The organism is Streptomyces sp. NPDC055966 (assembly GCF_042269865.1).
Classification (GTDB): Bacteria; Actinomycetota; Actinomycetes; order Streptomycetales; family Streptomycetaceae; genus Streptomyces.
Genome location: NZ_JBHJYK010000037.1, coordinates 1 through 57,671 on the forward strand (window position 1 = coordinate 1; position 57,671 = coordinate 57,671).

17 protein-coding genes and 1 pseudogene (1 of these 18 running past the window's edge) are annotated in these 57,671 nt (G+C 72.9%); 9 read left to right on the forward strand and 9 right to left on the reverse strand.

Annotation, left to right across the window (positions count from 1 at the left end):
• The 9 genes and pseudogenes from ACFC8N_RS45275 to ACFC8N_RS45315 all read right to left on the reverse strand — a co-directional run.
• Positions 1 to 173: pseudogene (locus ACFC8N_RS45275) on the reverse strand (dehypoxanthine futalosine cyclase); the annotation flags it as partial.
• A gap of 33 nt (positions 174 to 206) precedes the next feature.
• Positions 207 to 1,106 carry a menaquinone biosynthetic enzyme MqnA/MqnD family protein gene (locus ACFC8N_RS45280; RefSeq protein ID WP_376295499.1) on the reverse strand — a complete coding sequence of 300 codons (900 nt, stop codon included), beginning with the start codon at positions 1,104 to 1,106 and terminating at the stop codon, positions 207 to 209.
• Between the two features lie 52 nt (positions 1,107 to 1,158).
• Positions 1,159 to 1,920: an alpha/beta fold hydrolase gene (locus tag ACFC8N_RS45285; RefSeq protein ID WP_356040624.1), complete on the reverse strand. Its 762-nt coding sequence runs from the start codon at positions 1,918 to 1,920 to the stop codon at positions 1,159 to 1,161.
• Positions 1,921 to 2,014: 94 nt separating this feature from the next.
• A complete protein-coding gene (locus tag ACFC8N_RS45290; protein ID WP_356040627.1) occupies positions 2,015 to 2,314 on the reverse strand; it encodes a ferredoxin in 300 nt (99 codons plus the stop codon).
• 147 nt (positions 2,315 to 2,461) lie between these two features.
• The gene (gene mqnE, locus ACFC8N_RS45295; protein ID WP_376295501.1) at positions 2,462 to 3,625 is read right to left on the reverse strand and encodes an aminofutalosine synthase MqnE; all 1,164 of its coding nucleotides are present in this window, start codon (positions 3,623 to 3,625) and stop codon (positions 2,462 to 2,464) included.
• Positions 3,626 to 4,112: 487 nt separating this feature from the next.
• Positions 4,113 to 4,763, reverse strand: a complete 651-nt coding sequence (locus ACFC8N_RS45300; protein ID WP_376295502.1) for a VC0807 family protein — start codon at positions 4,761 to 4,763, stop codon at positions 4,113 to 4,115.
• A gap of 155 nt (positions 4,764 to 4,918) precedes the next feature.
• Positions 4,919 to 5,539 carry a TetR/AcrR family transcriptional regulator gene (locus ACFC8N_RS45305; protein ID WP_356039443.1) on the reverse strand — a complete coding sequence of 207 codons (621 nt, stop codon included), beginning with the start codon at positions 5,537 to 5,539 and terminating at the stop codon, positions 4,919 to 4,921.
• A gap of 52 nt (positions 5,540 to 5,591) precedes the next feature.
• A complete protein-coding gene (locus tag ACFC8N_RS45310) occupies positions 5,592 to 6,587 on the reverse strand; it encodes a Gfo/Idh/MocA family protein (RefSeq protein WP_376295504.1) in 996 nt (331 codons plus the stop codon).
• On the reverse strand, positions 6,584 to 7,963 hold the full coding sequence (locus tag ACFC8N_RS45315) for an NDP-hexose 2,3-dehydratase family protein (protein ID WP_376295505.1): 1,380 nt from the start codon (positions 7,961 to 7,963) through the stop codon (positions 6,584 to 6,586). The genes ACFC8N_RS45310 and ACFC8N_RS45315 overlap by 4 nt, the downstream gene beginning before the upstream one ends.
• Before the next feature lie 374 nt (positions 7,964 to 8,337).
• Between ACFC8N_RS45315 and ACFC8N_RS45320 the strand changes: the two genes are divergently transcribed.
• From ACFC8N_RS45320 to ACFC8N_RS45360, 9 genes are all read left to right on the forward strand, one after another.
• Positions 8,338 to 10,089, forward strand: coding sequence for a thiamine pyrophosphate-binding protein (locus ACFC8N_RS45320; protein ID WP_376295506.1), 1,752 nt, complete (start codon positions 8,338 to 8,340; stop codon positions 10,087 to 10,089).
• On the forward strand, positions 10,061 to 10,714 hold the full coding sequence (locus ACFC8N_RS45325; RefSeq protein ID WP_356039432.1) for an SRPBCC family protein: 654 nt from the start codon (positions 10,061 to 10,063) through the stop codon (positions 10,712 to 10,714). Before ACFC8N_RS45320 ends, ACFC8N_RS45325 begins: the two co-directional genes overlap by 29 nt.
• Entirely contained in the window at positions 10,711 to 11,709 is a 999-nt protein-coding gene (locus ACFC8N_RS45330) for a 3-oxoacyl-[acyl-carrier-protein] synthase III C-terminal domain-containing protein (RefSeq protein WP_356039429.1), read from the forward strand. The genes ACFC8N_RS45325 and ACFC8N_RS45330 overlap by 4 nt, the downstream gene beginning before the upstream one ends.
• Before the next feature lie 55 nt (positions 11,710 to 11,764).
• On the forward strand, positions 11,765 to 13,066 hold the full coding sequence (locus tag ACFC8N_RS45335; protein ID WP_376295508.1) for an aspartate aminotransferase family protein: 1,302 nt from the start codon (positions 11,765 to 11,767) through the stop codon (positions 13,064 to 13,066).
• A gap of 263 nt (positions 13,067 to 13,329) precedes the next feature.
• The gene (locus ACFC8N_RS45340) at positions 13,330 to 25,794 is read left to right on the forward strand and encodes a type I polyketide synthase (RefSeq protein ID WP_376295509.1); all 12,465 of its coding nucleotides are present in this window, start codon (positions 13,330 to 13,332) and stop codon (positions 25,792 to 25,794) included.
• 45 nt (positions 25,795 to 25,839) lie between these two features.
• Positions 25,840 to 40,740 carry a type I polyketide synthase gene (locus ACFC8N_RS45345; RefSeq protein WP_376295510.1) on the forward strand — a complete coding sequence of 4,967 codons (14,901 nt, stop codon included), beginning with the start codon at positions 25,840 to 25,842 and terminating at the stop codon, positions 40,738 to 40,740.
• Between the two features lie 93 nt (positions 40,741 to 40,833).
• Complete coding sequence (locus tag ACFC8N_RS45350; protein WP_362823840.1) at positions 40,834 to 41,901, forward strand: glucose-1-phosphate thymidylyltransferase; 1,068 nt, start codon at positions 40,834 to 40,836, stop codon at positions 41,899 to 41,901.
• Positions 41,898 to 42,728, forward strand: a complete 831-nt coding sequence (locus tag ACFC8N_RS45355) for a futalosine hydrolase (RefSeq protein ID WP_376295511.1) — start codon at positions 41,898 to 41,900, stop codon at positions 42,726 to 42,728. Before ACFC8N_RS45350 ends, ACFC8N_RS45355 begins: the two co-directional genes overlap by 4 nt.
• Before the next feature lie 301 nt (positions 42,729 to 43,029).
• On the forward strand, positions 43,030 to 57,671 hold part of the coding region annotated (locus ACFC8N_RS45360; RefSeq protein WP_376295512.1) for a type I polyketide synthase (this coding region is incomplete at its 3' end). The annotated region continues 3,834 nt past the right edge of the window; 14,642 of 18,476 annotated nt are visible.

Consider the following 57,671-nt stretch of genomic DNA (forward strand, 5'->3'; position numbering starts at 1 on the left):
GCGATGTGCTCGGTCCCGGCGTACTTGCGGCGGCGCACGGCGTCGGCGGCCGCGCCCAGCGCGTGCAGCGGGGCGTCGCGGTAGAGGACGAGGGCTTCCTCCGGGGTGATGCGTCCGCCGTCGGCGGCTCGGTCGAGGACGGGCTGGAGAGGGGACTGCGAGGGTCGGGACATGATGGCCGGGCCTTTCCGGTGGCGTAGGGCGGATCAGGGTGCGGAGGGTTCCAACAGCCGGACGGCGACGTCGGGCGGGAAGCCCTCGGGGCCGCCGCCGACCAGGCGCGCGAACTCGGTGATGCCGGCGAGCTGCGCCGTGCCGAGGCTGAAGTCGAGGGCCGTGGTGTAGTAGCGCTGGAGCGTCGCGGCGTCGAACTCCTCCCACTGCGAAGCCTGTTCGCAGACCTTCGTCACCTCCGCCAGGGACAGGTCGCGCGAGGCCAGCAGATCGGCGTGGACCTGGCGCACCAACTCCGGTTCGCGGGCCAGGAAGTCACGGCGCGCGGCGAACACGGCGAACACGAAGGGCAGCCCCGTCCAGTCCTTCCACATGCGGCCCAGGTCGTGTACGTGCAGACCCATCCGGGGGGCCTCGTACAGGGCCGCGCGCAGTGCGGCGTCGCCGATGATCACGGCGGCCCTGGCCTCGGACATCATGGTGCGCAGGTCGGGCGGGCACCCGAAGTAGCGGGGGTTCACCCCGACGCGCTCGGCGAGCAGCAGCTGCGCCAGACGCACCGAGGTACGGCTGGTCGAACCCAGCGCCACCGGCTGCCCGTCCAGCTCCTCCAGCGGTACCTGGCTGACGATCAGGCAGGACATGACGTCTCCGTCGCTGCCGACCGCGATGTCCGGCAGGGCGACCAGGTCGTCCGCGTGCCGCAGGAACTCCAGCAGGCTGATCGGCCCCATGTCCAGCTCGCCGGCGGCGAGTGCGTCGTTCAGGCCGTCCGGCGTGTCGGTGCGCAGGTCCATGTCGAGGAGGGAGCCGGTGCGGGCCAGCCCCCAGAACAGCGGAAGGCAGTTCAGGAACTGGATGTGACCCACGCGGGGTCGGCGCCGGCGCACGGGCGTCGGCTGTGCTGTGTCGGGGGCGAGTTGCTCGGTCACGGTGCACGACTCCCGAAGCGGGTCGAGGGGAGGAAGGACGAGGGGTGCGCGGTCAGACGGTGCGGACCGGCGCGGCGAAGTGCTCGCGGAGTACGGCCAGCACCTCGGCCGGCCGCTCCGAGAGGAAGAAGTGCCCGCCGGAGAAGACCCGCAGGTCGTACTCCGTCTCGGTGTGCTCGCTCCAGGCGCGGGCTTCCTCCAGCGACGTTCGCGGGTCGGCGTCGCCGGTGAGGACGGTCACGGGGCAGCGCACCGTCGCGCCGGGCGCGCTGCGGTACGTCTCGACGGCCCGGTAGTCGCTGCGGATCGCGGGCAGCACCATGCGCAGCAGCTCCTCGTCCTGGAGGACCTGGGCGTCGGTGCCGGCCAGGGCGCGCAGTTCGGCGATCACCCCGTCGTCGTCGAGCGTGTGCACATGCTCGTCCCGGACCCGGGACGGAGCGCGGCGCCCGGACGCGAACAGCCGGACGGGGCCGGACCCGGTGCGCTCCATACGGCGCGTCACCTCGAAGGCCACGACCGCGCCCATGCTGTGCCCGAAGAAGGTCACCGGCCGGTCGTCGTCCCATTCCGCGAGGGCCGCGCTGACCTGGTCGGCGAGCTCGGCCACCGAGGCGGGCCCGGGTTCGTGCCTGCGGTCCTGGCGGCCGGGGTACTGGATCGCGGCGACCTCGACGTCCGGGCTGAGCGCGGCGGCGACCGGCAGGTAGAAGCTGGCCGAGCCGCCCGCGTGCGGGAAGCAGACCAGCCGCTCGGCGGCCTCGGGCGAGGGCCGGAACCTGCGGATCCACAGGTTGTCGGTGGTGGAACTCATCGGGCGTGTGGGTCCTTCCCAAGTGTCGAGGTGAGCGGGCCCGGCGGCCGGACCACCGGGGCGGTGGGATCCGGCCGCCGGAGAGGCGGCGGACTCAGTCGTCCGCCTCGGGGCCGTACACCTCGACCTGATCGGAGACGCGGCGTACGTGAATGCAGTCGCCGGGGCACTTCTTGGCCGAGTCGACCACGTCGGTGAGCAGTTCCAGGGGGACCCGGGTCGTCGAACCCGGCTCCTGGAGCAGTTCGTCCTGCTCGTTCTTGACGTAGGCGAGCCCGTCGATGTCCAGCTCGAACACCTCGGGCGCGTACTCGGCGCAGATTCCGTCGCCGGTGCACAGGCCCTGGTCGATCCAGACTTCCAGGTCCTCGTCGTGGGTCGTCTGCGGGGACATAAACACCTGCCTGGCAGTGTCGTCATGGTGTGCGCGCGGTGCGCGCACAGCCGCCCGGGGCCGAGCGGAGCGCGCACCGCGCACACAGGGGTAGTCGTGCACGCCGTACACGAGGGGGGAGTCCGGCCGCGGTGGCCGGTCCGGGGGTCAGACGCGCATCGGCTGCGGCGACTCGCGCCGGGCCGGGTCGGGGCCGTCGTACTCGCGGATGATCTCGTAGCGCGTGTTGCGCTCGACCGGGCGGAAGCCTGCGTCGCGGATGAGGTCGAGCAGGTCCTCGCGGGTGAGCTTGTTCGGGGTGCCGTAGTTGTCGGCGTCGTGGGTGATCTTGTACTCGACGACCGAGCCGTCCATGTCGTCGGCGCCGTGCTGAAGGGCGAGCTGGGCGGTCTGCACGCCGTGCATGACCCAGAAGACCTTGACGTGGGGGACGTTGTCGAAGAGCAGCCGGGAGACCGCGAAGGTCTTGAGGGCCTCCGCGCCGGTCGCCATCGTGGTGCGCGCCTGGAGGCGGTTGCGGACCTTGCCGTCCTTCATGTCCACGAAGTCGTGCTGGTAGCGCAGCGGGATGAAGACCTGGAAGCCGCCGGTCTCGTCCTGGAGCTCGCGCAGCCGCAGCACGTGGTCGACCCGGTGGCGGGGCTCTTCGATGTGGCCGTAGAGCATGGTGCACGGGGTCTTCAGTCCCTTCTCGTGCGCCAGCCGGTGGATGCGGGACCAGTCCTCCCAGTGGGTGCGGTGGTCCACGATGTGCTGGCGGATCTCCCAGTCGAAGATCTCGGCGCCGCCGCCGGTGAGGGATTCGAGGCCGGCGTCGATCAGCTCGTCGAGGATCTCGGACGCGGTCAGACCGGAGATCGTCTCGAAGTGGTGGATCTCCGTCGCCGTGAACGCCTTCAGACCGACGTTCGGCAGCGCCTTCTTCAACTCCCGCAGCGAGCGCGGGTAGTAGCGCCACGGCAGGTTCGGGTGGAGGCCGTTGACGATGTGGAGTTCCGACAGGTGCTCGTTCTCCATCGCCTTGGCCAGCCGGACGGCCTCCTCGATGCGCATCGTGTACGCGTCCTGCTCGCCCGGCTTGCGCTGGAACGAGCAGTAGGCGCACGACGCGGTGCAGACGTTCGTCATGTTGAGGTGCCGGTTGACGTTGAAGTGGACGACGTCACCGTTCTTGCGGGTCCGCACCTCGTGTGCCAGACCGCCCAGCCAGGCCAGGTCGTCCGACTCGTACAGGGCGATGCCGTCCTCACGGGACAGCCGCTCACCGGAGAGGACCTTCTCCTCCAGCTCGCGCTTGAGCCCAGCGTCCATGGCCGGGAACCTCCTCGTTCAGTGCCTGGCGGCACGCGTAGTGACTGTGCGCATGTGGCGTGATCCGACGCGTCGACGGGCCCCTGGACGCCGCTGTCGCGGCATCCCGCGGAACCGGCCGTCCCGCCCGGAGACGGTCGGGCGGAACGGAACGGATCCGCACCACACGGACACCGCGGCGAACCGGCCGGCCGCGACGGCCCGCGGCACCGGCCAACGATCCGGAACACCACGGGCCCCGGCCGGGCGGCGGGTACCGACGCCGCGTCCGGTGGGGCCCTCCCATCCTCGCGGAGGGCAGTGTGGGGAAAACCCCACATCCGCAACGGCTTTGCCGAGGGCATCCGGTGCCACACCGCGGACGGACGCCGAAGCGGCCTGCCGTCGCGGCGAGGCACGTCACGGCACGTCACGTCACGGCATACGCGAGTGACCGGGCCGTCGTCGGCCCGGTCACGGTCGTCTCGGCAGTGTGTGGGGCGGTTCGTCAGCCGTTCGTGTCGTCCTGTGGGGAGGCCGGCACGGAGGCGGGGCCGCGCGGCCTGCGGTCACCCATGACCTTGGCGAGCGTGCGGGTGCGGTGGAGCACGACCTGCGTGATCACCTGGAGGAGGATCCACGACACCGCGTACAGGGCGCCGTCCAGCGCGGGCACCGTGTCGACGGGCAGGGTGTAGGCCATGATGAGCCGGAGCAGCGCGTCGCACAGCAGGCCGATGCCCCACAGCGCGGTCAGGCCGCGCCATACGCGGCGGAACGAGGCGTCGGACTCCCATGTCCGTTCCAGTTGCTCGCTTCTCCCGGGCAGCAGTGAGCGCAGCGCCTGGTAGGTGAAGGGGCGCGCGGTGAACAGGGTGACCAGCAGCCAGATTCCGGCCAGCCCGGTGAACAGGCCGTTGCGGGCGAGGGCGAGGCGTGGGTCCGCGGCCAGCAGGGAAGCCACCGCGCTCACCACCAGCAGCGCGAGCGTGAATACCCCGATCGCGTCCAGCCTTCGATGGCGAATCGCGGAGTAGAGGGTGTGCAGGGCGGGCGCGGATCCGCTGAGCAGCAGAGCGGTGATCTCACCAGCTCCGGCGCCGCGCATTATGTAATAGAGCCCGACGGGGAGTACCACGTCGCAGCCGACGGTGATCACGAAAGCCCAGGGTGAGGACGGGTTTTCGGATGGGGTGGGGGGTGAGGCCGCGGAAGGTGGCGCCGCGGGCGCCGAGGACTCAGAGCGGGGTGTGGGGGAGGTCATGAGATGTGCTCCAGAGTGGTGGCCGTGCAGCTTTTCGGCCAATCTTGGTACTACACGGGCGTGGTGCAGCGGTCGAACACGACCGTCAATTCACGGGCGCACCGCTCCAGGTCCATCGCGGAGTGGGACAGATGACGGCACAGGACGGTGTCGATGGCACCGCGGATCGCCAAGGCCATGGTGAGACAGTCGAAGCTGCCGAACTCCCCGGCGTCACGACCCTGTTCGAGGAGAACGATGAGCCGGTCCACGGACATGATGCTGCGTTCGATACCCTCCAGACCGGTGATCTGGCGGTCCCGTACCATCCTGACGACCTCGGTCAGCGCCTGGGTGTGGATCGGGTAGCGCTCGACGAAGTCGAAACTGGACGTGATGTACGCGCTCAGCTTGCCGCGATACGTCCGCTCGTCGCCCATGCGTGAGTCCGCTATGTTTTCGGCCTTTTCGATGATGGCGCGGGCGACTTCCGCGAAAAGCTCGGGCTTTCCGGAGAAATGGTACGAGATCATCCCCGTGCTGCTGAGCTCGGCCTGCTGCGAGATCTTACTGAAGGATGCCTTTGTGTAGCCGGATGCGGCGAGTGTTTCGATTGCCGCCTGAACTATCTGCGCCCGCCGTGCATTCTGCGTGAATGTTCTGGTCTGCTCGTTGACTGTCCTGGCCATCATGGTTTCAGGTTAGCCGGATCGTGATCGTGATTTTTCCTAAAGTACAAAAGTCTCAGCGCACCGGAATCCGCCGGGCCGTCGTACGGACGGCGTCCACCAGCTCCATCATGGCGATCGAGTCAGTGTGCTGTCCGGCATCTCCGCCGCCCGCGCGGACGGCGTGCGCGAACTCCTGCAACAGCAGCGCCAGTTGGTCGGCGGCGGGCAGCGTCCTCCGTTCCTCGCGATCCTGCTCCTCGATGACGAGCAGCGGCTGGTGGGTGGCCGGCGGAGTGAACGCCCGGGTCACGGTCAACCGTGCCCGGTCGCCCCACATCGTGTACGTCGACGCGTAGGTGTGCTCGAAGCCGAACGCCAGCTCGGCGAGGATCCCGGAAGGCGAGGCGAGCAGCACCTGTCCCGACAGGTCGAGGCCGTCCGAGGCCCGGGTGCGCAGTGTCGCGCCGGCCACGTCGAGTCCCGGGCCCAGCTGCAGCACGGCGGCCCGCAGCGGGTACACCCCGACGTCGAGCAGCGCGCCGCCACCGAGCTCGGCGGCGTAGCGGATGTCGTCCTCCGGCAGCGGCGGAATGCAGAAGGCGGCACTGAAGGAGGCGAGCCGTCCCAGGCGGCCGTCGGCCACCAGCTCACGCACTCCGACGTGTTGCGGGTGGTGCAGGAACATGAAGTTCTCCCGCAACGCCAGTCCGCGTTCCGCCGCCAGCGCGCACAGGGCACGCGCCTCGGCGGCGTCGACACCGATCGGCTTCTCCACCAGCACGTGCTTACCGGCGAGCAGCGCCCGCTCGGCCCAGTGACGGTGCAGGGACGTCGGGGCCGACACATACACCGCGTCCACGTCGGACCGCTCCAGCAGGGCCCCGGGATCCTCCTCGGCCGCACAGTCGAAGTGCTCCGCGAAGCGGGCCGCCTTCTTCGGCGTGCGTCCGGCGACGGCCACCAGCTCCCACTCCGGCGCCCGGGCCACCGTCGGCAGGACCCGCCGCCAGGCGATCGACGAGGTACCGATCGCGCCGAGACGCAGCGGCCGCGCCGCCGGCGCGCTCACAGCGACCTCAGCGCGGCGATCAGCGTGCGCGCCTGGACGTTCACGTTGTGGCTGTGCCGCAGCAGTTCGTCGACCTGACGCAGCGACACCCAGCGGAACTCCTCCGACTCCAGCGGTGTCTCGTCCTCGACCTCGACGATCACGTAGTGGCTCTGGGCGTTGAGGAAACGCCCGCCCTCCTCGGACAACAGCACGTCGTACACGGCCTTGTCGCGCCGGTCCAGCAGCTCGTCCAGATACGGCGGCCACGACGTGCGCGGCAGATGGGAGTAGTTCTCCAGGGTGCACTGGACCGTCGGGCCCAGCTCGACCACCGACAGGAACCCGGCCTCGGCCCGTGCCCGCAGCAGCACGTGCGGCACCCCCTCGATCCGGCGCACGAACAGCGCCGCGATCCCCGTCCCGTGCGGTTCGACGAGCGGCTGCGACCACGCGGCCACTTCCCGGCGGCCCGACATGACGTCCACGGCCACCACGCTGAAGTGGCGTCCGTCCACGTGGGACACCGTGTGCGGGTCGCGGCGCCAGCCCTCGGTCCGCGCGAGTCCGATCGGCGTCACGCTCACCTCGTGCTCGGCCCGGCGCCGAGTGATCCAACTGCGCACCTCGGTGTCCGAGTGCAGCGATCCGGTCACCGCGGCGGCGTCCGCCCGCCAGTCCGGCAGGCACGACAGCACCGTACGGGCGTCCATGTTCACGACGTTGTCCTGCTGCAGCAGCATGTTCACCTGGCGGAGCGTCAGCCACGCGAAGTCCTCGCCCGCCTCCACCTGCGGACCCACCCGCACGATCATGTTCCGGTTCCTCTTGCGGAGAAACCATGAACCCTGCTCCGACTGCAGGACGTCGGCCACCACCGCGCCCGGCCCGGGACTGCGGAAACAGTCCAGGTACGCGACGGCCGAACCCCCGTGCACCCGGAGGTAGTTGCTCTTCGTCGCCTGAACGGTCGGCGACAGCTGCATCCCGTTCACGTTGCCCGGCTCCGACTTCGCCTGCATCAGCAGGTGCGGTACGCCGCCGAAGTCCCGCACGGCGATGCCCAGGATGCCGATCTCGGGCTGGTCGATGATCGGCTGGTCCCACGCCGGCACCGGCCCGAAGTCCGAGCGGACCCGCAGCCCGTGCACCGCGAAGAACCGGCCGCTCGCGTGCCGCAGGTCGCCGGTGTCCCGCTCGAAGCGCCAGCCGTCGAGCTCCGCGAACGGAACCCGCTCCACGCGCTGCGGCTGCGTGTGCCGCCGGTCCTCCAGCCATGCCGCGAGTTCCACGTCGCTCAGCACACCGCCGTCCACGGCCGCCGCGGAGACCGCCAGCGCCGCCAGGGTGTCCGCCTCCTCGCCGCGCGCGGACGCGGGCGCGGTTGTCGGAGTCATCGATTCGCCCTTCTCTCGATTCGGGAGTGCGACCGTGTGCGTGATCGACCGGGCCGGGCGCCGGCGCGCACCCCCACGCCGAAGGAAGCGCAGCGGACAGCCGCACGCACAGCCTGCCTGCTCGAATTCGAGCATTCGCCTAGACCGCCGCCCCTTGCGGCAGGCCCGTGCACTGGCTATGAGCCGCCGTCACGCCGCGGCCGGCACGCCCCGGCCGCCGCGCCGCGTTCGCCGCGGGCGGGGAACACTAGTGGATGTTCCAGACCGCCCCGGACCGGGCGTGCGGTGGCCGGAAGCCGGGCTACGTTGTGGCCTTCCGACCCGGCCGACAAGAGACGTTTGCGGGGATGCTCGTCGACCCCGAGGAGACGAAGATGCGAAACGGTCCCCCACGCGTCGCCGACTACATCATCTCTTCCCTGGCGGCACGGGGAACTGACCATGTGTTCGGAGTCGGCGGCGCGAACATCGAGGACCTCTACGACGCCGCCCACCTCTCGGACGGAGCCGTCCGGGCGGTCGTCGCCAAACACGAGTTCTCCGCCGCCACCATGGCCGAGGGGTACCACCGCACGTCCGGCAGACTCGGCGTCGCCATGGCGACCTCGGGGGCCGGCGCGATGAACCTGGTCCCGGGCCTCGCGGAGGCGTACGCGGCGCGCGTCCCGGTGCTCGCCCTGATCGGCCAGCCGCCCCGCCCGCTGGAGGGCCGCGGGGCCTTCCAGGACTCCAGCGGCCGGGCGGGCGCCTTCGACGCGGTCCGCCTGTTCGCCCCGATCTCGCGTTTCTGCGCCCGGGTCGACACTCCCGGCGACACCGCCGCGCTGCTCGCCGAGGCGATCGCCGCCACCCGAGGACCGCACCGCGGACCGGCCGTCCTGCTGCTGCCCAAGGACGTCCAGCAGGCGCCCGCGGACGGACTCCCTCCCCTCGCCGGCCTGCTGACCCCGCAGCCGCAGGCCCCCGCGGCCGCGCACCGGACGGCCGCGGCCGCACTGCTGGCCGAGGCCGTCACCGGCGGGGCGGACATCCTGCTGATCGCCGGGGACGGCGTCGGACGCGCGGACCTCCGCGCGGAGGTCGCCGAACTCGCCCGCCGGCTGGGCGCGTCGGTGGCCGTGACGCCGGAGGCCAAGGACGCCTTCGACAACCGTGACCCGCGCTTCGTTGGCGTGGCCGGCGCGATCGGGCACCCGTCGGTGCAACGCCATCTGGAGAAGGCGGCCGTATGCGTGCTCGTCGGCACCCGGCTGCCGGTGATGGCCCGCACCGGACTCGAACCGGCCCTCCAGGACACGCCGTTGATCTGCTACGACCCCGAGCCGCCCTTCACCGGCCCGCACCGCGACGGCGTACCGGTCGTCCACGTGGACGGCGACCTGCGCACCGAACTGAGAGCCGTCGACGACCTGCTCGGCGCACTGCCCCGGACCTCGATCGGCCGCGAACTGCCGGGCGGCGGCCCGGAGTACCTGGCGGCGCCCCGCCCCGACACCCCCGGCGTGCGGCTCACCGACGCGGTCCGGGCCATCGAGTCCGCCCTCCCCGACGACGCCACCGTGGTGTCAGACGCCGGCAACGCCAGCTCGGCGGTCATCCACCACCTGACCGTGCCCCGGCACGGGAACTTCGTCCTCGCCCTCGGCATGGGCGGCATGGGACACAGCTTCGGCGCCGGCATCGGGGCCGCGTTCGCCACCGGGCGGCGCACCTATGTGATCTCCGGCGACGGGGGCTTCTACGCACACGGCATGGAGGTGCACACCGCCGTCGAACACGACGTGCCCGTCACCTTCGTCGTCTTCAACAACAACGCCCACGGGATGTGCGTGACCCGGGAGCAACTCCTCTTCGAGGCCGACTACTCGTACAACACGTTCAAGCCCGCCGACATCGCGGCCGGCGCGCGGGCCATGTTCCCCTCGCTCCCGGCCGTCACGGCGACCACGGCCGACGAACTGCGCCGCGCCCTCCTCACGACGAACGACCGCACCGGCCCGGCTCTGGTCTGTGTGCAGTCCGACCCGGACGAGCTGCCCCCGTTCGTGCCGTTCCTCCGTCTGATCGACGACCGCCCCACCCCCGCAGGAGCACACCATGACGACCGCGTCACACCAGTTGGCTGACATCCCCGGCCTCGTCCGGTGCGAGACGAACAGCGTGCCCGAGCTCATCGCCGAGGCCACCGCCCGGACCCGGCCCGAGTACCCGCACGACGAGGTGTACGGGCAGTTCTGCACGATCCAGGAGTACATCGACTGCCCGCCCGAGGACGTCTTCGCCTACCTCAGCGACATCAACAGCCTGGACGAGTACTCGGTCAGCACACGGTCGTTCCGGCCGACCGGCACCGAGGGGCTCTACGTCGGCTGGGACACCCTCGCCGAGGACACCAGGATATTCATGCGGCTCCGGCCCAACCGCGAGGCGCTCACGCTCGACTACCACTGCGCCTGGGACCAGGGCGAGGAACTCTGGATGATCTACCTGTTCCGGATCGTGCCGGCCGAACAGGTGCTCGGCAAGCCGGGTTCGGTGGTCATCTGGACCAACTGCCACCACCCCCACTACGACAAGAACCCGTATCCCGAACTGTCCCCGGACCCGGAGCGGATCTGGGTGGGCGACCTGTGGCCGCTGTTCTACGCCGGCCACCGCATCGAGCTGGACAACCTCAAACGGATCCTCGAATACCGCAGCAGCCGGGGCCTTCCGGTCTCGGTCGCCACCGCGCCGGAGGCGGGCGAATGATCCCCGTCAGCCTGGTCGACGTGGACAGCTATCTGCCCGAACGCAGCGTCGGCACCGAGTTCTACACCGATCAGGAAGTCCAGGACACCGAGGGCGCGATGTTCAGCCCGCCGGCCGCCCGGCGGCACGCCGCGCCGGACGAGAGCGCCACCGACATGGCGGTCGCGGCCGCCCTGCCGATGCTGGAGCGCCGGCGCGAGCGGGGCGACGGCCCGGTGGACGTCGTCCTCACCAACGTCTCGCTCCCGGACCGGGCGTTCACCGGAGCCGGCGCCGACATCGTGGCCCGGCTGGGGCTGGACCCCGTACCCGAGTGGATCATCGACGTGCACAACAGCGGCTGTGCCGCCTTCGTGTACCTGATGAAGCTCGGCCGCGGCCTCATCGCCTCGGGCCAGGCCCGCACCGCCCTGATCTGCTGTGTGCAGAACACGGCCGGGCAGCTCTTCGCCCGGCCCGAGCTCAGGGGCCGCAAGCACGCCCCGGTGCCCGGGGACGGCTGCGGCGTCGGTTTCCTCAAGGCGGGCGACGAGTCGCCGATCCTCGACGTGGTGACACATCACGGTGTCGAGTACGCCAACGACATGACCCTCTCCGTGGACACCCGCAAGTACTGGCAACCCGGCGAGGGAGAGATCGACATCGGCTTCACCGACAGCAAGGTCAAGCAGATCGTCGCGCGGGGCAACCAGCTCGTGCCCCAGGTGACCCGGGAGCTGTGCGAACGCCTCGGCACCCCCACCACCGACATCGACCTGCTGGTCACCAACCAGCCGAACCGGATGTTCCTGCACAACTGGCGGGAGGACCTCGGCCTCAAGCCCGAACGCCACCCGGACACCTTCGACCGGTACGGCAACCTCTTCGGCGCGGGCATCCCGGTGACGCTCTCCCAGGCCCGCGACGAGGGAAAGATCGACAAGGGCGATCTCGTCGTGCTGTCCGGCTTCGCGCACGCCGGTGACTTCGCCGCCGCGGCCGCCGTGCGCTGGTGACCCCGGCCTTCGCCGTACGCCCCGATCCCTACCTGTCATACCTGGAGTTGTGCCGATGACCGACACCGCACCGCAGACCCGCACCGGCGAGGAACTGGCCGAACTCGACCGCCGCCACCTGTTGCACCCCTGGACCCCGCACGGTATCGGCGACCAGCTGGTGCTGGTCGAGGGCCGGGGCTGCGAGGTCACCGACTCCTACGGGCGCACGTACCTGGACGGCCGCAGCGGCCAGTTCAACGCGACGCTCGGCTACCGCCATCCCCGCGTGCTGGCCACGATCGAGGAGCAGGCCGGCAGGCTGATGACGTACGCCCTTCTGGGCTCGTCGAACGAGCCCGCCGTCCTGCTCGCCGCCCGGCTGGCGGAACTGCTCGGGGAGCCCCTCGAACGCACCCTGTTCTGCAACTCCGGCTCGGAGGCCACCGAGGCGGCGATCCGGATCGTGCGGATGTACCACGCACTGCGCGGCGAGCCGCGGCGGACCACCGTGATCTCACTCGCCGACGGCTACCACGGAACCACCGTCGCGGCCGCCGCGATGTCGGCCTCGCCGATCGCCTGGACGGGCTGCGGGGCGCTGCCCGAGGGGTTCGTCCAGATCCCCACGCCCGGCTCCGCGGCAGACGCCCGGCCCGGCCCGGAGGCGCTGGAGGAGGCCATCGTCGCGCAGGGCGCGGAGAACGTCGCCGCGTTCTTCGTGGAACCGGTCCTCGGGGTGGGCGGCATCCGCCCGCTGCCGGCCGGCTATCTGCGCGCCGTCCGGGAGATCTGCGACCGCCACGGGGTCCTGCTCGTCGTCGACGAGGTGACCACCGGACTCGGCCGTACCGGGGCGTGGTTCGCACACCAGTGCGAGGACATCCGTCCCGACGTGATCACCACGGGCAAGGGACTGGCCGCCGGATACGTGCCGTTCGCCGCCGTCACCATGACCACGGCCGTCGCCGACGTGTTCGCCGGCGACCCGATGCTCGGCGGCCTGCGCCACGGGCACACGACCAGCGGACACGCCCTCGGCGCCGCCGTCGCCCTGACCGCGCTGCGCACCATCGAGGAGGAGGGGCTGATCGACCACGCGGCCGCCATGGGCGAGCGCCTGTGCGGGCAGCTGGTGGACCGCCTCAAGGGACTGGACGGGGTCAGCGACGTACGGGGCGTCGGCCTGCTCGCGGGTGTCGAGTTCGACTCCTTCGCCCGCGCCGCCCAGGTGAGCCAGGCCTGCCTCGGCGCCGGGGTCGTCGTACGCAGCGAGGGCCCGGTGCTCTCCGTCGCCCCGCCGCTGATCGTGACCGCGCCCCAGGTGGACCGGATCGTCGACGCGCTGTACGACGCCACGGTTGCCGCGGCCGGCTGAGCCCCGCGCCCGCTCGCCCAGGTGCCCCCCGCCACGGCGTGGGGGCATCGGCGTCCCCGGCCGGGCATCACGCCTTCACCCGGTGTCCGACCGAAACGACACGCGGGCCTTCGGCATGCCCGCACATGGTCGGCGGCCCGTACGAAAGACCGAGGCTAGAGATTCCCCTAGAGCGCTTCCCCGGATCGCCGGAGGGCCCCGGGACGCGTGCGAATGTGTGAGCAACCCCCAGCCTCCCGCCCCCGGTATTTGGAGTGCCATCGATGAACGAGCCGGTGCCCACCGCCGTCCCGAACACCGTCCCGGGCCAAGAGCCCGTGGCCGTGGTCGGCCTCGCGTGCCGGCTCCCGGGCGCCGACGATCCGGCCGCCTACTGGGAGTTGCTGACCGCGGGCCGCAACGCCGTCACCGACACCCCCGAGGACCGCCGCGCGGGCGTGCCCGCCGACGGCTGGCCCACCCCGCACGGCGGCACCGCCCCCCTGCGCGGCGGCTACGTCAGCGCACCCGCCGACTTCGACGCCGCGTTCTTCGGCATCTCGCCCCGCGAGGCCGACGCCACCGACCCGCAGGCCCGCCTCGCCCTCGAACTGGGCTGGGAGGCCCTGGAACACGCGGCGATCCCCGTCACCGCCGCCCCGCGCGCCACCGCGGTCTATCTCGGCGTCGACGTCTGCGACTACGCCGACGTCGTCCGCGACGCCGGACAGGGCACCGGACACCACACCCTCACCGGCCTCAACCGCTCCCTCGTCGCCAACCGGCTCTCCTACGCGCTCGGCGTCAGCGGCCCCAGCATGACCGTCGACAGCGCCCAGTCGTCCTCCCTGGTCGCCGTCCAGCTCGCCTGCGACAGCCTGCGGCACGGGGACTGCGACCTCGCCCTCGCCGGCGGAGTGCACCTCAACCTCAGCCCGCAAAGCTCCCTGGCCGCAGCCCAGTTCGGGGCCCTCTCCCCGGACGGCACCTGCCACACCTTCGACGCCCGCGCCAACGGCTACGTCCGCGGCGAGGGCGGCGGCATCGTCGTACTGAAGCTGCTCGCACACGCCCTCGCCGACGGCGACCGCATCCACGCCGTGATCCGCGGCGGCGCCCTCAACAACGACGGCACCGGCACCAGCATCACCACCCCGGACGCCGACGCCCAGGCCGCCGTCCTGCGCGCCGCGTACCTGCGTGCCGGAACCGACCCGGCCGGCATCGGCTACGTCGAACTCCACGGCACCGGAACCCGCGTCGGCGACCCCGTCGAGGCCGCCGCCCTCGGCGCGGTGCTCGGCACCGCGGAAGGCCGGCAGACCCCGCTGACCGTCGGCTCCGTGAAGACCAACATCGGCCACCTCGAAGGCGCCGCCGGCATCGCCGGACTCCTCAAGACCGTCCTGTGCCTGTCCCACCGCCGGCTGGTGCCCAGCCTTCACCACGACGAGCCGAACCCCGCCATCGACCTCGACGGCCTCGGCCTGCGCGTCCAGCGCGAGACCACCGACTGGACCCCGGCCGCGCCCGGCACCCCCCTGCGGGCCGGGGTCTCCTCCTTCGGCATGGGCGGCACCAACGCCCACCTCGTCCTCGAAGAAGCCCCCGCGACCGAACAGGCCCCCCGGCAGCCGCGGACCGCCCCGGCCACCGTGCCCTGGCTGCTGTCCGCCGCCACCCCCGGCGCCCTGCGCGCCCAGGCCGACGGCCTCGCCGCGCACGTCCGCGCCACCGACGCCGACCCCGTCGACACCGCCTGGTCCCTGCTGACGACCCGCACACCCCTCACCCACCGGTCCTTCGCCGTGGGCTCCGACACCGCCGGTCTGCTCAGCGGCATCACCACCGCGGCCCCGTACGGCCCGCTCGACGGCGACATCCACCGGCCCGTGTTCGTCTTCCCCGGCCAGGGCAGCCAGTGGGCCGGCATGGCCGCCGAACTCCTCGCCTCCTCCCCGGTGTTCGCCGCACGCCTCACCGAGTGCGGTACCGCACTGGCCCCGCACGTCGACTGGGACCTCGCCGCCGTCCTGCGCGGCGACGCGGACGCCCCGCCCCTGGACCGCTCCGACGTCGTGCAGCCCGTGCTGTGGGCCGTCATGGTGTCGCTGGCCGCCCTGTGGCAGTCGCACGGCATCAGCCCCGCCGCGGTCGTCGGACACTCCCAGGGCGAGATCGCCGCCGCCTGCGTCGCCGGAGCCCTCAGCCTGGAGGACGCGGCCATGGTGGTCGCCCTGCGCAGCAAGATCCTCGTCCCGCTGGAGGGCCGCAGCGGCATGGTCTCGCTCGCCCTTCCCGAGGACGCCGCCCGCCGCTTCACCGCGCGGTGGGACGACCGGGTCACCGTCGCCGCCCTCAACGGGCCCTCCTCCACCGTCGTCTCCGCCGACATCGAGACCGTCACCGACATCCTCGCCACCGCACAGCGCGAGAACGTCCGCGCCGGCCGCGTCGGCATCGACTACGCCTCCCACTCCCCGCACGTGGAACCCGTCCGCCAGGAGATGCTCGACCTCCTCGCCGCCATCACCCCGCTCCGCCCCGACGTGCCCTTCCTGTCCACCGTCACCGGACAATGGATCGACAGCGCGGCCACCGACGCACACTACTGGTACGACAACCTCCGCAACCCCGTCCTCCTGGAACCGGCCCTGCGCGCCCTGGCGCTCGCGGGCCACGGCGCCTTCGTCGAGGTCAGCCCGCACCCCGTACTCACCACACCCGTACAGGAGACCGTCGAGGCCGCGACCGGCCCCCGGCAGGCCGTCGTCACCGGCACCCTGCGCCGCGGCCAGGGCGGAGCCACCCGCTTCCAGACCTCCCTCGGCGCCCTGTGGGCCCACGGCGCCGACGTCGACTGGACCCCCGTCTTCACCGGCCTCGCACCAAGGCGCACCGAACTGCCCACCTACGCCTTCCAGCGCCGACGTCACTGGATCACCGGCACACCGGACCTCACCCCGGCCACCACGACGGCCCCCGCCGACAGCGGCCCGGCCACCACCTCCGACGAGCCGGCCACCGGACTCGACGACGCCGACGCCCTGCGGCTCGTCCTCCAATCCACCGCCGTCGTCCTCGGCTACCCGGACCAGGCACTCGTCGACGCGCAACGGACCTTCAAAGAACTCGGCATCGACTCCGTCACCGCCGTCGAACTGCGCGACCGGCTCAACTCCGTGGCCGGACTCGCCCTCCCGGCGACCGCCGTCTACGAACACCCCACGCCCGCACGGCTCGCCGGGAGCCTGAACGCCTCCCCCTCGACCGACCTCGTCCTGCGCGAGCACCAGCACACCGCCGACGAGCCGATCGCGATCGTGTCCATGGGCTGCCGCTTCCCGGGCGGCGTCCGCGCCCCCGAGGACCTGTGGCGCCTGGTCGCCGACGGCGTGGACGCCGTCACCGCGTTCCCGGCCGACCGCGGTTGGGACCTCGACGCCCTCTACGACCCCGACCCCGACCACACCGGCACCACATACGTCCGTGAGGGCGGATTCCTGCACGACGCGGCCGAGTTCGACGCCGGCTTCTTCGGGATCTCGCCGCGTGAGGCGACCGCGATGGACCCGCAGCAGCGGCTGCTCCTGGAGACCACCTGGGAGACGATCGAACGGGCGGGACTGGACCCCCACGCCCTGCGCGCCACCGCCACCGGCGTCTTCGTCGGAGCCACCGCGCCCGAATACGGCCCCCGCCTGTACGAAGCGGCCGAAGCCGTCGAGGGCCACGTCCTGACCGGTACGACGTCCAGCGTGGCGTCCGGGCGCATCGCCTATGCCCTGGGCCTGGAGGGCCCGGCGGTCACGGTCGACACGGCCTGCTCCTCGTCCCTGGTCGCCCTGCACCTGGCCGTGCGCGCCCTGCGCTCCGGCGAGTGCAGCCTGGCGGTGGCGGCCGGTGCCACGGTGATGTCCAGCCCCGGCATGTTCGTCGAGTTCAGCCGGCAGCGCGGCCTGGCCGTCGACGGCCGCTGCAAGCCCTTCGCCGCCGGTGCCGACGGCACGGGCTGGGGCGAAGGCGTCGGTGTGCTGCTGCTGGAGCGGCTCTCGGACGCCGAGGCCCAGGGCCATCAGGTGCTGGCGGTGGTGCGGGGTTCGGCGATCAACCAGGACGGCGCGTCCAACGGTCTGACGGCCCCCAACGGCCTGTCCCAGCAGCGGGTGATCCGTGCGGCGCTGGCCGATGCGGGTCTGTCGGTGGCTGATGTGGACGTGGTGGAGGCGCACGGTACGGGTACGAAGCTGGGCGACCCGATCGAGGCGCAGGCACTCCTCGCCACGTACGGGCAGGGGCATGACAACGACCGGCCGTTGTGGCTGGGGTCGGTGAAGTCCAACATCGGTCATGCGCAGGCCGCTTCGGGCATGGCCGGGATCATCAAGATGGTGCAGGCCATGCGGCACGGCACCCTGCCGAAGTCCCTGCGAGGCGACCAGCCGTCGCCGCTGGTCGACTGGTCCGAGGGCGCGGTGGAGCTGCTGGCGCAGGCGCGGGCCTGGGAGGAGAGCGAGGGCCGGCCGCGTCGGGCGGCGGTGTCGTCGTTCGGCATCAGTGGTACGAACGCCCACGTCATCCTGGAAGCCACGGCCGAACCGGCCGAGCCCGAGCCCGCCGACGCGGTCACGGACGCGCCCGGCCGCGAGCTCGTACTCCCTTGGCTCGTCTCCGCCCGCACTCCCGCCGCACTCGCGGAACAGGAGTCCCGGCTCGCGCAGTTCGCCGCCGAGTCCACCTCCCTCGCCGCCGTGGATGTGGCGTGGTCGTTGTGGCGGTCGCGGTCGGTGTTCGAGTGCCGGTCGGTGATGGTGGCGGGTGAGTCGGTGTCGTCGGGTTCGGTGGTGGGCGGGGCTGCTTCGCCGGTGTTCGTGTTCCCGGGTCAGGGTGCGCAGTGGGTGGGGATGGCGGTCGAGCTTCTTGATTCCTCGCCGGTGTTCGCGGCTCGGTTCGCGGAGTGTGGGGTGGCGTTGGACGAGTTCGTCGAGTGGTCGTTGGTGGATGTGGTCCGCGGGGTGGAGGGTGCGCCCGGGTTTGACCGGGTGGACGTCGTCCAGCCCGTGTTGTGGGCGGTGATGGTGTCTCTCGCCGCCCTGTGGGAGTCGTACGGGGTGAAGCCCGCCGCTGTGGTGGGTCATTCGCAGGGTGAGATCGCTGCTGCTGTGGTGGCGGGTGCGTTGTCGTTGACCGATGGTGCCCGCGTCGTGGCGTTGCGGTCGCGTGCCATTGTGGCGCTGGCGGGGCGTGGCGGGATGGTGTCGGTCGCGCTGGATGCCGAGGGTGCTTCGGAGTTGGCGGACCGCTGGGCGGGTCGGGTGTCGGTGGCGGCGTTGAACGGGCCGACGTCCACGGTCGTCGCGGGTGACGCGGACGCGCTGGACGAGCTGGTCGCCTACGCCGAGGAATCCGGCGTTCGGGTGCGGCGGATCGATGTGGATTACGCGTCGCATTCGGCTCATGTGGAGGCGATCGAGAGGGAGTTGGCGGAGGTGCTGGCGCCGGTGGTGGCGTCGGTGCCGGGGGTGCCGTTCTTCTCGACGGTGACGGGTGAGTGGGTCGAGTCGGCGCAGACGGATGCGGGGTACTGGTACCGCAACCTGCGCCAGACGGTTCGGCTCAAGCCCGCCGTGGACGCGCTGATCGAGGAGGGCCATGGCGCGTTCCTGGAGATGAGTCCGCATCCGGTGCTGACGGTGCCGGTCGCCGAGACGGTCGAGGCGGCCGGTTCGGATGCCGTGGTCGTCGGGTCTCTGCGTCGTGGTGAGGGGGGTCTGGAGCGGTTCTATCTCTCTCTGGGTGAGGCGTGGACGCGCGGTGTCGGTGTGGACTGGGCGTCGGTGTTCGAGGGGTTGTCTCCGCGTCGGGTGGAGCTGCCGACGTATGCGTTCCAGCGCAGTCGTTACTGGCTCGATCTGCCCAGGGTGGGAGCCGTTGCGGATCCGGCTCAGGAGTGGTTCTGGCGGAGTGTCGAGGCGGGTGATGTGGCGGAGCTGGCGGGCACGCTCGGGGTTGCGGAGGGGTTGGAGCGTGTCGTTCCGGCCCTCGCCGCCTGGCGCACCGCACGCCGCGAACGGGGCGTGGTCGACGGATGGCGGCATCGTGTGGAATGGCGGCCGTTGCCCACCACCGTCCCCGCAGCTGTCGAGGGAACCTGGCTGATCGTCGTCCCTGAGCCGATGGACGGCGATGGACTGGTCACCGTGCTGCGAGCCGGGCTTGAGGACGAGCTGGCGGCCCGTGGCGCTCGTTCCGTCGTCGTCGCCGTCGACGCCGGCCGACTGGACCGTACGGCTCTCGGCGCTCTCCTCACATCCGCCGGCACGCCCACTGAGACACCCGCCGACGCGTTCGCCGGTGTGCTGTCGCTCCTGGCGCTCGACGCGCGACCGCACCCGCGACAGCCGGCCGTACCGCTCGGCCTCGCCGGAACCCTCACGCTCGTACAGGCCCTCGGCGACACGGGAATCGACGCACCCCTCTGGTGCGTGACCCAGGGTGCCGTGGCCACCGGCGAGGACGACGGCCCGACGGCGCCCGTGCAGGCCGGTGTCTGGGGCATGGGCCGGACCGCCGCACTGGAGCACCCCAGGCGCTGGGGCGGACTCGTAGACCTCCCGGCGGCCGGGGCGGCCGGTGCCGTCAGCCTGCTGCTGGACGCCGTCACGGCGGGCACGGCGGAGGACCAGGTGGCGCTGCGGGACGGCACCGCATACGGCCGTCGGCTCGTCCACGCTCGCACCGGCGGCAAGCCGGCGCCGCGTGACTGGCGGCCGCGCGGCACCGTCCTCGTCACCGGAGGGACCGGGGCGCTCGGCGCCCACGTAGCCCGCTGGCTGGCAACGCGCGGGGCCGAACACCTCGTCCTCACCAGTCGCCGTGGTGACGACTCCCACCTCGCCGAGCTGCGGCAGGAACTCGCACAGCGCGGCACCCGGATCACCGTCGCCGCCTGTGACACGGCGGACCGCGAGGCCCTTGCCGACCTGGTCAACGGCCTTGCCGCAGCCGGAACTCCGGTCCGGTCCGTGATCCACGCGGCAGGCGTGAGCGTCCTCGGCCCGATCACGGAGACCGATGTCGACGACCTCGCCGCCACCCTGTCCGGCAAGGTCCTCGGCGCCGCACGCCTGGACGAGGTGCTGGACGCGGCCGAACTCGACGCCGTGGTCTACTTCTCGTCGATCTCGGGCACCTGGGGCGTCGCCGACCACGCCGCTTACGGCGCCGCCAACGCGATCCTGGACGCCTGCGCCGAACAACGCCGTGCCGCCGGCGTACCGGTGCTCTCCGTGGCCTGGGGGCCCTGGGCCGGGGGCGGCATGATCGCCGAGTCCGTGCAGGACGGCCTGCGCCGCCGGGGCCTCCCCGTCATCGAGCCGGCCACCGCGATCACCGGGCTGCAGCAGGCCCTCGACCACGACGACACGGTCATCGCGGTCGCCGACGTCGACTGGCGCCGGTTCTCCGAGGTGTTCACCTCCGTGCGAGGAAGCGCCCTCCTGTCGGAACTGTCCGGCGCCCGCTCCGGGACGACGGACACGGCAGCCGCCAGCGCCTCGGGCGACGCGACCTCCGCCGCGCTCCGCGAACTGGCCGACCTCGAACCCACCCGTCGTACCGCCGCGCTGCGCGCTCTGGTCGGCACCCACGTGGCCGCGACGCTGGGCCACACCGACGCGGAGGCGGTCAGTGTCGAGGCGGCCTTCAAGGAACTGGGCTTCGACTCCCTCACCGCAGTGGCACTCCGCGACCGTCTGCACCGTGCGACGGGCCTGAAGCTGCCCACCACCGTCGTCTTCGACCATCCCAGCATCTCCGCCCTCGCCGACTACATCGACGAGCTCGCCTTCGACGGCCGGCGCGACGACGCGCAACCTGCCCCGGCCATCGTGCGCGCGGCCGGCGCTCATGCGGACGACGACATCGCCATCGTGTCGATGAGCTGCCGCTTTCCCGGTGGTGTCCGCACCCCCGAGGACCTGTGGCGCCTGGTCGCCGACGGCGTGGACGCCATCACCCCGCTGCCCACCGACCGCGGCTGGGACCTCGAAGCCCTCTACGATCCCGACCCCGACCACCTCGGCACCAGCTACGTACGGGAGAGCGGATTCCTGCATGACGCGGCCGAGTTCGACGCCGGGTTCTTCGGGATCTCGCCGCGTGAGGCGACCGCGATGGACCCGCAGCAGCGGCTGCTCCTGGAAGCCACCTGGGAGACCCTGGAGCGCGCGGGCATCGGCCCCAAGTCGCTGCGCGGCAGCTCGACCGGCGTGTACATCGGCCTGACCGACCAGGAGTACGCCACCCGACTGCGGGCCGCGTCCGGCGAGAACGAGGGGTACCTCGCGACCGGATCGGCAGCCAGCGTGGCGTCCGGGCGCATCGCCTATGCCCTGGGCCTGGAGGGCCCGGCGGTCACGGTCGACACGGCCTGCTCCTCCTCCCTGGTCGCCCTGCACTTGGCCGTGCGCGCCCTGCGCTCCGGCGAGTGCAGCCTGGCGGTGGCCGGCGGCGCCACGGTGATGTCGGGACCAGGGGCGTTCGTCGCCTTCAGCCGCCAGCGCGCCCTCGCCCCCGACGGCCGCTGCAAGCCCTTCGCCGCGGGCGCGGACGGATTCGCCCTGTCGGAGGGGGTGGGTGTGCTGCTGCTGGAGCGGTTGTCGGACGCCGAGGCCCAGGGCCATCAGGTGCTGGCGGTGGTGCGGGGTTCGGCGATCAACCAGGACGGCGCGTCCAACGGTCTGACGGCCCCCAACGGTCTTTCGCAACAGCGCGTGATTCGTGCGGCGTTGGCCGATGCGGGTCTGTCGGTGGCTGATGTGGACGTGGTGGAGGCGCACGGTACGGGTACGAAGCTGGGCGACCCGATCGAGGCGCAGGCACTCCTCGCCACGTATGGGCAGGAGCGGGAGGTCGACCGGCCGTTGTGGCTGGGGTCGGTGAAGTCCAACATCGGTCATGCGCAGGCCGCTTCGGGCATGGCCGGGATCATCAAGATGGTGCAGGCCATGCGGCACGGCACCCTGCCGAAGTCCCTGCGAGGCGACCAGCCGTCGCCGCTGGTCGACTGGTCCGAGGGCGCGGTGGAGCTGCTGGCGCAGGCGCGGGCCTGGGAGGAGCGTGACGGCCGGCCGCGTCGGGCGGCGGTGTCGTCGTTCGGCATCAGTGGTACGAACGCCCACATCATCCTCGAAGAGCCGCAGCACGCGGCCGACGACTCCGAGTTGCCCGAGCGGGACTCGGCGCGCGACGCGGCGGTCGTACCTCTGCTCACCTCCGCCCGCACGGAAGCGGCACTGGCCGCCCAGGTCCAGCAACTGACCGTCCACATGGAGTCCACCGCGGCCGACGCCGTGGATGTGGCGTGGTCGTTGTGGCGGTCGCGGTCGGTGTTCGAGTGCCGGTCGGTGATGGTGGCGGGTGAGTCGGTGTCGTCGGGTTCGGTGGTGGGCGGGGCTGCTTCGCCGGTGTTCGTGTTCCCGGGTCAGGGTGCGCAGTGGGTGGGGATGGCGGTGGAACTGCTTGATTCTTCGCCGGTGTTCGCGGCTCGGTTCGCGGAGTGTGGGGTGGCGTTGGGGGAGTTCGTCGAGTGGTCGTTGGTGGATGTGGTGCGTGGGGTGGAGGGTGCGCCTGGTTTTGACCGGGTGGATGTGGTGCAGCCGGTGTTGTGGGCGGTGATGGTGTCGCTTGCCGCGTTGTGGGAGTCGTTCGGGGTGCGGCCTGCTGCTGTGGTGGGTCATTCGCAGGGTGAGATCGCTGCTGCTGTGGTGGCGGGTGCGTTGTCGTTGACCGATGGTGCGCGGGTGGTGGCGTTGCGGTCGCGTGCGATCGTGGCGCTGGCTGGGCATGGCGGGATGGTGTCCGTTGCGCTGGATGCCGAGGGTGCTGGGGAGTTGGCGGGTCGTTGGGTGGGTCGGGTGTCGGTGGCTGCGGTGAACGGGCCGACGTCGACGGTCGTCGCGGGTGACGCGGACGCGCTGGACGAGCTGGTCGCCTACGCCGAGGAATCCGGTGTTCGGGTGCGGCGGATCGATGTGGATTATGCGTCGCATTCGGCTCATGTGGAGGCGATCGAGGGGGAGTTGGCGGAGGTGTTGGCGCCGGTGTTGGCGTCGGTGCCGGGGGTGCCGTTCTTCTCGACGGTGACGGGGGAGTGGATCGAGTCGGCGCAGACGGATGCGGGGTACTGGTACCGCAACCTGCGTCGGACGGTGCGTCTGGAGCCGGCGGTGCGGCGTCTGGTGGATGCCGGGCACGGTGCGTTCCTGGAGATGAGTCCGCATCCGGTGCTGACGGTGCCGGTGGCGGAGACCGTGGAGGCGGCTGGTTCGGATGCGGTGGTCGTCGGGTCCCTGCGTCGTGGTGAGGGGGGTCTGGAGCGGTTCTATCTCTCTCTGGGTGAGGCGTGGACGCGCGGTGTCGGTGTGGACTGGGCGTCGGTGTTCGAGGGGTTGTCCCCGCGTCGGGTGGAGCTGCCGACGTATGCGTTCCAGCGCAGTCGTTACTGGCTCGATCTGCCCAGGGTGGAAGCCGTTGCGGATCCGGCTCAGGAGTGGTTCTGGCGGAGTGTCGAGGCGGGTGATGTGGCGGAGCTGGCGGGCACGCTCGGGGTTGCGGAGGGGTTGGAGCGTGTCGTTCCGGCCCTCGCCGCCTGGCGCACCGCACGCCGCGAACGGAGCACACTCGACAACTGGCGGTATCGCGTCGTGTGGCGGCCCTACGAGGCGGCCGCGAGCGGGGCGCCCGGCGATACCTGGCTGCTCGTCGTGCCCGAAGGACGGACGGAAGACGACGTCACGGTCCGGACGCGACGCGTCCTGGAGGACGCGGGGACGAGCGTCGTACCCGTCGTCGTACCGGAGCAGGCGGACCGGGTGGTCGTCGCCGAGCTGCTGGACGCCGCGGTGCGTCCCGGGGACGCGCCGGCCGGGGTGCTGTCCCTGCTGGCCCTGGAGACCGAGCCGGACAAGCGCAGCCCGGGTGTCACCAAGGGAGTGCTGGGCTCCATGGCGCTGAGCCAAGCCCTCGCCGACAACGCGATCCACGCCGGACTGTGGTCGTTGACGCGCGGAGCCGTCGCCGTCGACGGCGAGGAGGCGCCGAGCGACGGTCAGGCAGCCGCATGGGGTCTGCTCCGGGTGGCCGCGCTGGACGATCCCGAGCGGTCCGGCGGGCTGGTGGACCTTCCCGCGGACGGTGGCATCGAGTTGCTCACGCACCTGCCCGCGCTGCTCGCGGCGGGCGACGCGCCCGGTGGGGAGAGCGAGTTCGCGCTCCGGCCCGGAACCGTGGGCCTGCGGGTGCGGCGCATGGTGCGCTCGCCGCTCGCAGGCTCGGCCGACGCCCCGGTGTGGACGCCGCGCGGCACCGTGCTCATCACCGGAGGCACCGGAGCACTCGGCGCCCATGTGGCCAGGGACCTCGCCCGTGCGGGCGCGGAGCATCTGGTGCTGACCAGTCGACGCGGTCCCGAGGCACCGGGCGCGGCGGAGCTGGAAGCCGAACTGGCCGGTCTCGGCTGCCGGGTGACCATCGCCGCCTGTGACGTCGCCGACCGCGACGCGCTCGGCGCGGTTCTGGACGGCATTCCCGTGGAGTCCCCGCTGACGGCGATCGTCCACACCGCGGGCGCGGTGGACCAGGCGCGACCGCTCACGCAGATCGACGCCGACGCGGCCGCCGAGCTCATGCACGCCAAGGTCGTCGGTGCCGAGAATCTGCACGACCTGCTGGGCACACGCCCGTTGGACGCCTTCGTGCTCTTCTCCTCCGGAGCCGGCGTGTGGGGCAACGGCGGCCAGGGACCGTACGCGGCGGCCAACGCCCACCTCGACGCGCTCGCCGAGCGGCGCCGTGCCGCCGGCCTGCCCGCCACCTCGATCGCCTGGGGCGCCTGGGCCGGTGGCGGCATGGTCGACGCCGAGGTGGGCGAGCAGTTGGCGCGGCGCGGGGTGTCCGCGATGGAGCCGGCGCTCGCCGTGCGCGCCCTGCGCGAGTCGGTGGCGGCGCGGGAGACCGCCGTCGTCGTGGCGGACATCCGCTGGGACCGGTTCGTCCCCGCGTACTGCGCCCACGGGCACCGCCCGCTGATCGAGGAGATCCCGGACGTACAGGCCCTGCTGGCCGCCCGGGCCGCCGAAGGCGCGGCCGGGCAGGCGGCGGACGCGACCGCGGGGGCCTCCGACAGGCTGCGCGGCGAACTGGCCGCGCTGCCTTCGGCCAAGCGCAGGCGGCGGCTGACCGAGTTGGTCCGGACGCACGTCGCAGCGGTACTCGGCGCGGGAGCCGGTGACGGAGTCAAGCCCGGCCGGGCCTTCCGTGACATGGGCTTCGACTCCCTGACCGGCGTCGAACTGCGCAACCGGCTCGGCGCCGCACTGGGCGTCAAACTCTCCGCGACGCTCGTGTTCGACTACCCGACACCGAAGGCGCTCGCCGACCACCTGGACACGGAATTCTGGCCCGCGGACGACGCTGACGACGCGGACAACGCCCTCGCCCCGGGGCTCACGGAGCGCGGCTCCCGGCTCAACCAGCTCGATCCCCGGCTCAAGGAGATCGAGGCGGCCTACCGCGCCACCTCGGACCCGGTCGGCCGGACTGAACTCGCCGACGCGCTGCGAAGCCTGCTCGACTCCTGGGCGGCACCCGTCGACGAGCCCGCCCCCGCGGCCGTGGACGAGGAACTGGTCGACGCATCCGACCAGGACATGTTCGACCTGATCGACAAGGAACTCGGGATCTCCTGAGCGGACCCCCGACACGACTTCCCGATTCTCGAAGGGCTGACTGGCATGGCCAACACGGACAACACAGGCAACGCGGGCACCACGGGCACCACGGGTACTACCGAGGACAAGCTGCGGGACTACCTCAAGCGTGTCACCACGGACCTGCGGCAGACCCGGCACAGGCTCACCGACCTGGAGACGCGGGCGCACGAGCCCATCGCCATCGTGGCCACCGCCTGCCACATGCCCGGCGGAGTGCGCAGCCCCGAGGACCTGTGGCAGATCGTCGCCGACGGCGTCGACACCGTCTCGGACCTGCCGACCGACCGTGGCTGGGACATCGAGGCGCTGTACGACCCCGACCCCGAACGCATCGGCACCAGCTACGTCCGCCAGGGAGCCTTCCTGTACGACGCGGCCGAGTTCGACGCGGGGTTCTTCGAGATCTCGCCGCGTGAGGCGACCGCGATGGACCCGCAGCAGCGGCTGCTCCTGGAGACCACCTGGGAGGCGTTCGAGCGGGCCGGCATCGACCCCACGACCCTGCGGGGCAGCTCCACCGGTGTGTTCGTCGGCGCCAGCAACCAGGCCTACGTCCCCGACGGCACCAGCGCGCCGGAGGGCATCGAAGGACACCTGCTGACCGGCGGATCCGCCGCCGTGCTGTCGGGGCGCATCTCCTACAGCTTCGGTTTCGAGGGACCGGCCGTCAGCCTCGACACCATGTGCTCCTCCTCGCTGGTCGCCCTCCACCTCGCGGTACGGGCGCTGCGCTCCGGCGAGTGCTCCATGGCCGTCGCGGCCGGTGCCACCGTCCTGGGCAGCATGCGCAACTTCGTCGAGTTCAGCCGGCAGCGCGGCCTGGCCGTCGACGGCCGCTGCAAGCCCTTCGCGGCCGGTGCCGACGGCACGGGATGGGGCGAAGGCGTCGGGGTGGTGCTGCTGGAGCGGCTGTCGGACGCCGAGGCCCAGGGCCATCAGGTGCTGGCGGTGATCCGGGGTTCGGCGATCAACCAGGACGGCGCGTCCAACGGTCTGACGGCTCCCAACGGGCCCTCGCAGCAGCGGGTGATCCGTGCGGCGTTGGCCGATGCGGGTCTGTCCGCGGCTGATGTGGACGTGGTGGAGGCGCACGGTACGGGCACGAAGCTGGGCGACCCGATCGAGGCGCAGGCACTGCAGGCCACGTACGGCCGCGAGCGGGACGCCGACAACCCGCTGTGGATCGGCTCCCTGAAGTCCAACATCGCCCACACCCAGGCCGCTTCCGGCGTCGCGGGCATCATCAAGATGGTCGAGTCGCTCCGGCGGGGGGTCGCCCCCAAGTCGCTGCACGGGGAGGAACTCACCCCGCACGTCGACTGGTCCGACGGCACCCTGCGTGTGCTCACCGAGGCCGTCGACTGGCCCGAGACCGGCCGGCCGCGCCGCGCGGGCGTCTCCTCCTTCGGCGGCAGCGGTACGAACGCCCACGTCATCCTCGAACAGGCACCGATCGCCGAACCGGCCGAGGAAGACGCCGTCGAGGCCGGGACGACCGACGCCGTCCTGCCCTGGCTGCTGTCGGCCCGCTCGGAAGCCGCGCTGAAGGAACAGGCCCAGCGGCTGCTCGACCGCGTGGACTCCGCCGACCTGCGCGCGGTGGACATCGCCCACGCACTCGCCACCGGCCGCGCCGCCCTTGAGGAGCGCACCGCTGTCGTCGGCGCCGACCGCACGGAGCTGCTGAACGGCCTGCGCGCCCTCGCCCGCGGCGAACGGCCCGCGAGCGCCGTCCGCGGCCTCTGCGAAAGCCCCGGCGCGAGCCTCGACCCCGTCTTCGTGTTCCCGGGTCAGGGTGCGCAGTGGGTGGGAATGGCGGTCGAACTCCTTGATTCCTCACCGGTGTTCGCGGCTCGGTTCGCGCAGTGTGCGGTGGCGTTGGACGAGTTCGTCGAGTGGTCGTTGGTGGATGTGGTCCGCGGTGTGGAGGGTGCGCCCGGTTTTGACCGGGTGGATGTGGTGCAGCCGGTGTTGTGGGCGGTGATGGTGTCGCTTGCCGCCCTGTGGGAGTCGTTCGGGGTGCGGCCTGCTGCTGTGGTGGGTCATTCGCAGGGTGAGATCGCTGCTGCTGTGGTGGCGGGTGCGTTGTCGTTGTCGGATGGTGCGCGGGTGGTGGCGTTGCGGTCGCGGGCGATCGTGGCGTTGGCGGGGCGTGGCGGGATGGTGTCGGTTGCGCTGGATGCCGAGGGTGCTGGGGAGTTGGCGGGCCGCTGGGCGGGTCGGGTGTCGGTGGCGGCGGTGAACGGGCCGACGTCCACGGTCGTCGCGGGTGACGCGGACGCGCTGGACGAGCTGGTCGCCTACGCCGAGGAATCCGGCGTTCGGGTGCGGCGGATCGATGTGGATTACGCGTCGCATTCGGCCCATGTGGAGGCGATCGAAGGGGAGTTGGCGGAGGTGCTGGCGCCGGTGACGGCGTCGGTGCCGAGGGTGCCGTTCTTCTCGACGGTGACGGGTGAGTGGATCGAGTCGCCTCAGACGGATGCGGGGTACTGGTACCGCAACCTGCGTCAGACGGTTCGGCTCAAGCCCGCCGTGGACGCGCTGATCGAGGAGGGCCATGGCGCGTTCCTGGAAATGAGTCCGCATCCGGTGCTGACGGTGCCGGTGGCGGAGACCGTGGAGGCGGCCGGTTCGGATGCCGTGGTCGTCGGGTCCCTGCGTCGCGGTGAGGGCGGTCTGGAGCGGTTCTACCTCTCCCTGGGCGAGGCCTGGACGCGCGGTGTCGCTGTCGACTGGGCGCCGGTGTTCGAGGGGCTGTCCCCGCGCCGCGTGGAGCTGCCGACGTACGCCTTCCAGCGCAGCCACTACTGGCTCGACCTGCCCAAGGCGCAGGCCGCCGCCGACCCGGCCCAGGAGCGGTTCTGGCGGACCGTCGAGGAGGGCGATGCAGAGGAACTCGCCCGCACCCTCGGGCTCGACGCCACCGACGGCCTCGATGACGTCCTTCCCGCTCTGTCCGCCTGGCATCGCGGGCGGCAGGGCCGTGCCCGGCTGGACAGTTGGCGCTACCGCGTCGTGTGGCGGCCGTACCAACTCCCGGAAGGCGGTGCGCTCGACGGCAGCTGGCTGCTCGTCGTACCCGAGGAGCACGCGCTGTCGCCCCTCGCCGGAGCCGTCGCCAACGGCCTGAGCGAGGCGGGCGCGACCCCCGTCACCTTCGTGATGGCGGAGGACGAACTGGACCGCGGGCGGATCGCCGCACGGCTGGCCGACGCCGTGGCGGACACCGGGCCCGATTCCGTGCGGGGCATCGTGTCCCTGCTCGCCCTCGACGAGCGTCCGGCCCCGGACCACGCCGGCGCGACGGTGGGCATGCTCTCCTCGCTGCTGCTGGTCCAGGGCCTGCTGGACGCCGGTGTCGAGGCGAAGATGTGGTTCCTGACCGGTGGAGCCGTCACCACGGGCGCCGACGACCCGGTGAACCACCCGATGCAGGGCGCACTTTGGGGACTCGGCCGTGTCGTCGCCCTGGAGCAGCCGCGCCGCTGGGGCGGACTCGTCGACCTCCCCTCCGCACCCGACCCCGACGCCGTACGAGGTCTCATCGCCGTCCTCGCCGAAGGGGGTGACGAGGACCAGGTCGCCCTGCGGGGACGGAACGCCCATGTCCGACGGCTGGTCCGCACACCCCTGGCGGGCCGTGGCGCGGCACGCCCCTGGAGCACCAGCGGCGCCGCGCTGATCACCGGGGGCACCGGCGGTCTCGGCGCCCACACCGCCCGACTGCTCGCCCGTAAGGGCGCCGAGCATCTGGTGCTCACCAGCCGCCACGGTGCCGAGGCGCCCGGTGCGGAGGAGCTGCGGCAGGAACTGACCGAGCTGGGCTGCCGGGTGACCATCGCCGCCTGCGACGTCGCCGACCGGGACGCGCTGCGCCACCTCGTGGAGCGGGTCGAGTCCGACGGCCCCGCGATCCGCACCGTCGTGCACACCGCGGGCGTCGGCATGCTCGCCCCCCTCGCCGACACCGGCCTCGACTTCTTCGCCGAGGGCGCCCGCGCCAAGCTGCTCGGCGCCGCCAACCTCGACGCGCTCTTCGACCACGACCGGCTGGACGCCTTCGTCCTGTACTCGTCCGTCGCCGGCACCTGGGGCAGCGGCGACCACGGCGCCTACTCCGCCTCGAACGCGTACGTCGACGCCCTCGCCGACCACCGCAGGGCCCGCGGGCTGACCGGCATGTCCCTCGCCTGGGGCATCTGGAGCCCGGAGGGCGGAGGCATGGCCGTCAACGTCGTCCGGGAGCAACTGCGCTGGCGCGGCATCCCGTTCATGGACGCCGAACTGGCGGTCGCGGGACTTGAGCAGGCACTCGACCACGACGAGACGTTCCTCGCCGTCGCCGACATCGACTGGGAGCGCTTCGTCCCCGTCTTCACCGCCGCCCACCCCCGGCCGCTGCTGCACGAGGTCCCCGAGGTGGCGGCCGCGATGCAGGCCGACGAAGCCGTTCTCGACCGGGCCGTCGAACGGCGCGGCGGACTGCGCGCGGAACTCGCCGGTCTGAGCGCCCCCGAACGCGAGCGGACCCTGACCGACGTGGTCCGCACCCAGGTCGCCGCCGTACTCGGATACGCCGACGGCAGCGAGGTCGCCGCCACGCGCGCGTTCCGGGAACTCGGCTTCGACTCCCTCACCGCGGTCGAACTGCGCAACCGCCTCAACGAGGCGACCGGCCTCGCGCTGCCGGCCACCATCGTCTTCGACCACCCCAACGTCCGCGATCTGGTACGCCACCTGCGCGGACACCTCGTCGACGACACCACCGAGGAGCCGTCCGCCACGCTCCCGACCGCCGCGCCGGCCCGCCCGGCCCACGAGGACGAGCCGATCGCGATCGTCTCCATGGGCTGCCGCTTCCCCGGCGGAGTGCACTCCCCGGAGGACTTCTGGCGACTCGTCCTGGACGAGACCGACGCCATCTCGTCCCTGCCCGTCGATCGCGGCTGGGACATGGACACCCTGTACGACCCCGACCCGGACCGCGCCGGCACCATCTACGTCCGCGAGGGCGGATTCCTGCACGACGCGGCCGAGTTCGACGCCGGGTTCTTCGGGATCTCGCCGCGTGAGGCGACCGCGATGGACCCGCAGCAGCGGCTGCTCCTGGAGACCACCTGGGAGACCCTGGAGCGGGCCGGCATCGCCCCCGACAGCCTGCGCGGCAGCGACACCGGTGTCTTCCTCGGCGTGTCCCACCAGGGCTACGGAGCGAGCGGCGAGGTGCCGGAGGGCCTCGAAGGCCACCTCATCACCGGCACCGTCACCAGCATCGCCTCCGGCCGCATCTCGTACACGCTCGGCCTCGAAGGCCCGGCCGTGACGATGGACACCGGCTGCTCCTCCGCGCTCGTCGCCATGCACCTGGCCATGCGCTCCCTCCGGTCGGGCGAATGCTCCCTCGCGCTGACCGGCGGCGCCGCCGTCATGGGCGAGCCCATCGGCCTGGTCGGCTTCAGCCGGCAGCGTGGTCTGGCCGTCGACGGCCGCTGCAAGGCGTTCGGGGCCGAGGCCGACGGCATGGGCATGGCCGAGGGCGTGGGCGTGCTGCTGCTGGAGCGGTTGTCGGACGCCGTGGCGCGGGGGCATGAGGTGCTGGCGGTGGTGCGGGGTTCGGCGCTGAATCAGGATGGTGCGTCGAACGGTCTGACCGCTCCCAACGGCCTGTCCCAGCAGCGGGTGATCCGTGCGGCGTTGGCCGATGCGGGTCTGTCCGCGGCCGATGTGGACGTGGTGGAGGCGCACGGTACGGGTACGAAGCTGGGCGACCCGATCGAGGCACAGGCGCTGCTGGCCACCTATGGGCAGGAGCGGAACGGCGACCGGCCGTTGTGGCTCGGGTCGGTGAAGTCCAACATCGGTCACGCGCAGGCCGCTTCGGGTATGGCCGGGATCATCAAGATGGTGCAGGCCATGCGGCACGCCACCCTGCCGAAGTCCCTGCACGCCGAGGAGCTCTCCCCGATCGTCGACTGGTCGGCGGGACAGGTCGAGGTCCTCGCGCAGACCCGCCCGTGGGAACGGCACGACCGACCCCGCCGGGCCGGCGTCTCCTCCTTCGGCGTCAGCGGTACGAACGCCCACATCATCCTCGAAGAGCCCGAGCCGCTCCCCTCGCAGGAGCCGGCATCGCTCGCCGAGGACCGGCCCGGCACCGTGGTGCCGTGGCTGGTGTCCGCCCGCTCGGACAAGGCACTGCGCGCCCAGGCCGAGCGACTGCTGAACCAGGTGGAGAACTCGACCGGCGATCCCGTCGACATCGCGCACTCCCTCCTGACCGGCCGCGCCGCACTGGAGGAACGCGCCGTCGTCGTCGGCGCCGACCGCGACAGCCTCGTCGCCGCACTGCGCGATCTGGCCACCGGGACCTCCGGCACCACCCTCACGCGCGGCACCGCCCAGCGAATCGGCGACACCGTGGACCCCGTCTTCGTGTTCCCGGGTCAGGGTGCGCAGTGGGTGGGGATGGCGGTGGAACTCCTTGATTTTTCGCCGGTGTTCGCGGCTCGGTTCGCGGAGTGTGGGGTGGCGTTGGGGGAGTTCGTCGAGTGGTCGTTGGTGGATGTGGTGCGTGGGGTGGAGGGTGTGCCCGGTTTTGACCGGGTGGATGTGGTGCAGCCGGTGTTGTGGGCGGTGATGGTGTCGCTTGCCGCGTTGTGGGAGTCGTTCGGGGTGCGGCCTGCTGCTGTGGTGGGTCATTCGCAGGGTGAGATCGCTGCTGCTGTGGTGGCGGGTGCGTTGTCGTTGTCGGATGGTGCGCGGGTGGTGGCGTTGCGGTCGCGGGCGATCGTGGCGCTTGCGGGGCGTGGTGGGATGGTGTCGGTTGCGCTGGATGCCGAGGGTGCTGGGGAGTTGGCGGGTCGTTGGTCGGGTCGGGTGTCGGTGGCTGCGGTGAACGGGCCGACGTCCACGGTCGTCGCGGGTGACGCGGACGCGCTGGACGAGCTGGTCGCCTTCGCCGAGGAGTCGGGTGTTCGGGTGCGGCGGATCGATGTGGATTATGCGTCGCATTCGGCTCATGTGGAGGCGATCGAGGGGGAGTTGGCGGGGGTGCTGGCGCCGGTGGTGGCGTCGGTGCCGGGGGTGCCGTTCTTTTCGACGGTGACGGGTGAGTGGGTCGAGTCGGCGCAGACGGATGCGGGGTACTGGTACCGCAACCTGCGCCAGACGGTGCGTCTGGAGCCGGCGGTGCGGCGTCTGGTGGATGCCGGGCACGGTGCGTTCCTGGAGATGAGTCCGCATCCGGTGCTGACGGTGCCGGTCGCCGAGACGGCCGAGGCGGCTGGTTCGGATGCCGTGGTCGTCGGGTCCCTGCGTCGCGGTGAGGGGGGTCTGGAGCGGTTCTACCTCTCTCTGGGTGAGGCCTGGACGCGCGGTGTCGCTGTCGACTGGGCGCCGGTGTTCGAGGGGCTGTCCCCGCGCCGGGTGGAGCTGCCGACGTACGCCTTCCAGCGCAGCCACTACTGGCTGGAGCCGGTCACCCGGCAGACCGCTGTCGATGGCGGGCTGTCCGGTGGCGTCGGTCCCCTGGAGGACGGGTTCTGGGCCAGCGTCGAGAGCCAGGACCTCGATTCGCTGGCCGAGAGCCTCGGTCTGGCGGACGTGCGTTCACTCGCCGAGGTGGTGCCCGCGCTGTCGTCGTGGCGGCGCGACCGGCTCAACCACTCGACGCTCGACGGCTGGCGCTACCGGGTCGCCTGGCGGCCACTCAACGAACAGCCCGCGCAGGCCCACGAACTCGCGGGCACCTGGCTGCTCGTCGCGCCGGCCGGACACGAGGACGACCCCCTGGTCCAGGAGGTGTTCGCCGCGATCGGCGAGCGGTCCGCCGAGGCCCGTCTCCTCGTCGTCGGCGAACCCGCCGCCGAACGCGACCACATGGCCGAGCTGCTCCGCGACCGGATCGCCGGCGCCGAGATCGGTGGCGTGCTGTCGCTGCTCGCGCTGGACGAGTCCCCCTGGTCGGACGAGGGCGTGCTGCCCACCGGCCTGGTCCTGACCACGGCCCTGCTCCAGGCACTCGGAGACCTCCGCCTCGACGGCCCGGTGTGGTGCGCCACGCGCGGCGCGGTCTCCGTGCACCGCAACGACCGGCTGAACAGCCCGCTCCAGGCGATGACATGGGGCCTCGGCCGTATCGCGGCCCTGGAGTACCCGCAGCGCTGGGGCGGACTCGTCGACCTGCCCGGCACGCTCGACGACCGTGCCGCGCGCCGCCTGACCGGCGTACTGTCCGGGACGCTCGAAGAGGACCACCTGGCGGTGCGTGCCTCCGGACTCTTCGCGCGCCGCCTGGTGCGCGCCGGCGACGGGCCGCGGCCCGACGGCAGTTGGCAGCCGTCCGGCACCGTCCTGGTGACCGGCGGCACGGGCGGGCTCGCCCGGCATGTCTCGCGCTGGCTCGCCCGCAGCGGTGCCGAGCACCTGGTGCTCGCCTCCCGACGCGGCCCCGACGCGCCGGGAGCCGACGAACTCGCCGCCGAACTCGCCGAGTTGGGCGCGCCCGCGACCGTCGTCGCCTGCGACGTCGCGGACGCCGACGCGGTGCGGCGGCTCGTCGACGACCTGCCCGGCGGGGGCACCCTCACCGCGGTGGTGCACACGGCCGGCATCATCGACGACGGGCTGATCGACGCGCTCACCCCGCAGCGTGCCCACGGCGTCGTGCGCCCCAAGGCCGACGCCGCACTCGCCCTCGACGCGGCCACCCGGCACCTCGACCTCGACGCGTTCGTCCTGTTCTCGTCCATGGCCGGTACCCTCGGCGGTCCCGGGCAGGGCAGTTACGCCGCGGCCAACGCCTTCCTGGACGCCCTGGCAGCCCGTCGCAGGGCGCAGGGGCTGCCCGCCACCTCCATCGGCTGGGGCACCTGGGCGGGCGGCGGCATGGTCGGGGAGGAAGTCGCCGAGCGGCTGCGCCGGGACGGCGTACCCCCGATGGACCCCGAACTGGCCGTCGCCTCGCTGCACAAGGCGCTCGAACAGGACGAGGAGTTCCTGATCGTCGCCGATGTCGACTGGAAGCTGATCACCGCGCGTGCGTTCGCCGCGCTGCGGGAGTTCCCGGAGGCCCGGGCGGCCCTGGCCACGGAGCAGGCGCAGAAGAAGCCCGAGTCCGCCGACGGGCCGCCGCTCGTCGAGCGACTGGCGGGTCTGGCCCCGGTGGAGCGCCGCGCCGCGCTCGTCGCCGAGGTCCGCGCGCAGGCCTCGGCCGTGCTCGGCCACGCGGATCCGGACGCCGTACCCGACGGGCGTGCCTTCCGGGACGTCGGATTCGACTCGCTGACCGCCGTCGAACTGCGCAACCGGTTCGCGGAGGCCACCGGGCTGCGCCTGCCGGTCACCCTCGCCTTCGACCACCCCTCCGCCGGCGCCCTCGCCGCCTACCTGGACGGGGAGCTGTTCGGGACGGACGCCACCGCCGAACCGGTGCTCGAACTGCCCACGGCGGCCGTCGACGACGACCCGATCGTCATCGTCGGGATGAGCTGCCGCTTCCCCGGCGGCGTCACCTCGCCGGAGGAGCTGTGGCGGCTCGTCGCCGACGGCACCGACGCCATCACGCCGTTCCCGGCCGACCGCGGCTGGGACGTCGAGAACCTCTACGACCCCGACCCCGACCGCATCGGGCACTCGTACGCCCGGCACGGCGGCTTCCTGCACGACGCCGACCGGTTCGACCCCGCGTTCTTCGGGATCGCACCCCGCGAGGCCGTGGCCATCGACCCGCAGCACCGGCTGCTGCTGGAGACGTCCTGGGAGGCGTTCGAACGCGCCGGGATCGATCCGGACCGGATCCGCGGCGCCCGCGCGGGCGTGTTCGTCGGATCCAACTACAACGACTACGGCAGCAGGGCCCGTACGGCGCCCGAGGAACTGGAGGGCTACCTCGCCACCGGCAGCGCCGGCAGCGTCGCCTCGGGCCGCATCGCCTACACCTTCGGCCTGGAGGGACCGGCCGTCACCGTCGACACCGCCTGCTCCTCCTCCCTGGTCGCCCTGCACCTCGCGGTCCAGGCCCTGCGGTCCGGGGAGTGCGAACTCGCCCTGGCCGGCGGTGTCACCGTGATCTCCACCCCGGACACCTTCGTCGAGTTCAGCAGGCAGCGGGCCCTGTCGCCGGACGGCCGCTGCAAGCCGTTCGCCGCCGAGGCCGACGGCGCGGGCTGGGCCGAGGGCGTCGGCCTGCTCCTGCTGGAGCGGCTGTCCGACGCGCGCCGCCACGGCCACCCGGTGCTCGCCACCGTCGCGGGCACCGCCGTCAACCAGGACGGTGCCTCCAACGGGCTCACCGCGCCCAGCGGACCCGCCCAGCAGCGCGTCATCCGCCAGGCGCTGGCCTCCGCCGGGCTCGCCCCGGCGGACGTCGACGCGGTGGAGGCGCACGGCACCGGTACCACGCTCGGCGACCCCATCGAGGCGCAGGCACTGCTGGCCGTCTACGGCCAGGACCGGCCCGCCGAACGGCCGCTGTGGCTCGGGGCCCTGAAGTCCAACATCGGCCACACGCAGGCCGCTTCGGGTGTCGCGGGCATCATCAAGATGGTGATGGCGATGCGTCACGACGTGCTGCCGCGCACCCTGCACGCCGACCACCCGTCCCCGCACATCGACTGGTCGTCCGGCGCCGTGCGCCTGCTGCACGAAGAGCGCGACTGGGCACCCGGTGACACACCGCGGCGCGCGGGCGTCTCGTCCTTCGGCGTCTCCGGCACCAACGCGCACGTGATCCTTCAGGAGCCGGACCGCCCCGCCCCGGCGGAGCCCCGGCCGGCCGACGACACCGTTCGCAGCCTGCCGTGGCTGCTGTCGGCCCGCGGCGACGCCGCGCTGCGCGCCCAGGCCCGGCGGCTGCTCGACGCCATTGCCGCCCGCCCGGACACCACCCCGGCCGACCTGGCGTTCTCCCTGGCCACCACCCGCGCCCGGCACTTCGACCGCGCGGCCGTCGTCACCGACGACACCGCCTCCCTCACCGACGCGCTCACCGCCCTCGCCGAGGGCCGCGAGCACCCGCTGCTGACCACCGACCGGGCCCGCGGCGGCAAGGTGGCCTTCCTGTTCTCCGGCCAGGGCAGCCAGCAGGCCGCCGTCGGCCGGGCCCTGTACGAGCGCTACGACGCCTACGCCGACGCGCTCGACGAGGCCTGCACCCACCTCGACGCCCACCTCGAACTGCCCCTGCGCGACGTCCTGTTCGCCGAGCAGGGCAGCATTGAGGCCGCCTGCCTGGACCGCACGGCCTACACCCAGGCCGGACTCTTCGCCGGCCAGGTCGCCCTGTACCGGCTGCTGGAGAGCCTGGGCGTACGGCCCGACGCGCTGCTCGGCCACTCCGTCGGCGAGATCGCCGCGGCCCACGTCGCGGGGATCCTCACGCTGGAGGACGCCTGCCGGCTCGTCGCCGTGCGCGGCGGGCTCATGGGGGACCTGCCCACGGGCGGCGTCATGATCTCCGTCCAGGCCGGCGCGGACGACGTGGTGCCGCTGCTCGCCGCCCACGAGGGCCGGGTGGCCGTCGCGGCCTTCAACGGCCCGCTCGCCACGGTCCTGTCCGGCGACGAGGACGCCGTCACCGCGGTCGCGGCCGAACTGGCCGGACAGGGCCGCAAGACACACCGCCTCAACGTCAGCCACGCCTTCCACTCGCACCACATGGACGGCATGCTCGACACGTTCGCCGAGCGCACCGCGGACCTCGGCCACGCCGCCCCGGCGCTGCCGCTGGTGTCCACGGTCACCGGGCGCCCCGTCAGCGCCGACGAGCCCCTCGACGGCGCCTACTGGGTGCGCCAGGTCCGCGAGCCCGTCCGCTTCCGCGACGGCATCCGCACCCTGGAGGAACAGGGCGTCACCACCTACGTCGAGATCGGCCCCGGCGGCGTCCTCACCGCGCTCGCCGGTGACTGCGTCGACGGCGACGCCACCCTCGTACCCACCCTGCGGCGCGACACGGCGGAAGAGGCGTCCCTGGCCTCCGCCCTCGCCCGGCTGCACACGCACGGCCACCAGGTGGACTGGGCCACCTGGTTCGCCCCTACCGGCGCCCGCCGCACCGACCTGCCCACCTACCCCTTCCAGCGGCGCAGCTACTGGCTGGAGACGACCGGCTCCGCCGCCGACCGCACGGACCTGGACGCCGTACACCACCAGCTGCTCACCGCGGCCGTCCCGCTCGCCGACAGCGCCGGGGTCGTCCTCACGGGCACCGTCCGCGTGCAGGACCGGCCCTGGCTCGCCGACCACGCACTGGACGGACGGATCCTCTTCCCCGGCACCGCGTTCCTCGACCTCGCCATGGAGGCCTGCGCCCACGTCGGAGCCGCCCGGATCGGCGACCTGACGCTGCAGGCGCCGCTCGTGCTGCCCGAGCACGGCGGCGTACAGCTCCAGGTCACCGTGGCCGCGCCCGACGGCAACGGCGACCGCGCCCTCGCGGTGCACTCCCGGCCCGCCACCGGCGGCGCCTGGACCCGGCACGCCGACGGCACCCTCGGCGACGCACCGGCGGCCGCCGCTCCGGCGCCCTTCCCGGGCGCCTGGCCGCCGCCGGCCGCCACCGAGGTCGACGTGAGCGGCCTGTACGAGAGCATCGCCGCCGCCGGCTTCGCCTACGGTCCCGCCTTCCGCGGACTGCGCGCGGCCTGGCGCGACGGCGACACCGTGTACGCGGAGATCGCCGCCGAGGACGGCGAACACCTTCAGGGCACCGACCGGTTCCGGGTGCACCCGGCCCTTCTGGACGCGGCCCTGCACACCGTGGCACTCGCCGCCGCCGAAGGCACCGGCAACCTCCTGCCGTTCACCTTCTCCGACGTCACACCGCACGCCGCCGGTGCCACCGCGCTGCGCGCACGCCTGACCCCGGTCGGCGAGCACACCTACCGGGTGAGCCTGCTCGACGGCACGGGACGTCCCGTCGCCGACATCGACGCGCTCGCCCTGCGGCCCGTGGACACCAGCGCACTTCCGGCCGCGCCGGGGCGTGGCGCGCTGCACCGGATCCGCTGGTCGCCCCTCGCCCTCGGTACGCCGCCCGCCGGCACACCGCACCTCGTCGGCGACGCGCTCCCGCCCGCCACGCCAGCGCTCGGCACCGCCGAGCACCACGCGGACCCCGCCGCGCTGTACGACGCCACGGCCGGCACGGCCGTCCCCGCGACGGTCCTGGCCGCCGTGCCCGACACCGACGCGGACGGCGACCTCACCGCGGCCACACGGCACACCACCCACCACACGCTGCGCCTCCTCACCGACTGGCTGGCCGTGTCCGGCCTGGCCGGCTCCCGGCTGGTGGTGCTGACCCGGCACGCCGTCACCACCGGGCCCGAGGACGCGCCCCGCACCGACCCGGCGCAGGCCGCGGTCTGGGGTCTGGTCCGCGCGGCGCGCGCCGAGAACCCGGGCCGGTTCGCCCTGGTCGACCACGACGGCAGCGCGGCCTCCCTGGCACAGCTGCCGGCCGCGCTGGCGTCGGCGCAGAGCGAGATCGCCCTGCGCGGGGGCAGCGCGCTCACCCCCCGGCTCACCCGGGCGGCCACGCCCGCCGGCCCGACGGACGGCATTCCCGCGAACGGCACCGTGCTCGTCACCGGCGCCGGCGGCGTCCTCGGCCGGGAGATCGCCCGACACCTCGTCACCGCCCACGGCGCACGCTCCCTGGTGCTGGCCGGACGGCGCGGCGCGGCGGCCGAGGGCATGGCCGAACTCTGCGCGGAGCTCAGCGGCCACGGAGCCCACGTCACCGTCGCTGCCTGCGACGTCAGCGACCGTGGCGCCCTGAGCACCCTGCTCGCCGACGTCCCCGCCGACCGTCCGCTGTCCGCGGTCGTCCACACCGCGGGCGTCCTCGACGACGGCATCGTGCAGTCCCTCACCCCCGAGCGCGTCGACACGGTGCTGCGCGCCAAGGCCGACGCCACCGTCCTGCTGGAGGAACTCACCCGCGACACCGACGCCGCGCTCGTGCTGTTCTCCTCGATCGCCGGCACCCTCGGCGGCGTCGGCCAGGCCAACTACTCGGCCGCCAACGCCTTCCTCGACGCCTTCGCCGCCCGCCGCGCCGCCGGCGGACGCCGCGTCCAGTCCCTCGCCTGGGGCCTGTGGGCCGAACGCAGCGGCATGACCGGCAAGCTCGACGAGGCCGACCGGCGCCGCATCGCCCGCAGCGGCCTGAGGCCCATGGCCACCGACGACGCGCTCGCCCTGTTCGACGCGGCGCTGCGCTCCCCGGAGCCGTTCCACGCGCCCGCCGATCTCGACCCGGCGGCACTGCGCGCCTCCGACGGATCGGTGCCCGACCTGGTCAGCGACCTCGTCCCGGCCCGCACCCGGCGCCCCGCGACCGCCACGGCCACCGCGCCCTCGGCGCCCGCCGAGGGCGAGCTGCGCGCCCGCCTCGCCGGGCTCGCCCCCGACGCCCGCCGCGCCGCCGCCCTGGACGCCGTACTCACCCAGGCGGCCCTGGTCATCGGGCACGACAGCCCGGACTCCCTCGACCCCGAAGGAGGGTTCCTGGACAGCGGATTCAACTCGCTGACCGCCGTCGAACTGCGCAACCGCATCGGTGCCCTCGCCGGGGTACGACTGCCCGCGACGCTCATGTTCGACTACCCCACACCGCAGCGGCTCGCCGCGCATCTCCTGACGCGCATCGCCCCCGAGGCACAGCCGCCCACCTCCCCGGTCCTCGATCAACTCGACGCCCTGGAAGCCCAGTTCACCGCAACCGGACTGGACAGCGCCGTCCAGGACCGGCTGCGCAGCCGGCTCAGCGGTCTGCTGGCCCGGCTGGACGCCGCGGACACGACGGCCGACACCGCCCTCGCGCCCACACCGCCGGCACCGGGAGCGGCCGCCGACGAGGTCTCCGACGACGAACTGCGCGCCTTCCTGGCGGGCGACCTCGACGAGGCCTGAACCGACAGGCCCGCTCCGGGCCCGGACCCACCCTCCGGACCCGGACGGCCGCCCCTCCCACCCACCACCCCCACCCGTCACCTGGATGGAACAGTGAAGGCTCTCGTGCTCGCGGGGGGATCAGGTACGCGACTGCGACCGATCACCCACACGTCCAGCAAGCAACTGGTCCCGGTCGCCAACAAACCGATCCTCTTCTACGGCCTCGAATCCATCGCCGCCGCGGGCATCACCGACGTCGGCGTCATCGTCGGCAGCACCGCCCCGGAGATCGAGGCCGCCGTCGGCGACGGCTCCGCCTTCGGGCTGAACGTCACCTACATCCCGCAGAGCGAACCCCTGGGACTCGCCCACGCCGTGCTCATCGCCCAACCCTTCCTGGGCGACGACGACTTCGTCATGTACCTCGGCGACAACTTCGTGCTCGACGGCATCACCGACGTCGTCGAGGAGTTCCGCAAGGACCCGCGCGACGCCCAAGTGCTGCTCACCCGGGTGGACAACCCCACGGCCTTCGGCGTGGCGGTCACCGACGACAAGGGCAACGTCCTCGAACTGGAGGAGAAGCCCCGCACGCCGCGCAGCGACCTGGCCATCGCCGGCGTGTACCTCTTCACGACGGCCGTCCACGAAGCGGTGCGGGCCATCCGGCCCTCCGCCCGCGGCGAGCTGGAGATCACCGACGCCCTGCAGTGGATGATCGACCAGGGCATGGCGATCCGCTCCACCGTCATCACCGGCTACTGGAAGGACACCGGCAACGTCACCGACATGCTGGAGGTCAACCGCACCCTCCTCGAACGCCTCCAGCCCCGCGTCGACGGCTACGTCGACGACGAGAGCGAGATCATCGGACGCGTCCGCATCGAGCCGGGCGCCGAGGTCCGCCGCTCCCGCATCGTCGGCCCCGCGATCATCGGCGCCGGCAGTGTCGTCAGCGACTCGTACGTCGGCCCGTCCACGTCGGTCGCGGAGAACTGCCGCATCACCCACAGCGAGATCGAGTACTCGATCGTGCTGCGCGAGTCGTCCTTCGACCACATCCGGCGCGTGGCCGCCTCCCTCGTCGGCCGCAACGTCAAAGTCACCCTCGCGCCCGGACTGCCGGCCACCCACCGCCTCGTCATAGGCGACCACGGGCACGTCCAGCTGTCCTCATGAACCCCATGAACCTGGTGAACCCCGTCCGCCTCCTCGTGGTCACCGCGGTCGAGGCCGAGCGCGACGCCGTCGCACGGGGCCTCGGCCCCACCGCGGCGGTCGGCTGCGGCGACCTGCCGGGCCGCGAGATGCTCCGCATCGGCTGCGCCACCGACACCTCCACCGCACCTGCCCCGCGCACCACACCTGCCCCGCGCACCGCGGCGGGCCCGTGCACCGCCCCTCGCCAACCGCTCAGCACCGATCTGGTGGCCGGGGGAGTGGGCCCCGCCGCCGCGGCCGCCGCGGCCGACGCGGCACTCACCGTGGCGACCGTCCACGGAAACCCGTACCACCTGGTCATCGCCGCGGGCATCGCCGGAGGCTTCGCGCCCATCGCCGACGTCGGATCCGTCGTCGTCGCCGACCGCGTCATCGCCGCCGACCTCGGCTGCCAGACCCCCGACGGCTTCCTCTCCGTGGACAGCCTGGGCTTCGGAGCCTCCGAGCACGCCTGCGCACCCCACCTCTCGGCCGCCGTCGCCCGGGTCCTCGGCGCCGTCCACGCCCCCGTCCTGACCGTCTCCACCGCCACCGGCACGGCAGAACGCGCCCAGGACCTGCGGCAACGCCACGGAGCCGCCGCCGAGGCGATGGAGGGCTTCGGCGTCGCCGAGGCCGCCGCCGTCCACGGCGTCCCGCTGCTGGAACTGCGCACCATCTCCAACACCGTCGGCCCCCGCGACCGCGCCGCCTGGCGCATCCCCGACGCCCTCGCCGCACTCCGGGACGCCTTCGGCGTCCTGCACAACGTGCTCGCCAGGGGCGCCCCACCGCCGTACACCTGAGCGAACCGGGCCCCGAACACCGCGCCTGCGAGCGGCCGTTCGGGGTCCGGCACACCCGCGCCGGTCCACCCACCCCGGTCCCCGGCCGCGGCTCCGGCCTGCGTGAATCGCGGGCCGTTCATGATTTCCAAGGGTTTCCCCAGACAACCCGGCTCGGGGCCGAGAAAGGCTCCCGAGCCGGGTCATGCTGTCCCCACCGCACGAGGAACACACCCAGCGGCCGGACAGCCACAGGGCCCCTCCACCGTGCGCGAAGGCACGTTCCATCACCGAACCGAACCGAACAGCATGGGGGCAGTCCATGACGAATGAAGCCCAGCTTCGGGACTACCTCAAGCGGGTCACCGTCGATCTCCACAACACCCGCCGCCAACTGCGGCAGTTGGAGGCCCGCGAACAGGAGCCCGTCGCCATCGTCGGCATGAGCTGCCGCCTGCCCGGCGGCGTCCGCACACCCGACGACTTCTGGGACCTGCTCGTCTCCGGGACCGACGCGGTGACGGACTGGCCCAGCGACCGCGGCTGGCCCACGGCCGCCGGGGCCGACGGCGCCGACGGCCGCCGCCGCGGCGGCTTCGTCCACGACGCGGACCGGTTCGACCCCGCCTTCTTCGGCATCTCCCCGCGCGAAGCCCTCGCCATGGACCCGCAGCAGCGCCTGCTGCTCGAAGTGGTCTGGGAAGCCTTCGAGCGCGCCGGCATCGACCCCGCCGGACTGCGGGGCAGCCGCTCCGGAGTGTTCGTCGGATGCAGCGACCAGGGCTACACCTCCGGGCTGCGCGAGGTCCCCGACGACGTCCGGGGCCATCTGCTCACCGGCAACTCCATGTCGGTCCTCTCCGGCCGGGTCGCCTACACCCTGGGCCTGGAAGGCCCCGCCGTCACGGTGGACACCGCCTGCTCCTCCTCCCTCGTCGCCCTGCACCTGGCCGCCCAGTCGCTGCGCTCCGGCGAGTGCTCACTCGCCGTCGTCGGCGGCGTCACCGTCATGTCCGGCCCCGGCGCCTTCATCGAGTTCGACCAGCAGGGCGGCCTGGCCGGCGACGGCCGCTGCAAGGCCTTCTCCGACGACGCCGACGGCACCGGCTGGGCCGAGGGCGCCGGAACCATCGTCGTCGAACGGCTCTCCGACGCCCGCCGCAACGGCCACCAGGTCCTCGCGGTACTGCGCGGCAGCGCGGTCAACCAGGACGGCGCCTCCAACGGCCTCACCGCCCCCAACGGCCTCGCCCAGCAGCGCGTCATCCTCGCCGCCCTCGCCAACGCCGGCCTGCCCGCCGCCGAGATCGACGCCGTCGAGGCCCACGGCACCGGCACCTCGCTCGGCGACCCCATCGAGGCCCAGGCGCTCCTCGCGACCTACGGCCAGGGCCGCCCCGCCGACCGCCCGCTGTGGCTCGGCTCGGCGAAGTCCAACATCGGTCACACCCAGGCCGCCGCGGGCGTCGTCGGCGTCATCAAGTCCGTGCTCGCCCTGCGCCACGGCGTCCTGCCGCCCACCCTGCACGCCGAACGCCCCTCGCGACACGTCGACTGGAGCGCCGGCCACGTCCGACTGCTCAGCGAGCCCGTCGAGTGGCCCCACGTCGACCACCCGCGCCGCGTCGGCGTCTCGGCCTTCGGCGTCTCCGGCACCAACGCCCACGTCGTCATCGAGCAGGCCCCCGAGCCCACCGCGGACGAGTCCCCCGCGCAGCCGGCCCCCCGCACCGCCCTGCCGGTCCTGCCCTGGCTGCTGTCCGCCCGCGACGAGGCCACCCTGCGCGCCCAGGCCGGCCGCCTGGCCGCCCACCTGACCGCACGGCCGGACACGGACCCCTACGACCTGGCCGCCTCTCTGGCCACCACCCGCACCACCTTCGAGACCCGAGCCGTCATCCAGGGCCACGACCACGCCGAACTCCTCGCCGGGCTCCACGCGTTGGCGACCGGCGACCCCGACTCCCACACCCTGACGGGCACCGCCCGGGACGGCCGCACCGCGTTCCTGTTCTCGGGTCAGGGTGCGCAGCGGTTGGGGATGGGCCGTGAGTTGTACGAGAGCTTCCCGGTGTTCGCGGAGGCTTTCGATGCGGTGTGCGCTTACGTGGGTGGGGAGTTGCGTGATGTGGTCTTCGGGGAGGACGCGGAGCGGCTGGATCGTACGGAGTGGGCGCAGCCCGCGTTGTTCGCGGTCGAGGTGGCGTTGTTCCGGCTGGTGGAGTCGTTCGGGGTACGTCCGGACATCCTGATCGGCCATTCCATCGGTGAGATCGCTGCCGCGCATGTGGCGGGTGTGTTGTCGCTGGAGGACGCCTGCGCTCTGGTGGTGGCTCGTGGCCGGCTGATGCAGGAACTGCCCGCCGGCGGTGTGATGGTGGCGGTGGAAGCCGCCGAGGACGAGGTGCTGCCTCTGCTGGAGGGTCGCGCGGGTAAGGTGTCGATCGCCGCGGTCAACGGTCCTCGGGCGGTGGTGATCGCGGGTGCCGAGGCTGCCGTCATCGAGGTCGCCGAAGAACTCCAGGCACAGGGGCGGCGCACGACCCGTCTGCGGGTCTCGCACGCCTTCCACTCGCCGCTGATGGAGCCGATGCTCGATGCGTTCCGTGACGTGGCGGGAGGCATCAGCTACGGCACCGCGTCGATCCCGGTCGTGTCGAACGTGACCGGACGCCTCGCCGCGGATGGCGAGTTGGCGTCGCCCGACTACTGGGTACGCCACGTCCGTGAGGCGGTCCGTTTCGCTGATGGAGTGGCTGCGCTGGCCGCCGAGGGTGTGACGCGTTTCCTGGAGATCGGACCCGACGGCACCCTCACCGCCCTCGCGCAGAACGCCGCGGCGGACGACGCGCTGTACGTGCCGGTCCTCCGCAAGGACGGCCAGGAGACCCAGCACCTCGTGACGGCCCTCGCGCGACTGCACGTGAACGGGGCCTCGGTGGCTTGGGGCGCCCTTCTCCAGGGCGCCGCCGGCACGGTCGAGCTGCCCACGTACGCCTTCCGCCGCGACCGTTACTGGCTGGAGCGCTCCTACGGCGAGGACGGATCGGCCGTCGACGTCAGCGGACCGCACCACACGGTCGTCTGGCGTACGGTCGCCGGTCTGCCCGAGGGTTCCCGGCTGTCAGGGCGCTGGCTGTTCCTCAGGCCCGTGTCCCTGGACGGCTCCGACGGCTGGGACGGTGCGCTGACCGGTGCCCTGCACGACGCGGGGGCGGAACTGGTCGTCGTCGAGCATCACCACAGTGACACCCGGGCCGAGTTGGCCCGTCGGATCGCCGTAGCCATCGAGGACGCCCCGGTCACCGGTGTCGTCTCCACGCTCGCTCTGGAGCGCGGCGAGAACGGCGACGTGCCCGGCGGCCTGCTCGCGACCACGGTGCTCGTGCAGGCACTCGGTGACGCCGCTGTCCTGGCACCGCTGTGGACGCTGACCCGGGGAGCTGTCACCACCACGGCCGGCGATCCCGTATCGGAACCGGACCAGGCCGCCGTCTGGGGCCTCGGCCGCGTCGTGGCCCTGGAACACCCCGATCGCTGGGGCGGTCTCGTGGACCTGCCCCCGATGCTGGACGGGCGCTCGGCGGCCCGGCTCGTCACGCTGCTCGCCGAGGGCGCGAAGGCCACGAGCCCGCAGGAGGACCAGGCCGCGATCCGTACCGGTGGTGTCCTGGGCCGCCGTCTGGTTCCGACCTCCCGCGCACCGGAATCGGTCTGGCAGCCGTCCGGCACGATCCTGGTGACCGGTGGCACGGGCGCGCTGGGCGCCAGGGTGGCCCGGTGGGCCGCCCGGCAGGGCGCGGCGCACCTGGTCCTGGTCAGCCGCAGCGGAGCCCAGGCGCCGGGTGCTGAGGAGCTGCGGCGCGAACTGCGTGACATCGGCGCCGAAGTGACCCTGGCCGCACTCGACCTGACAGACCGTGAGAAGCTGCGCGCGCTGCTCGACACCCACCCCGTGGACGCGGTCGTCCACACCGCCGGAGTGCTGGAGGACGGCGTACTCGACGGTCTCACGCCGGGCGCGTTCAGGAACGTCTTCGCCGCCAAGGTCGCCGGTGCGCGCAACCTGGACGAGCTGACCCGCGACCGCGACCTCTCCGCCTTCATCCTCTTCTCGTCCTTCGCCGGCACGGTCGGCTCCGCTGGACAGGCCAACTACGCGGCTGCCAACGCCCTGTTGGACGCCCTCGCGGAACGCCGCAGGAGCGAGGGGCTGCCCGCCACGTCGATCGCGTGGGGGCCCTGGGCCGGTGGCGGCATGGCCGCCGACGCCGACGCGGAGGGCCGCCAACTGCGCGGCGGCGTCGGCCTGCTCGACCCCGACCGGGCCCTGGACGCCCTCGCGGCCTGCGCTGCGGACGCGTCCGCTGTCGCCTTCGTGGCCGACGTCGACTGGAGCCGCTTCGGCCCCGCCTTCACCGCGGTCCGGCCCAGCTCGCTCCTCAGCGAGGTGTACCGGACCCCGGCCGGGTCCGAGCTCACCGTCGAGACCGTCACGACCGGACTGCAGGCCCGGTTGCGCGCCCTCGCCCCCGAAGCCCGCCGACGTGAACTCCTCACCGAGGTGCGCGCCCGGGCCGCCGCGGCACTCGGGTACGCCGGCGCCGAACAGGTCGGTGCGGAGCGGGCGTTCCGGGATCTGGGTGTGGATTCTTTGATCGCGGTGGAGCTGCGCAACGTCCTGGCCTCGGTCTCGGGCGTCGCGCTCCCCTCGACGGTGGTCTTCGATCATCCGACCCCGCAGGCTCTGGCCGAGTTCCTCTACAGCGAGCTGTTCGCGGATGAAGCCGCCGCTACCGCCGTGCCGGGTGGCTCCACACCGATCGCGGTGGACGAGCCGGTGGCGATCGTGGGTATGGCGTGCCGTTTCCCGGGTGGTGTGGAGTCGCCCGAGGATCTGTGGGATCTGCTGGTCAACGGGCGTGACGGCATCGGCGACTTCCCCACCGACCGCGGCTGGGACCTCGATCTGCTCTTCGCTCCCGACCCGGACAACCCGTACGCCAGCCACACCGCCCACGGTGGCTTCCTGTCGGGTGTGGGTGGTTTTGATGCGGGGTTCTTCGGGGTGTCGCCGCGTGAGGCGTTGGCGATGGATCCGCAGCAGCGGTTGTTGTTGGAGACGTCGTGGGAGGCGGTGGAGCGGGCGGGGATGGATCCTCGGTCGTTGCGGGGGAGTCGTACGGGTGTGTTCGCGGGGACGAACGGTCAGGATTATCCGGCGTTGTTGAGTTTGTCGGAGGGTGACTTCGGGGGGTATGTCGGTACGGGTAATGCGGCGAGTGTGGCGTCGGGCCGGGTGTCGTACGTGCTGGGTCTGGAGGGTCCGGCGGTGACGGTCGACACGGCTTGCTCGTCGTCGTTGGTGGCTCTGCATCTGGCGGCGCAGGCGTTGCGGTCGGGGGAGTGTGATCTGGCGCTGGCCGGTGGTGTGACGGTGATGTCGACGCCGGGTGCGTTTGTGGAGTTCGGTCGTCAGGGTGGTCTGGCGGGTGATGGTCGGTGCAAGGCGTTCGCGGAGGAGGCGGACGGTACCGGCTGGGGTGAGGGTGTGGGTGTGCTGCTGGTGGAGCGGCTGTCGGATGCTGTTGCGGCGGGTCGTCGTGTGTTGGCTGTGGTGCGGGGTTCGGCGGTGAATCAGGATGGTGCGTCGAATGGTCTGACGGCTCCGAACGGTCCGTCGCAGCAGCGGGTGATCCGGGCTGCGCTTGCGGCGGCGGGTGTGTCGGCGGCTGATGTGGATGTGGTGGAGGCGCACGGTACGGGGACGAAGTTGGGTGACCCGATCGAGGCGCAGGCGTTGCTGGCGACGTATGGGCAGGGGCGTGAGGGGGAGCGTCCGTTGTGGCTGGGGTCGGTGAAGTCGAACATCGGTCACACCCAGGCTGCCGCGGGTGTGGCTGGTGTGATCAAGATGGTGGAGGCGTTGCGGCATGGTGTGTTGCCGGCGACGTTGCATGTGGGTGAGCCGTCCACGCATGTGGACTGGTCGGCGGGGGACGTACGCCTGCTGACCGAGAGCCAGGCGTGGATGGGGGACGCTGGGCGGGTGCGGCGTGCGGGTGTGTCGTCGTTCGGTCTCAGCGGTACGAACGCGCACGTCATCCTGGAGCAGGCACCCGAAGAGACGGTGGAGGTGGACGAGGGGCCGAGTTTGCCGGTGGTGCCGTGGGTGCTGTCCGGACGCACTCCTGACGCCCTGCGCTCCCAAGCCACCCGCCTGCTGGACGCCGTAGGGACGACGTCCGACGTCGACCGCGTCGAGGTCGGCGCCGCTCTTGCCACGACGCGTACCGCATTTGAGAGCCGAGCCGTCGTCTGGGGCCACGACCACGCCGAACTTCTCGCCGCTCTGGCCGCGTTGGCAGCGGGCGAGCCCAACCCCCGTGCTGTCACCGGAACCGTGGGAGAAGGGCGTACTGCCTTCCTCTTCTCGGGTCAGGGTGCGCAGCGGTTGGGGATGGGGCGTGAGTTGTACGAGAGCTTCCCGGTGTTCGCGGAGGCTTTCGACGCGGTGTGTGCTTACGTGGGCGCGGAGTTGCGTGATGTGGTCTTCGGGGAGGACGCGGGGCGGCTGGATCGTACGGAGTGGACGCAGCCCGCGTTGTTCGCGGTCGAGGTGGCGCTGTTCCGGCTGGTGGAGTCGTTCGGGGTACGTCCGGACATCCTGATCGGCCACTCCATCGGTGAGATCGCTGCCGCGCATGTGGCAGGTGTGTTGTCGCTGGAGGACGCCTGCGCCCTGGTGGTGGCTCGTGGCCGGCTGATGCAGGAACTGCCCGCCGGCGGTGTGATGGTGGCGGTGGAAGCCGCCGAGGACGAGGTGCTGCCTCTGCTGGAGGGCCGCGCGGACGAGGTGTCGATCGCAGCGGTCAACGGCCCCCGGGCGGTGGTGATCGCGGGTGCCGAGGCTGCCGTCATCGAGGTCGCCGAAGAACTCCAGGCACAGGGCCGGCGCACGACCCGTCTGCGGGTCTCGCACGCCTTCCACTCACCGCTGATGGAGCCCATGCTCGACGCGTTCCGCCACGTCGCGGAAGGCATCAGCTACACCGCACCCTCCATCCCCCTCGTCTCGAACGTGACCGGACGCCTCACCGGGGATGGCGAGTTGGCGTCGCCCGACTACTGGGTACGCCACGTCCGTGAGGCAGTCCGCTTCACCGACGGGGTGAGCGCTCTCGCCGCCGAGGGCGTGACCCGCTTCCTGGAGATCGGACCCGACGGCACCCTCACCGCCCTCGCACGCACGGTGCTCGGTGAGGTCGACCGTGTGGTCTGCGTACCCGCGCAGCGCAAGGACCGGTCCGAGGCCGACGCGCTGTACGCCGCGGTCGGAGCGTTGTACGCCGCGGGGCTTTCGGTCGGCTGGGCCGGGGTGTTCGCCGGGGTGCGGCCCGCACCGCTGCCGACGTACGCCTTCCAGCGCACCCGGTACTGGCCGGAGGTGCGGCGTGGCACCCGCGGCGCAGTGGCCGCGGTGTCCGCCGGGGAGGCCGCGTTCTGGGGAGCCGTCGAGCACGGGGAAGCCGATGAACTCGCCGGTGTGCTGGGGCTCGACGCCGGTGAACTGGACCGTGGTGAACTGGACCGTGTCGTGACGGCGCTATCGGTGTGGCGGCGCGCCGAGGTCGAGCGGACCACTGCGGACGCCTGGCGCTACCGCGTGCGTTGGGAGCGTCTGGAGCCGGGCGCGGAGCGGACGGTCACCGGGCGGTGGCTGCTGCTGCAGGCCGGTGACGACGAAGCACTGTCCGGCATCGAGGAGTTCGTGCCGGGAGTCGAGCGCGTCGTGTGCGACGTCGCCGACACCGGGCGTGCGGCCCTGGCAGTCGTGCTGGGCGCGGCAGCGGAAGACGGCGCGCCGGTCGCCGGTGTGCTCTCGTGCCTGCCGGGTGTGGACCGTGCCCTCGCGCTGGTGCAGGGGCACGGCGATGCCGGGCTCACCGCGCCGCTGTGGATCGTCACCAGCGGGGCCGTGGCCGTGGGAGCGGGTACCGAGGCCGCGGTCGAGCCCGGCCCGGCCTCCGTATGGGGGCTCGGTCGTGTCGCCGCGCTCGAACATCCCGATGTCTGGGGCGGTCTGCTCGACCTGCCCGCCCGGCCGGACCGACGCGCGCTCGCCCGGGTCGCCGCGGTGCTGGGCGCCGGCGACGAGGACCAGGTCGCCGTACGCGGCACCGACGCCTACGCGCGTCGGCTCGTGTCCGCGCCCGCCCCCGCCGCCGCGCGGGAATGGACCTCTCCGGAGCGTGTCCTGATCACCGGTGGTACCGGTGCCCTGGGTGCGCGTGTCGCGCGCTGGGTGGTGGAGCACGGGGCGCGTGAACTGGTGCTGACCGGCCGGCGTGGGCCCCAGGCACCCGGCGCGGACGAACTGCGCGCGGAACTCGTCCGACTCGGGGCGCGGGTGTCCGTCGTGGCCTGCGACATGGCGGAGCGCGGCGCGGTCGAGCGGCTGCTCGCCGAGCACCCCGTGGACGCGGTGCTGCACTGCGCGGGCGTGCTGGACGACGACGTGATCGCCGACTACTCGCCCGACCGGCTCGCCGCGGTCCTGCGCGCCAAGGCCGAGGCCGCCGACCACCTCGACGAACTGACCCGCGACAGCGGGCTGTCGGCCTTCGTGACGTTCTCCTCGATCGCCGGTGTCTGGGGCAGCGGCGGGCAGGCCGCGTACGCCGCCGCGAACGCCCATCTCGACGCGCTCGTGGAACGTCGTCGCGCCCGCGGTCTGGCCGGCACCTCCGTGGCCTGGGGCCCGTGGGGAGACACCGGTATGGCCGCCGGCGAGGAGGCCAGGGAGCTGCTGGTCCGTCGTGGGCTGAGGCCGCTGGACCCCACTGCCGCGCTGACGGCCCTCGAACGCGCCCTGGCCGCCCGGGACACGGCCGTGGTCGTGGCCGACGTGGACTGGGACCGGTTCGTGGCGGCGTTCACCACCGGCCGTCCCAGCCCCCTGCTCGCGGCGCTGAGCCACGCGGCCGCGGCACCGGCCGCGGACGGCTCCGCCACGGAGGCGGGCGGCGCGCTGCGCGACCGCCTCGCGCCGCTCGGCGCGCAGGAGCGCGACGCGGCCCTGCTCGACCTGGTGTGCCGCCGTGCCGCCGGGGTGCTCGGCCACGCCGACCCCGCCGCGGTGACCGTCGGACGCGCCTTCCGCGAGATGGGCTTCGACTCCCTCACCGCGGTCGAACTGCGCAACGACCTCACCGCCGAGACCGGCATCCCGCTGCCCTCCACGCTCGTGTTCGACCACCCCACCCCGCTCGCCGTCGCCGAGCACCTTCGGGACGCGCTGTTCGAGACGGTGGCGGAGCGGCACGAGGTGGCGGTGCGGGCCACCGACACCGATCCCGTGGTCATCGTCGGCATGGGCTGCCGGCTGCCCGGTGGCGTCGACGGCCCCGACGAGCTGTGGGAGCTGCTGGCCGCCGGCGGCGACGCCGTCGGCGGGTTCCCCGAGGACCGCGGCTGGGACCTGACCTCCCTGCTGGAGGCCAGTGACACCCGCTCCGGCGGTTTCCTGTCCCGGGCCGCCGACTTCGACGCCGCGTTCTTCGGCATCAGTCCCCGGGAGGCCCAGGCGCTCGACCCGCAGCAGCGGCTGATGCTGGAGACGTCCTGGGAGGCACTGGAGTTCGCCGGGATCGACCCCACCGCCCTGAAGGGCTCGCGCACCGGAGTCTTCGTCGGAGCCGGCAGCTCCGGCTACGCCACCGGTCTGAGCGAGGTCCCCGAGGGACTCGGCGGACATCTGCTGACCGGCCAGGCGGGCAGCGTCGTCTCCGGCCGTGTCTCCTACTCCCTCGGGCTGGAGGGCCCGGCCGTCACGGTCGACACCGCCTGCTCGTCCTCGCTGGTCGCCCTGCACCTGGCCGCGCAGTCGCTGCGCTCCGGGGAGAGTGATCTGGCGCTGGCCGGCGGTGTGACCGTCATGGCCGACCCCGGTGCCTTCGTCGAGTTCAGCCTCCAGGGCGGACTGGCCCCGGACGGCCGGTGCAAGGCGTTCTCCGAGGACGCCGACGGCACCGGCTGGGCCGAGGGCGTCGGCGTGCTGGTCGTGGAGCGGCTGTCCGACGCCCGGCGCAACGGGCACCGCGTGCTGGCCGTCGTGGCGGGCACCGCCGTCAACCAGGACGGCGCGTCCAACGGGCTGACCGCGCCCAACGGGCCCTCGCAGCAGCGGGTCATCCGGCAGGCGCTGGCCTCGGCCGGGCTCGCCCCGGCGGACGTCGACGCCGTCGAGGCGCACGGCACCGGCACCACCCTGGGCGACCCCATCGAGGCGCAGGCGGTGCTGGCGACGTACGGTCAAGGCCGTGCCGAGGACCGGCCGCTGTGGCTCGGCTCCGTGAAGTCCAACCTGGGGCACACCCAGGCCGCGGCCGGCGCCGTCGGCATCATCAAGATGGTCCTCGCCCTGCGCAACGGCATCCTGCCGGCCACCCTGCACGCCGGCCGGCCCTCCTCCCGCGTCGACTGGAATGCCGGACAGGTCCGCCTGCTGGACGAGGCCGTCGCCTGGCCGGCCGGTGAGCGCACCCGCCGTGCCGGTGTCTCCGCGTTCGGCGTCTCCGGCACCAACGCGCACGTCATCCTCGCCGAACCGGACACCGCCGAGGACGCGTCGGGCGCGCCCGCCGGTGACGGGACCGACCACGAGTCGGCCGCCCTGTCGTGGCTGCTGGCCGCGCGCAGCGCACCGGCCCTGCGCGACCAGGCCGCCCGGCTCCTCGCCCACCTCGAACAGCGTCCGGAGCTGGACGTCGCCGACGTCGCGCACGCCCTCGCCCTCACCCGCGCGCCGCTCGAACACCGCGCGGCCGTGACCGGGACCGGCCGTGCCGCGCTGCTGGCCGGACTCGGCGCGCTGGCCACGGGCGAGACGAGCCCCGCCGTGCTCACCGGGAACACCCTGAGCGGCGGCGGCACCGCGTTCCTGTTCGCCGGACAGGGCACCCAGCGTCCCGGCATGGGCCGCGCGCTGTACGACGCGTTCCCCGCGTACGCCGATGCCTTCGACGCCGTCTGCGGGCACTTCGACGGACTGCTGCCGCGGCCTCTCGCCGAGGTCGTGCACGAAGGCGACGCGGACACCCTCAACCGCACCGAGTACGCCCAGCCCGCGCTGTTCGCCGTCGAGGTGGCCCTCTTCCGGCTCCTGGAGACGTTCGGGGCCCGGCCCGCGCACCTCATCGGACACTCCGTGGGCGAGATCGCCGCCGCGCACGTCGCCGGGGTGCTCGCCCTGCCCGACGCCTGCCGCCTGGTCGCCGCCCGCGGCAGGCTGATGCAGGAACTGCCCGAAGGCGGCGCGATGATCGCCCTCCAGGCGGCCGAGGACGAGGTGCTGCCGCTGCTCGCCGGACGGGAGGACGTCCTCGGGATCGCGGCCGTCAACGGGCCACGGTCCGTGGTCGTCTCCGGTGACGAGGACGCGGCCCTCGCCGTCGCCGCCCACTTCGCCGAGCTGGGCCGCAAGACCACCCGGCTGCGGGTCAGCCACGCCTTCCACTCGCCGCGCATGGAGCCGATGCTCGACGACTTCCGCGCCGTGGCGGCCTCCGTCGAGTACGCGGAGCCGCGCATCCCGGTCGTCTCGGACCTGTCCGGCCGGGTCGCCGAGCCCGGCGAACTGACGGACGCCGAGTACTGGGTACGGCACGTACGGCACGCCGTACGGTTCGCCGACGGCGTCGCGGCCCTGGAGGAGCGGGGCGTCGCCCGCCTCGTCGAACTCGGCCCCGACACCACCCTGACCGCCCTGGCACAGGGCTCCTGGCAGGGCGCCGCGCCGCTCGCCGTGCCCACGCTGCGAGACGACCGCGACGAAACGGAGACGCTGCTGGCCGCGGTCGGCGCCCTGCACGCCCACGGCGTCCCCGTCGACCGGCGCGCCCTGCTCGACGCCACCGCGCCCGGCGCCCGCCCGGTGCACCTGCCCACCTACGCCTTCCAGCACCGGCCGTACTGGATCGAGACGGGCACCGCGGCGGGCGACCCGGCTGCCGCCGGACTCGTACCCGCCGACCACCCGCTGCTCGGCGCGGTCGTCCCGTCCGCCGTGGACGACTCCGTACTGCTCACCGGCCGCCTGGGCACCCGCACCGCGAGCTGGCTCGCCGCGCACCGCATCGGCGGCTCGGCCGTCGTCCCGAGCACCGCCTTCGTCGAACTCGCCCTCGCCGCCGGCACCCACGTCGGCCGCCCGCAGGTCCGTGAACTCGTCCTGGAACGCCCGCTGGCGCTGCCCGAGCACGACGGCGTCGCCCTGCAGATCCGCGTGGAGGCGCCCGACGCCCGCGGGGACCGCGCCTTCGCCGTGCACGCACGGCTCGCCACCGACACCGCCGCCGCATGGACCCGGCACGCCGCCGGCGTCCTCACCGCCGAAACCGAACCGGCACCTGCCCACGATCTCTCGGCCTGGCCGCCGCCCGGCGCCGAGGAACTCGACACCGAGGGCCTGTACACGCGGCTGCGGGAGGCCGGCCTCGACTACGGGCCCGTCTTCCAGGGCCTCGCGGCCGCCTGGCGGGACGACACCGCCGTGTACGCCGAGGTCGCCCTGCCCGAGTCCGCCACGGCCGACGCCGGCCGCCACGACCTGCACCCGGCCCTGCTGGACGCCGCCCTGCACCCGCTGGGCCTCGGCGCGTTCGACGGCCTGGGCGACGGGCGCGTGCTGTTCTCCGCGGGTCCGGTCCGGCTGTTCGCCACCGGCGCCACGACCCTGCGCGTCCGCCTGATGCGCAGCGGCGCCGACACGCTCTCCCTCACCGCCGCCGACGCGGTCGGCGACCCCGTCCTGACCATCGGGTCCCTGCTGCTGCGGCCCGCGCCCGGAGCGGCCACGGCCACCACGGACGCGGCCCGCGCCGCCCGGCAGGAGACCGCGCCCGCGGCCGAACCGGGCCGCCGCCGGGCCGCCCGCACCCAGCCTCCCGGCAGCCTCCTGGAACGGCTGGCCGGCCGGCCCGCCGCGGAACGCGAGCGCACGCTCCTCGCCACCGTCCGCGACCGGGTCGCCGCCGTGCTCGGCCACAGCGGCCCCGACGAGGTCGAACCGGCCCTGCCCTTCACCGACCTCGGCCTCACGTCCCTGACCGCGGTCGAACTGCGCAACGGGCTCAGCGCCGCCCTCGGCGTCACCCTCCCCGCCACCCTCGTCTTCGACCACCCGACACCGGCCGCCCTCGCCCGCCACCTCGCCGACGACCTGTTCGGCACCGCCGTCACCGGCGCGCCCACCGCCGTCCGCCGCGCCCTCGACGACGACCCGATCGCGGTCGTCGGCATGGCCTGCCGCTACCCCGGCGGCATCGCCGGGCCCGAGGACCTGTGGGACCTGGTGCGGGCCGGAGCGGACGGCGTCTCGCCGCTGCCCACCGACCGCAACTGGAACCCGGAGCGGCTCTACCACCCCGACCCGGACCACCCCGGCACGGTCTACACCCGCGAGGGCGGCTTCCTGCACGACGCCAGCCACTTCGACCCGGCGTTCTTCGCGATCAGCCCGCGCGAGGCCCTCGCCATGGACCCCCAGCAGCGCCTGCTCCTGGAGGTGTCCTGGGAGGCCCTGGAGCGCGCCGGCGTCGACCCCGCCGCCGCCCGCGGCTCCGCCACCGGTGTCTTCGCCGGCGTCACCTACCAGGACTACGTCACGATCCTCGCGGCCTCCGACGACAACTTCGAGGGCTACGTCGGCACCGGCAACTCGCCCAGCGTGCTCTCCGGCCGTATCTCCTACGCGCTCGGCCTGGAGGGACCGGCCGTCTCCATCGACACCGCCTGCTCGTCCTCGCTCGTCGCCCTGCACCTGGCCGCGCAGTCGCTGCGCCAGGGAGAGTGCGAACTCGCCCTGGCCGGCGGCGTCACGGTGATGTCGACACCCGGCTCGCTCATCGAGTTCAGCCGCCAGCGCGCACTGGCCGAGGACGGCCGCTGCAAGCCCTTCTCGGCGGACGCCGACGGCGCGAGCTGGGCCGAGGGCGTCGGCATGATCGTCCTGGAACGCCTCTCCGACGCGCGCCGCAACGGCCACCAGGTCCTCGCCGTCATCCGCGGCTCGGCCCTCAACCAGGACGGCGCCTCCAACGGCCTGACCGCCCCCAACGGGCCCTCGCAGCAGCGCGTCATCCGCCAGGCGCTGGCCGCCGCGGGACTGTCGCCGCAGGACGTGGACGCCGTCGAGGCGCACGGCACCGGCACCACCCTCGGCGACCCCATCGAGGCCCAGGCGCTCATCGCCGCCTACGGACAGGACCGCGACGAGGAACGGCCGCTGTGGCTGGGCTCGTTGAAGTCCAACATCGGGCACAGCCAGGCCGCCGCGGGCGTCGGCGGCATCATCAAGATGGTGATGGCGCTGCGCGAAGGACTGCTGCCCCGCACCCTGTACGCCGAGCACCCGACCCCGCACGTCGACTGGAGCGCCGGACAGGTCCGGCTGCTGAGCGAGGAGCAGCCCTGGCCGGACACCGGCCGCGCCCGCCGCGCCGGCGTGTCCTCCTTCGGCATGAGCGGCACCAACGCCCACGTCATCGTCGAACAGGCCCCCGACGCACCGGCCGCCCCCGCCACGACACCGGCCGAACTGCCCGCCGTTCCCGTGCTGTTGTCCGCCCGCACGCCCGCCGCGCTGCGCGCCCAGGCGGTCCGGCTCCGCGCCCACCTGCGCGCCCGGCCCGGCACCGCGCTCGCCGACCTCGGCTACACCCTCGCCGTCGGACGGGCCGCCTTCGCCCACCGCGCCGCCGTCCTCGCCGACGACGCGGACCGGCTCGACGAGACGCTCACCGTGCTCGCCGCCGACGGACCGCTCACCGCACCCGCACTGGTCGGCACCGCCGTCGCCGCGGGCGCCGAACCCGTCCTGGTCTTCCCGGGACAGGGCGCCCAGTGGGCCGGAATGGCCCGCGAACTCCTCGACGAGTCACCGGTGTTCGCCGACTGGATCGA

What these genes read in the sequence shown, in the direction of transcription:
- ACFC8N_RS45285 (WP_356040624.1), bottom strand. Translation starts at nt 1,920, where the DNA reads ATGAGTTCCACCACCGACAACCTGTGGATCCGCAGGTTCCGGCCCTCG.
- ACFC8N_RS45290 (WP_356040627.1), bottom strand. Translation starts at nt 2,314, where the DNA reads ATGTCCCCGCAGACGACCCACGACGAGGACCTGGAAGTCTGGATCGAC.
- mqnE (WP_376295501.1), bottom strand. Translation starts at nt 3,625, where the DNA reads ATGGACGCTGGGCTCAAGCGCGAGCTGGAGGAGAAGGTCCTCTCCGGT.
- ACFC8N_RS45305 (WP_356039443.1), bottom strand. Translation starts at nt 5,539, where the DNA reads ATGATGGCCAGGACAGTCAACGAGCAGACCAGAACATTCACGCAGAAT.
- ACFC8N_RS45315 (WP_376295505.1), bottom strand. Translation starts at nt 7,963, where the DNA reads ATGACTCCGACAACCGCGCCCGCGTCCGCGCGCGGCGAGGAGGCGGAC.
- ACFC8N_RS45320 (WP_376295506.1), top strand. Translation starts at nt 8,338, where the DNA reads ATGCGAAACGGTCCCCCACGCGTCGCCGACTACATCATCTCTTCCCTG.
- ACFC8N_RS45325 (WP_356039432.1), top strand. Translation starts at nt 10,061, where the DNA reads ATGACGACCGCGTCACACCAGTTGGCTGACATCCCCGGCCTCGTCCGG.
- ACFC8N_RS45330 (WP_356039429.1), top strand. Translation starts at nt 10,711, where the DNA reads ATGATCCCCGTCAGCCTGGTCGACGTGGACAGCTATCTGCCCGAACGC.
- ACFC8N_RS45335 (WP_376295508.1), top strand. Translation starts at nt 11,765, where the DNA reads ATGACCGACACCGCACCGCAGACCCGCACCGGCGAGGAACTGGCCGAA.
- ACFC8N_RS45340 (WP_376295509.1), top strand. Translation starts at nt 13,330, where the DNA reads ATGAACGAGCCGGTGCCCACCGCCGTCCCGAACACCGTCCCGGGCCAA.
- ACFC8N_RS45345 (WP_376295510.1), top strand. Translation starts at nt 25,840, where the DNA reads ATGGCCAACACGGACAACACAGGCAACGCGGGCACCACGGGCACCACG.
- ACFC8N_RS45355 (WP_376295511.1), top strand. Translation starts at nt 41,898, where the DNA reads ATGAACCCCATGAACCTGGTGAACCCCGTCCGCCTCCTCGTGGTCACC.